At 70.0% G+C, this 56,809-nt stretch carries 52 protein-coding genes (2 of these 52 cut by a window edge); 31 read left to right on the forward strand and 21 right to left on the reverse strand.

Annotation, left to right across the window (positions count from 1 at the left end; translation table 11 throughout):
* Together ACQCO7_RS12920 and ACQCO7_RS12925 are read right to left on the reverse strand one after the other, a co-directional pair.
* Positions 1-651, reverse strand: partial view of a polysaccharide deacetylase family protein gene (locus ACQCO7_RS12920; RefSeq protein WP_464071961.1) — the 5' portion only. The gene continues 639 nt to the left of window position 1, outside the view; 651 of the gene's 1,290 nt are visible here — the first part of the coding sequence; it begins with the start codon at positions 649-651; the stop codon falls past the left edge of the window.
* 43 nt (positions 652-694) lie between these two features.
* The gene (locus tag ACQCO7_RS12925) at positions 695-2,860 is read right to left on the reverse strand and encodes a transglycosylase domain-containing protein (protein ID WP_464071962.1); all 2,166 of its coding nucleotides are present in this window, start codon (positions 2,858-2,860) and stop codon (positions 695-697) included.
* Positions 2,861-3,210: 350 nt separating this feature from the next.
* Between ACQCO7_RS12925 and ACQCO7_RS12930 the strand changes: the two genes are divergently transcribed.
* Entirely contained in the window at positions 3,211-3,417 is a 207-nt protein-coding gene (locus ACQCO7_RS12930; RefSeq protein ID WP_409112434.1) for an FmdB family zinc ribbon protein, read from the forward strand.
* Between the two features lie 76 nt (positions 3,418-3,493).
* Here ACQCO7_RS12930 and ACQCO7_RS12935 read toward each other — a convergent pair whose 3' ends face one another.
* From ACQCO7_RS12935 to ACQCO7_RS12945, 3 genes are read right to left on the reverse strand one after another with little or no spacing between them, the layout of a single operon-like run.
* Positions 3,494-4,306, reverse strand: coding sequence for an HAD family hydrolase (locus tag ACQCO7_RS12935; RefSeq protein WP_464071963.1), 813 nt, complete (start codon positions 4,304-4,306; stop codon positions 3,494-3,496).
* Positions 4,306-6,741 carry a phosphoribosyltransferase gene (locus ACQCO7_RS12940; protein ID WP_464071964.1) on the reverse strand — a complete coding sequence of 812 codons (2,436 nt, stop codon included), beginning with the start codon at positions 6,739-6,741 and terminating at the stop codon, positions 4,306-4,308. The genes ACQCO7_RS12935 and ACQCO7_RS12940 overlap by 1 nt, the downstream gene beginning before the upstream one ends.
* A 26-nt stretch (positions 6,742-6,767) precedes the next feature.
* The gene (locus ACQCO7_RS12945; RefSeq protein ID WP_464071965.1) at positions 6,768-7,931 is read right to left on the reverse strand and encodes an HpcH/HpaI aldolase/citrate lyase family protein; all 1,164 of its coding nucleotides are present in this window, start codon (positions 7,929-7,931) and stop codon (positions 6,768-6,770) included.
* A gap of 184 nt (positions 7,932-8,115) precedes the next feature.
* On the opposite strand from ACQCO7_RS12945, the gene ACQCO7_RS12950 reads away from it, so the two are divergent.
* Complete coding sequence (locus tag ACQCO7_RS12950) at positions 8,116-8,895, forward strand: TerD family protein (protein ID WP_464071966.1); 780 nt, start codon at positions 8,116-8,118, stop codon at positions 8,893-8,895.
* A gap of 7 nt (positions 8,896-8,902) precedes the next feature.
* Here ACQCO7_RS12950 and ACQCO7_RS12955 read toward each other — a convergent pair whose 3' ends face one another.
* The 6 genes from ACQCO7_RS12955 to ACQCO7_RS12980 form a co-directional block, all read right to left on the reverse strand.
* Positions 8,903-9,640, reverse strand: coding sequence for a TerD family protein (locus ACQCO7_RS12955; RefSeq protein WP_464077204.1), 738 nt, complete (start codon positions 9,638-9,640; stop codon positions 8,903-8,905).
* 165 nt (positions 9,641-9,805) lie between these two features.
* Positions 9,806-10,957, reverse strand: a complete 1,152-nt coding sequence (locus ACQCO7_RS12960) for a DUF475 domain-containing protein (protein ID WP_464071967.1) — start codon at positions 10,955-10,957, stop codon at positions 9,806-9,808.
* A gap of 48 nt (positions 10,958-11,005) precedes the next feature.
* Positions 11,006-11,581: a TerD family protein gene (locus ACQCO7_RS12965; RefSeq protein ID WP_464071968.1), complete on the reverse strand. Its 576-nt coding sequence runs from the start codon at positions 11,579-11,581 to the stop codon at positions 11,006-11,008.
* A 94-nt stretch (positions 11,582-11,675) separates the two neighbouring features.
* Positions 11,676-12,251 (reverse strand): calcium homeostasis/redox stress adaptation protein, encoded by a 576-nt coding sequence (locus ACQCO7_RS12970; RefSeq protein ID WP_464071969.1) that lies wholly within the window; start codon positions 12,249-12,251, stop codon positions 11,676-11,678.
* A gap of 115 nt (positions 12,252-12,366) precedes the next feature.
* A complete protein-coding gene (locus ACQCO7_RS12975) occupies positions 12,367-12,825 on the reverse strand; it encodes a peroxiredoxin (protein WP_464071970.1) in 459 nt (152 codons plus the stop codon).
* Positions 12,826-12,999: 174 nt separating this feature from the next.
* The gene (locus tag ACQCO7_RS12980; protein WP_010359294.1) at positions 13,000-13,425 is read right to left on the reverse strand and encodes a DUF3052 domain-containing protein; all 426 of its coding nucleotides are present in this window, start codon (positions 13,423-13,425) and stop codon (positions 13,000-13,002) included.
* 402 nt (positions 13,426-13,827) lie between these two features.
* Between ACQCO7_RS12980 and aceE the strand changes: the two genes are divergently transcribed.
* Positions 13,828-16,560: a pyruvate dehydrogenase (acetyl-transferring), homodimeric type gene (gene aceE / locus ACQCO7_RS12985; protein ID WP_464071971.1), complete on the forward strand. Its 2,733-nt coding sequence runs from the start codon at positions 13,828-13,830 to the stop codon at positions 16,558-16,560.
* A 27-nt stretch (positions 16,561-16,587) separates the two neighbouring features.
* Here the strand turns inward: aceE and ACQCO7_RS12990 are convergent, their stop codons facing one another.
* Both ACQCO7_RS12990 and ACQCO7_RS12995 read right to left on the reverse strand, forming a co-directional pair.
* A complete protein-coding gene (locus ACQCO7_RS12990; protein ID WP_464071972.1) occupies positions 16,588-16,884 on the reverse strand; it encodes a small hydrophobic protein in 297 nt (98 codons plus the stop codon).
* A 59-nt stretch (positions 16,885-16,943) separates the two neighbouring features.
* Entirely contained in the window at positions 16,944-17,435 is a 492-nt protein-coding gene (locus ACQCO7_RS12995) for a hypothetical protein (protein ID WP_464071973.1), read from the reverse strand.
* A gap of 31 nt (positions 17,436-17,466) precedes the next feature.
* On the opposite strand from ACQCO7_RS12995, the gene ACQCO7_RS13000 reads away from it, so the two are divergent.
* The 6 genes from ACQCO7_RS13000 to cyaB all read left to right on the forward strand — a co-directional run bounded on the left by ACQCO7_RS13000 (position 17,467) and on the right by cyaB (position 23,094).
* Positions 17,467-18,108: an HAD family hydrolase gene (locus tag ACQCO7_RS13000; protein ID WP_464071974.1), complete on the forward strand. Its 642-nt coding sequence runs from the start codon at positions 17,467-17,469 to the stop codon at positions 18,106-18,108.
* A gap of 103 nt (positions 18,109-18,211) precedes the next feature.
* The gene (locus ACQCO7_RS13005; protein ID WP_464071975.1) at positions 18,212-19,399 is read left to right on the forward strand and encodes a helix-turn-helix domain-containing protein; all 1,188 of its coding nucleotides are present in this window, start codon (positions 18,212-18,214) and stop codon (positions 19,397-19,399) included.
* Positions 19,400-19,870: 471 nt separating this feature from the next.
* Positions 19,871-20,353, forward strand: coding sequence for a DUF6415 family natural product biosynthesis protein (locus ACQCO7_RS13010; RefSeq protein WP_464071976.1), 483 nt, complete (start codon positions 19,871-19,873; stop codon positions 20,351-20,353).
* Between the two features lie 91 nt (positions 20,354-20,444).
* On the forward strand, positions 20,445-21,116 hold the full coding sequence (locus ACQCO7_RS13015) for a hypothetical protein (protein ID WP_464071977.1): 672 nt from the start codon (positions 20,445-20,447) through the stop codon (positions 21,114-21,116).
* 26 nt (positions 21,117-21,142) lie between these two features.
* Complete coding sequence (locus ACQCO7_RS13020) at positions 21,143-22,525, forward strand: hypothetical protein (protein WP_464071978.1); 1,383 nt, start codon at positions 21,143-21,145, stop codon at positions 22,523-22,525.
* Positions 22,522-23,094 carry a class IV adenylate cyclase gene (gene cyaB / locus ACQCO7_RS13025; RefSeq protein ID WP_464071979.1) on the forward strand — a complete coding sequence of 191 codons (573 nt, stop codon included), beginning with the start codon at positions 22,522-22,524 and terminating at the stop codon, positions 23,092-23,094. Before ACQCO7_RS13020 ends, cyaB begins: the two co-directional genes overlap by 4 nt.
* A gap of 180 nt (positions 23,095-23,274) precedes the next feature.
* Here cyaB and ACQCO7_RS13030 read toward each other — a convergent pair whose 3' ends face one another.
* Positions 23,275-24,894, reverse strand: a complete 1,620-nt coding sequence (locus ACQCO7_RS13030; RefSeq protein WP_464071980.1) for an MFS transporter — start codon at positions 24,892-24,894, stop codon at positions 23,275-23,277.
* A 66-nt stretch (positions 24,895-24,960) separates the two neighbouring features.
* On the opposite strand from ACQCO7_RS13030, the gene ACQCO7_RS13035 reads away from it, so the two are divergent.
* The 3 genes from ACQCO7_RS13035 (at position 24,961) to ACQCO7_RS13045 (ending at position 27,831) form a co-directional block, all read left to right on the forward strand.
* On the forward strand, positions 24,961-25,587 hold the full coding sequence (locus ACQCO7_RS13035) for a TetR family transcriptional regulator (protein WP_464071981.1): 627 nt from the start codon (positions 24,961-24,963) through the stop codon (positions 25,585-25,587).
* Positions 25,588-25,700: 113 nt separating this feature from the next.
* Positions 25,701-26,918, forward strand: coding sequence for an alpha/beta hydrolase (locus ACQCO7_RS13040; RefSeq protein ID WP_464071982.1), 1,218 nt, complete (start codon positions 25,701-25,703; stop codon positions 26,916-26,918).
* A 58-nt stretch (positions 26,919-26,976) separates the two neighbouring features.
* Positions 26,977-27,831, forward strand: a complete 855-nt coding sequence (locus ACQCO7_RS13045; protein ID WP_464077205.1) for a DUF4429 domain-containing protein — start codon at positions 26,977-26,979, stop codon at positions 27,829-27,831.
* Between the two features lie 6 nt (positions 27,832-27,837).
* On the opposite strand, the gene ACQCO7_RS13050 is transcribed toward ACQCO7_RS13045, so the two are convergent.
* Entirely contained in the window at positions 27,838-28,296 is a 459-nt protein-coding gene (locus ACQCO7_RS13050) for a MerR family transcriptional regulator (protein WP_464071983.1), read from the reverse strand.
* A 75-nt stretch (positions 28,297-28,371) separates the two neighbouring features.
* Here ACQCO7_RS13050 and ACQCO7_RS13055 point away from each other — a divergent pair, with 75 nt between their 5' ends.
* Both ACQCO7_RS13055 and ACQCO7_RS13060 read left to right on the forward strand, forming a co-directional pair.
* On the forward strand, positions 28,372-29,190 hold the full coding sequence (locus ACQCO7_RS13055; protein WP_464071984.1) for a serine hydrolase domain-containing protein: 819 nt from the start codon (positions 28,372-28,374) through the stop codon (positions 29,188-29,190).
* A gap of 64 nt (positions 29,191-29,254) precedes the next feature.
* Entirely contained in the window at positions 29,255-30,997 is a 1,743-nt protein-coding gene (locus tag ACQCO7_RS13060) for a serine/threonine protein kinase (RefSeq protein ID WP_464071985.1), read from the forward strand.
* Here the strand turns inward: ACQCO7_RS13060 and ACQCO7_RS13065 are convergent.
* On the reverse strand, positions 30,994-31,656 hold the full coding sequence (locus ACQCO7_RS13065; RefSeq protein ID WP_464071986.1) for a pirin family protein: 663 nt from the start codon (positions 31,654-31,656) through the stop codon (positions 30,994-30,996). The two genes, ACQCO7_RS13060 and ACQCO7_RS13065, sit on opposite strands and share 4 nt — an antisense overlap.
* A 368-nt stretch (positions 31,657-32,024) precedes the next feature.
* Here ACQCO7_RS13065 and ACQCO7_RS13070 point away from each other — a divergent pair, with 368 nt between their 5' ends.
* From ACQCO7_RS13070 to ACQCO7_RS13090, 5 genes are all read left to right on the forward strand, one after another.
* Positions 32,025-33,245 carry a PucR family transcriptional regulator gene (locus ACQCO7_RS13070; RefSeq protein WP_464071987.1) on the forward strand — a complete coding sequence of 407 codons (1,221 nt, stop codon included), beginning with the start codon at positions 32,025-32,027 and terminating at the stop codon, positions 33,243-33,245.
* Positions 33,246-33,334: 89 nt separating this feature from the next.
* Entirely contained in the window at positions 33,335-34,249 is a 915-nt protein-coding gene (locus ACQCO7_RS13075) for an ACP S-malonyltransferase (protein ID WP_464071988.1), read from the forward strand.
* A gap of 12 nt (positions 34,250-34,261) precedes the next feature.
* Positions 34,262-35,263, forward strand: a complete 1,002-nt coding sequence (locus ACQCO7_RS13080) for a beta-ketoacyl-ACP synthase 3 (protein WP_464071989.1) — start codon at positions 34,262-34,264, stop codon at positions 35,261-35,263.
* Positions 35,264-35,352: 89 nt separating this feature from the next.
* A complete protein-coding gene (locus ACQCO7_RS13085; RefSeq protein WP_010354715.1) occupies positions 35,353-35,601 on the forward strand; it encodes an acyl carrier protein in 249 nt (82 codons plus the stop codon).
* 93 nt (positions 35,602-35,694) lie between these two features.
* Positions 35,695-36,966, forward strand: coding sequence for a beta-ketoacyl-[acyl-carrier-protein] synthase family protein (locus ACQCO7_RS13090; RefSeq protein ID WP_464071990.1), 1,272 nt, complete (start codon positions 35,695-35,697; stop codon positions 36,964-36,966).
* Between the two features lie 86 nt (positions 36,967-37,052).
* Here ACQCO7_RS13090 and ACQCO7_RS13095 read toward each other — a convergent pair whose 3' ends face one another.
* On the reverse strand, positions 37,053-37,547 hold the full coding sequence (locus tag ACQCO7_RS13095; protein WP_010354717.1) for a DUF3145 domain-containing protein: 495 nt from the start codon (positions 37,545-37,547) through the stop codon (positions 37,053-37,055).
* Positions 37,548-37,841: 294 nt separating this feature from the next.
* Between ACQCO7_RS13095 and ACQCO7_RS13100 the strand changes: the two genes are divergently transcribed.
* From ACQCO7_RS13100 to ACQCO7_RS13110, 3 genes are all read left to right on the forward strand, one after another.
* Positions 37,842-38,738: an SGNH/GDSL hydrolase family protein gene (locus ACQCO7_RS13100; RefSeq protein WP_464071991.1), complete on the forward strand. Its 897-nt coding sequence runs from the start codon at positions 37,842-37,844 to the stop codon at positions 38,736-38,738.
* An 80-nt stretch (positions 38,739-38,818) separates the two neighbouring features.
* Complete coding sequence (locus tag ACQCO7_RS13105; protein WP_464071992.1) at positions 38,819-39,793, forward strand: aldose epimerase family protein; 975 nt, start codon at positions 38,819-38,821, stop codon at positions 39,791-39,793.
* 283 nt (positions 39,794-40,076) lie between these two features.
* Positions 40,077-41,342 carry a pyroglutamyl-peptidase I gene (locus tag ACQCO7_RS13110; protein WP_464071993.1) on the forward strand — a complete coding sequence of 422 codons (1,266 nt, stop codon included), beginning with the start codon at positions 40,077-40,079 and terminating at the stop codon, positions 41,340-41,342.
* Positions 41,343-41,402: 60 nt separating this feature from the next.
* On the opposite strand, the gene ACQCO7_RS13115 is transcribed toward ACQCO7_RS13110, so the two are convergent.
* From ACQCO7_RS13115 to ACQCO7_RS13125, 3 genes are read right to left on the reverse strand one after another with little or no spacing between them, the layout of a single operon-like run.
* A complete protein-coding gene (locus ACQCO7_RS13115; protein WP_464071994.1) occupies positions 41,403-42,563 on the reverse strand; it encodes a winged helix DNA-binding domain-containing protein in 1,161 nt (386 codons plus the stop codon).
* Complete coding sequence (locus tag ACQCO7_RS13120; protein WP_464071995.1) at positions 42,560-43,354, reverse strand: EI24 domain-containing protein; 795 nt, start codon at positions 43,352-43,354, stop codon at positions 42,560-42,562. The genes ACQCO7_RS13115 and ACQCO7_RS13120 overlap by 4 nt, the downstream gene beginning before the upstream one ends.
* A 9-nt stretch (positions 43,355-43,363) precedes the next feature.
* On the reverse strand, positions 43,364-43,846 hold the full coding sequence (locus tag ACQCO7_RS13125; protein ID WP_464071996.1) for a MarR family winged helix-turn-helix transcriptional regulator: 483 nt from the start codon (positions 43,844-43,846) through the stop codon (positions 43,364-43,366).
* Between the two features lie 120 nt (positions 43,847-43,966).
* Here ACQCO7_RS13125 and ACQCO7_RS13130 point away from each other — a divergent pair, with 120 nt between their 5' ends.
* From ACQCO7_RS13130 to ACQCO7_RS13140, 3 genes are all read left to right on the forward strand, one after another.
* The gene (locus tag ACQCO7_RS13130; RefSeq protein WP_464071997.1) at positions 43,967-44,965 is read left to right on the forward strand and encodes an NADP-dependent oxidoreductase; all 999 of its coding nucleotides are present in this window, start codon (positions 43,967-43,969) and stop codon (positions 44,963-44,965) included.
* A gap of 145 nt (positions 44,966-45,110) precedes the next feature.
* Positions 45,111-47,600 (forward strand): M14 family zinc carboxypeptidase, encoded by a 2,490-nt coding sequence (locus ACQCO7_RS13135; RefSeq protein WP_464071998.1) that lies wholly within the window; start codon positions 45,111-45,113, stop codon positions 47,598-47,600.
* A complete protein-coding gene (locus ACQCO7_RS13140; protein WP_464071999.1) occupies positions 47,597-48,748 on the forward strand; it encodes a serine hydrolase domain-containing protein in 1,152 nt (383 codons plus the stop codon). The genes ACQCO7_RS13135 and ACQCO7_RS13140 overlap by 4 nt, the downstream gene beginning before the upstream one ends.
* A 127-nt stretch (positions 48,749-48,875) precedes the next feature.
* Here the strand turns inward: ACQCO7_RS13140 and ACQCO7_RS13145 are convergent, their stop codons facing one another.
* Entirely contained in the window at positions 48,876-49,712 is an 837-nt protein-coding gene (locus tag ACQCO7_RS13145) for an SCO2400 family protein (RefSeq protein WP_464072000.1), read from the reverse strand.
* A 212-nt stretch (positions 49,713-49,924) separates the two neighbouring features.
* Here ACQCO7_RS13145 and ACQCO7_RS13150 point away from each other — a divergent pair, with 212 nt between their 5' ends.
* From ACQCO7_RS13150 to mmsB, 6 genes are all read left to right on the forward strand, one after another.
* The gene (locus ACQCO7_RS13150; RefSeq protein WP_464072001.1) at positions 49,925-51,082 is read left to right on the forward strand and encodes a mandelate racemase/muconate lactonizing enzyme family protein; all 1,158 of its coding nucleotides are present in this window, start codon (positions 49,925-49,927) and stop codon (positions 51,080-51,082) included.
* The gene (locus ACQCO7_RS13155; protein ID WP_010354730.1) at positions 51,079-52,083 is read left to right on the forward strand and encodes a zinc-dependent alcohol dehydrogenase; all 1,005 of its coding nucleotides are present in this window, start codon (positions 51,079-51,081) and stop codon (positions 52,081-52,083) included. The genes ACQCO7_RS13150 and ACQCO7_RS13155 overlap by 4 nt, the downstream gene beginning before the upstream one ends.
* Before the next feature lie 153 nt (positions 52,084-52,236).
* The gene (locus ACQCO7_RS13160) at positions 52,237-53,205 is read left to right on the forward strand and encodes a hypothetical protein (protein ID WP_055723069.1); all 969 of its coding nucleotides are present in this window, start codon (positions 52,237-52,239) and stop codon (positions 53,203-53,205) included.
* A gap of 84 nt (positions 53,206-53,289) precedes the next feature.
* Complete coding sequence (gene chvE / locus ACQCO7_RS13165; RefSeq protein ID WP_464072002.1) at positions 53,290-54,399, forward strand: multiple monosaccharide ABC transporter substrate-binding protein; 1,110 nt, start codon at positions 53,290-53,292, stop codon at positions 54,397-54,399.
* Between the two features lie 32 nt (positions 54,400-54,431).
* Positions 54,432-55,982: a multiple monosaccharide ABC transporter ATP-binding protein gene (gene mmsA, locus ACQCO7_RS13170; RefSeq protein ID WP_464072003.1), complete on the forward strand. Its 1,551-nt coding sequence runs from the start codon at positions 54,432-54,434 to the stop codon at positions 55,980-55,982.
* On the forward strand, positions 55,979-56,809 hold the 5' portion of the coding sequence (gene mmsB / locus ACQCO7_RS13175; protein ID WP_464072004.1) for a multiple monosaccharide ABC transporter permease. Its footprint extends 417 nt past the window's final position; the window shows 831 of its 1,248 coding nt (coding positions 1-831); the start codon lies at positions 55,979-55,981; the stop codon falls past the right edge of the window. Before mmsA ends, mmsB begins: the two co-directional genes overlap by 4 nt.

The following is a 56,809-nucleotide window of genomic DNA, read 5'->3' on the forward strand; positions in this document are numbered from 1 at the left end:
CTTCCACTCCGCGACGCTCCAGTCCTTGCCGCCCTTGGCCTCGCAGAAGTGGCCGTTGAAGTGGGTGCCGATCTCGTTCCCCTCCTCCCAGGCCCGGCCGAGCTGTTCGAGGGTGGTGCGGATGTGTTCGTCGGTCGCGTAGCTGATCGCGGCGCTGCCCTGCGGGTGCTGCGGAGGGTGGTAGAGGTTCTTCTTGTCCTTCGGCAGCAGGTAGATGCCGGTCAGGAAGAACGTCATGTGCGCGTTGTACTCCTGCGCCAGGCTCCGGTAGTGGGAGAAGAGCTGGTCGTCGCCCTGGAGCGCGCCGTCCCAGGAGAAGACGACGAACTGGGGTGGTTTCTCACCGGGTTTGAGCTTCTCCGGCTTCAACTGCCCCGTCTGCGGGCCGGTGTACGACGTCGACCCGTCCCCGAGCACCTTGGTCTTCCCGTCCCACGGCTCCTCCGTCTCCTTCACCGTCTGCTGCCCCTGGGGCCCCTCGGCGGCCGTCGGCGTGGTCCGGTCGGTGCCCGAGAGCACCAGGTATCCCCCGACGAGCGAGGTGACGACGAGCGCGGCGGCCAGCGAGAGGAACCCCGAACGCCGGGCCTTCACCGGGGACTTGGGGCGTGCTTCGGGTGCCTTGCGGCGGCGGCCCGACGGTTGCTTCATGTGCGGCTGCTCATTCTGCTGGGGGACGGAGGCGGTCCGGTGGTCAGTCGGTCGGACTGGTGGCCCGCGACCAGATGCGGTACGGAACGCTCTCGCCGGCACTCCTGGCGATGCCTTCCAGCGGCAGGGGTTCGAGGCTCTTGGTGAGGTCGATGCGGTAGACGACGACGGCCGTGGAGACCTTCTCGGCCGTGCCGACGAACCAGGCGGCGGTGTCCTTCTCGGTCGTCCCGGACTTCCCGGCGCCGGTCGCCGAGGGGTGTGCGGTGCGCAGCGACTCGGTCAGCGCGTCGGTCACCTGCCCGGCCACCTCCTCGCTCATCGCCCGCTGCTTCCCGGGGATCGCGAGGTCCACCTGGCCGCCGTTGCGGGTGAGTTTGCGCACCGAGTACGGCTCGGTGTGGGTGCCGCCGGCGGCGAACGTGGAGTAGCCGCTCGCCATGCGGATCGCGCTCGGCGTGGAGCTGCCCGTGGACAGGCCGGGCACCATCGCGCCGATGCTGGAGGACAACAGGCCCGAGTCCTCGGCGGTCTTGCGGACCATGTCCAGGCCGGTGTCCATGCCGAGCTGCATGAACGGCCCGTTGACACCGAGCGCGAGGGCCCGGCGCAGGCTGATCATGCCGTACGACTTCCCGCCGTCGTTCTTCGCCGCGACCGGCTTGCCGCTGCGGTCCCAGTACGGCCCCTCGGGCGTCCTGACCAGCGCGCCGTTGTTCCCGTCGTACAGGGACTGCGGGGTGACCTGCTCGACCGGACCCTCACGGGTCTTCCGTACGCCGTGTTCGAGCCCGGCGGCGTAGACGAACGGCTGGAACGCCGAACCGGCGGGCACCGTCGTGGCGTTGGACTCGTTGTAGCCCTGCGTACGGTGGTCGGGGCCGCCGTAGACGGCGATGATCCGTCCGTCGGCGCCGACCGAGGCGGCGCCGTAGTGGACGGCCTTCGCGTTCTTCGGGTCGTCCTTCTGGGCCTGCTTGCGGGCCTTGGTCACCTCGTCGGTGAGCTGGGTCTCACGGTTCCTGTCGAAGGTCGTGTAGATCTGGTAGCCGCCGAGGTCGAAGTCCTTGTCGGAGATGTTCGCGGCCTTCTTCACATAACTGGTCGCCAACTCGACGAGATAGTCGGTCTGTTGACCCGTGTCATAAAGCGGGTTGCGTTTGAGGGGCTCCGGGAACTTCGTGTATTTCGCGCGCTCCTCTTTGGACAGTTTGCCGATGTCGACCATCCGGTCGAGGATCCACTTCCAGCGCTCCACGGCGCGCGCGTGGTTGGCGGCGCTCAGCGTCGGGTCGTACAGGCCCGCGCCCTTGAGGAGCGCGGCGAGCATCGCGCCCTCGCTGGCGTTGAGTTCACCGACGTCCTTGCCGTAGTACGCCTGGGCCGCGCGCTGGATGCCGTACGTACCCCGGCCGTACCAGCTGGTGTTGAGGTAGCCCTGGAGTATCTCGTCCTTGCTCATCTGGTTGTCCAGCTTGAGCGCGATCATCGCCTCGGTGAACTTGCGGCTGACCGTCTGCTCCTGGTTCAGGTAGACGTTCTTCACGTACTGCTGGGTGATGGTCGATCCCCCCTGGGTATCACCCGAGCCGACCGAGCGCAGGAGGGCGCGGCTGATGCCCTTGAGGGAGATGCCGGGGTCGTTGTAGAAGTTGGCGTTCTCGGCGGCGATGGCCGCGTAGCGGACGTGCTCCGGGACGTCCTTGAGCGGCATGTCCTGGCGCTGGACCCAGCCGGTGCGGGCCATCGGGGCGCCGCTGGCCCAGAAGAAGACGTTGTCCTGCTGCTTGGCGTACGAGTTGAGGTCGGGGATGTCGGTGGCCGCGTAGGCGATGCCGAGGAGGACGACGCTCGCGCCGGTGCCGGCGAGGGCGGCGCCGGCCCACTGGCGCCAGGAGGGCATCCAGCGGCGCCAGCCGTCGCGGCCGGGGCGCGGGTAGTCGGGGCGCAGGCGGCGTGCGTACGGAGCGGCTGCGCCGGCGAGGCGGCGCAGCGGGGACGGCCGGAGTTCCTTCTTGCGGTCGAGGCGACTGGCGCGGTCGCCCTTGCCGGAAGGTTCCCCGGCCCCGGGTATCTCCAGGTCGCCGATGCGCAGTTGCATGGTCTCGTCCGCCCGGAAGGAGGCGGGGACCTTCAGCTGCATGGTCTCGTCCGGCCGCGGGACCGCGTCCGGCTTGTGGGGCCTCTCCCCCTCCCCCCGCCTGGTCACGACAGCGTCTCCCTCCGCATTCGTGGATGCCGCGCACAGGGACGCACTTGACGTACGGGCGGGCTTTCGTTCACCTGGTCACGGCTGTGAAGCCCCCCACGTCCCCCCGACCTCGCGGCCCACTCAAATTACCAGTGCTCTTCGCAAGTTCTCCACACAAGAAAGTGACAGAAATGAACGCAATCACTGCGTACGGCGGAAACCGGAGGGAGGGACTTCGTCACACGGACGACACCTCGGGGGTGGTGCGGGTCGGGGTGTTACCCGTAGTACCCCTACGTCAGAGGTAGCGGGGGACTACTTCAGGTGGATGATCCCGCCCGTCGCGGCCGAGCCGTTAGCCTTCTGCCATGCCTCGCTATGAATACCGCTGCCGTACTTGCGGCGACACGTTCGAGTTGTCCCGTCCCATGGCCGAGTCCTCGGCCCCGGCCGACTGTCCTGCCGGCCATGGGGACACGGTGAAGTTGCTGTCGACGGTGGCGGTGGGGGGTACGGCGGCTGCGCCGAAGTCGGGCGGGGGTGGAGGGTGTTGTGGTGGAGGTTGTTGCGGGTGAGGGGGTGGGGGTGCTGTGCGGCTCCGCCGTGTGGGCGCGAGTGATCCGCCACTGCCCGCAGCCGCCCCCCTCCCCCTCACACCCCCGAACGCACCGCCTTCGAAAACTCCCGCAGGATTCGTTCGCCGGCCAGCACTCCCCGTTCCGGCAGGGCCGTCACCCCCGGGCCCGTCCACCCCGTGTCCGCCAGCTCCCCGTGCCCGGGCCGCCATCCGAGGTCCACGGCCTCCAGCAGGTCCGCGTCCAGCAGCGAGTCACCCGCACCCAGGCTCAACTCCGCCCCCGTACGCCGCAGCACCTCACGGACCGCCGCGCTCTTCGTCAGCGGCTTCGGGACCACGTAGATCTTGCGGCCCTGGAGCGACACTCCCCAGCCCAGCCCCTCCGCCCACGCCGCGAGTTCCTTGACCCACTCCTCCGGCAGGAGCTCGCGTTCCACCACCAGGTACGAGAACAGGTCCTCGGCGACGCGCTGCTTGCGCAGCCACACCGGGTCGGCGTTCTCGGCCAGGTGCGCCTGGATCTCCTCGTGCGGGGCGCACTCCGCGGCGAGGCGCGAGGTCACCGCCGCCTGCCAATCGCCGTCGCTCACGCCGTCCACCAGGATGTGCCCCCCGTTCGCACAGATCGCGAACGTGGGAGCGGGCCCAGGCAGGTTGATGCGCAGGTACTGCTTGCGCGTCCGCGTCGTCGTGGGGACGAAGACCGCCATGTCCCCCAGCTCGGAGAGCAGTTGGGACGCCGTCTCCGTCATGAAGGACAGCGGACGCGCCTCGTGGACCTCGACGCACAGCAGCCGGGGCGCACGCGCGTCCGGCATCGTGAGGGCGAGCGCGGACGGTGAGTAGATGAGCGTACGGTCGAGGTCGCTGGCGACGAGTACCGGCATCAGACGGTCACAGCCTTCCCGTCGGCGCCGGTGGCACCGCGTGTGTACTGGGGATGGATCAAACCGACACAGGTGTACGGAAGTTCGGCGACCTCCTCGACGGGCACGCCCCGCTGCTCGGCGAGCAGACGGACAAGCCGCAGATCCGCCCCGGCCCCCGCACGAGCGAGGATCTTCCACGGCACCCGCCGCAGCAGCACCCGCGTCGTCTCCCCCACCCCCGGCTTCACGAGGTTGACGTCGTGGATGCCGTACTCCTCACTGATCCGCTCGACGGCGGCCCACCCTTCCCAGGTCGGCGTCCGGTCGCCGGCGAGCAGTTCCTTGACGGCGGCGTCGACGGACTCCCCCACCTCGGCGAACCGACCGGAAACCGCGTCCAGGAAGGCGCCGGAGACGTCCGCCCCGGCCAACTCCCGGTAGAACTTGCCCCCGTGGAAGTCGTCCGGCCCAACCAGGTCCGCACGCAGCACAGTTCGCGAAATCAGCCCGGACACGGTCGAGTTGAGACAGGCGGAGGGGATCAGGAAATCCTCGCGCGTGCCGTACGTCCGGACGCAGGAACCGGGGTCGGCGAGGACGGCGATCTCGGGGTCGAACCCGGCGGCGCCCCCCGCCTCCTCGAACTCCCCGATCGCGGCGGCGAGTTCCCGCGTGATCGCCCCCTTGCCGGTCCACCCGTCGACGAACACGACGTCGGCGGGGTCGTGGTGCTCGGCCAGCCAGCGCAGCGCGTTCGCGTCGATGCCCCTGCCCCGCACGATCGACACGGCGTAGTGCGGCAGGTCGAGGCCGTGCCGGTGCTGGGCCCAGCGGCGCATCAGGACGCCGACGGGGGTGCCGGCGCGGGCCAGCGAGACCAGTACCGGGTGCGGTGAGCGTTCCGCGAGGACCGTCTCCGTGACGACGCCGACCGCCTGCGCGAGGCGGTCCGCCGATTCCGTCAGCGCCGTCTGGAACAGCGCCTGGTACTGCTCGCTCGGCTGGTACTCGATCGGCAGGGACTCCGCGTAGTGGGCGCCGCCGCTCTGTACGGCCTCCTCGCGTTCCTCCGTCGGCGCCTCCAGGGTGACGTCCGAGAGGTCCTGGAGCAGCCAGCCGACCTCGTCCGGGGCGTAGGAGGAGAAGGCGGGGCCTCTGAGAGGGGCTTGCAGCATGGGCCTTCCAGGCAGGTAGGAGGGGATCACGGCGAGGATCACGTGCGGGGTGTGTTCGGCCAGCTGGGCCAACAAACCCTCGGGGGCGTGGAGTTGGGGGGTGTCCGCGGTGGAGTCGACGATCACGAGGACGGCGTCGAAGCCGGCGCCGGCGATGTTGTAGACGTACCGGTCGCCCGGGCCGTCCGCCGGGTTGTCGTGGGCGGGGAAGGTCAGGCGGGTCCGTATCGCGTATCCCGGGTCGTCGACGGCCAGGACCGGGGAGCGGGTGGTCGTGGAGTAGCGGACCTCGGCGTCGGCTATGTGCTCCAGCTCGTGGGCGAGGCGGAGGGGGGCGTACATCAGCTCTTCGAAGCCGAGGACGTGGACGCGGCGGGCGCCGACGGGGAGTGCCTCCGCGAGGCGGGCGGCCATCTCCGGGAGGGCGGCGTCCAGACGTATTCGGTGTGCGGCGGTGAAGCCGTGACGACCGCCGTCGGGGAGGCCCGCGGGCCAGTGCAGGTCGACTCTGGTGATGTTCAAGGGCGGGTCGGCTGATGACACGGTCGCCCCCGACGAGCCGGGCTCGTACCGCCCGACCAGTTCCTGTCCCCTCTCCAGCACCCCTTCCGGCAGTTTCACCGTCCCCGAAGCCGCCGCCACGAGGTCCACGCGCGCGCCGATCTCCTCCGCGAACGCCGAAAGCCTCCCCGCGTCCGCCCCCGACCGCATGTCCACCAGCGTCACCACGACGTACCGGCCCCGGGGATACCGCTCGTGCAGGTCCCGGATCGTGTTCATGATCGTGTTGCCCGTCGAGAACTCGTCGTCGACCAGCACCAACGGCCCGTCCCCGCCCAGCAGCCCCCGATCCTCCGGCAACAGCACATGCGACGTCGCATGCGAGTGCGCCTCCTCGAACCCCCCGGCCCGCGCGACCCCCTCCACCGGCCGCCGGGTCGAGTGCAGGTACGTCACATCGCCGACGCCGTCCGCGACGGAGTGGCCCAGCCCCGTCGCCGTCTCCGCGTATCCCAGCACCACCGCCGACTCCGCGTCGGTACCCAGGAGTTCGCGCACCCGGCGACCGAGGGCGAACCCGTGCCCGTACACCACCGACGGCAGCTGAGGCACATGCTTGCCCAGCACGTTGGACACCAGGAGATGCGCCCGTCTGGGGTTGCGACGCAGCGCGAGACCCAGCATCTCCGGCAGCACCGCGTCCCCCGCCAGCTCCACGCCGAGCCGTTCGGACACCCAACCGCCGGACCAGACCGCGTCGTTCACATCGCTCCTCATGAGGTCACCGAAACACAGCACAGAGCTCAGGCGGGGATACCGGCCGCGAGCAGATCGACGAACCCGACGTCCTCGCGGGCCACGCCGAACACCTCGGCGCGCAGCATCGTGCGCTCGGCCCAGGCACGGTGCGGCTTCACCTCGTTCATCTTGTTCGTGTACGCCGAGCGCAGGACGCCCCCGCCGCCGCGCTCGGGCCGCAGGATGTCCGCCGCGTCGCTGTACTCCTCGTGGCTGACGACGGACAGCGCGTGGACGGCCGGGACGTGCGAGGGGTGGATGCAGGTCTTGCCGAGGAGGCCGTTCGCGTGGTCGAGGGAGATCTCGCGCAGCAGTCCGTCCATCGCGTGCTCGATGAGGCGTTCGCGCAGCTCGACGGCCTCGACTTCGAGGAAGGGGCTGGTGCGCAGCTGCGGTTTGAACATCCGCTGGGGGACGCGGAAGTACTCCCAGACCGGGCCGGTGACGGTGAACCCGGTGCCGTCCGCACGGCCGAGCATGTTGACGACGTCGGCGATGACGGACGCGACGATCTGGACGTCGTACGCGGTCATGTCGGGGGCGCGGCGCAGGCCGTACGAGGAGCAGAAGTCGGTGACGCCGAGGCGCAGCGCGAGGACGCGGTCGCGGTACTTGTCGACGGCGCGGGCGATGCCCTCCAGGGCCTCGACGCGGGTCTCGCGGTACATCAGCTCGGGGGTTTCGAGCACCGGCATCCCGAACAACCGCTGTCCGCTCGCGAGTTCGGCGGCGGTGAGGGCCTCCAGGAACGCCGTGCCGCGCTCCTCGGTGAACTTGGGGAACACGAACCCGCTGAGCAGGGAGACACAGGGGCCGAGGCGGCGGACGAGGTCGGGGATCTGGTCGGCCGTACGGACCCGGATGAACAGGAGGGGGAGTTCCTCGGGGCGGGTCGCGAGGTCGGCGAACTGGCGGACCAGGTTCTCCTCGCCGGCCAGGACGTCCTCGTCGCCGATGGAGTCCTCCAGGCACAGGACCATGGAGACGACGCCCTGGGTGGCCTGCTTGATCACGTCGTCCGCGAGGTGGGGGCGGGTCGCCGGGCTGTAGAGCGTGGCGCCGAGGGCCGCCGAGAGCAGGCGGGCCGGGGAGTCCGTACCGAACGCGCAGGGTTCCTGGTGGAAGAGGCGGTGCCTCTCCTGCGGGGCGATGTGCCCGAAATGACGCATGTCTACCCCCGTGACGGACGGCGAGCCTGGTGGATTCTGTGAAAACAAGTGACCGGTAATAGTACGTACCGATCGGTTCAAAAGTTCCCGCCGGGAATGAATTTCTGGTAACGCCACCCGGCACCTCCCGGTGGACTCCACGCCTCGGTTGTCCTGCTCAGCGGCGAGAGGGCAGGATGACGCCATGACGCACGCGATGCTGAAGGGGTCGAACGTCCCGCTCGAAGCCACCACGGTGCGCGCCGTGCTGCGCTGGACCTCCGGGCAGGGCGTTCCGAACGTCGACGCCTCCGCTCTTCTCCTGGGTTCCGACGGACGCGTGCGCTCCGACGAGGACTTCGTCTTCTACAACCAGCCCCGCCACCCCTCCGGCAAGGTCTGGCGGCTCGGCCAGAAGCGGGTCGCGGACGTCCTCACGGACACCATCCAGACCGACCTCGCCGGCGTCGAGTCCGTCGTCAGCCAGATTCTGCTCGTCGCCTCCGCGGACGGGGTCACCTTCGACCACGTCCGGTCCCTCCAGATCGCGCTGTACGACGCGAACCGCGCCGACTCCGACCCCGTCGCCGTCTTCGACGTCCGCCCCGAGACCGGCGAGGAGACGGCCCTCATCTGCGGCGAGCTCTACCGCCGGGGCGAGGGCTGGAAGTTCCGCGCGATCGGCGAGGGCTACTCGAACGGGCTGGAGGGCCTCGCCGTCAACTACGGCATCTCGGTGGACGATTCGGAGCCCGAGCCCTCGGAAAACCCAGCGAACCCGGAGAACCCACCTCAAGAGGAGCCCCCCGCGAGCCACCAGACCGTCTCCCAGCCGCTCCCCCCGGAACAGCCGCCGACGCCCCCGCAGCAGCCGGCGTACGGCTACCCGGCCTCCCTCCCGACGTACGGCCAGGCGGCGCCCGCGTACGGCTACCCGCAGGAGTTCAAGATGCCGCCGCAGGGGCCTCAGTTCATCGGCCGGTAGCTCCGGATCACTTCTCCGCCTTCGCCTTGTACCCCCGGCCCCACTGCAACCCCCACCCGTACAGCCGGTCCAGCTCCGCCTGGAACCCGTACACGAACCGCACCTCCCGCCGCACCATCAGCTCCCCCTTGACGTTCTCGATCATCACGACCGCGCAGGACCGCGCCTGGGGGTGCCGTTCGTCCAGCCCCACTTCTATGCGGGGTCCGTTGCTCGGGTACAGCGTGACCATCGCGTGGGTACGGTCGAACGCCGGCGTCTGGTCGTAGATGTAGACGAACACCAGCAGCCGCTTGATGTTCTCGCGGTGGTCGAGATTGACGTACATCGTCTCCCCCGACGCCGACCCGAACCGGTCGTCCCCGCTGAGCTTGACGTACGGCGCGTCGTTGACGTCGCCGAGCAGCCCGCCCAGCGGCTGTACGACGCCCTTGGAGCCGTCGGCGAGTTCGTACAGGCAGCCCAGGTCGAGGTCGACGTTGACCATGCTCTGGCTGTGCCCGACGACCTCCGGCGGCTTGAGGGCCTTGAAGGGGTGGCGCAGGAGGCTCTCGCGCTGCATCCCGCCGAAGTCGGACGTCCGCATCCGCCAGGTCAGGTTGACGCGGAGGTTGCCGGTGGCGGCCCCCTGCTTCGTCAGCGAGACCTGAGGGTGCCGTTTGGTCAGCTCGATCGCGTTGCTCGCGGCGCTGCCCGAGTCGAAGTCGGCCGCGCGGCTGCCCAGCAGGCCGTCGAAGAAGCCCATCTCCCGCCCCATGTCCTTCTCGTAGAACCCCGCGTCGTGAAATGCCCGGCGGGGCGGCCGTGTCGAACAGCCGCCCCGCCAACTAGCTTTCCTCATCCGGAAGGTGATCACACACTCCGGGTCCCACACTCCGGGTCTCGGGCGCCGGGTCTCGGGCGCCGGGTCTCAGACGCCGGAGGAGACCTCCGCCTTCGCGTCGTCAGACCCCGTCGCTTTTCCCTCGGCCGCCGCCAGCGCGCGGTTGCGGCGGACGGAGGACCAGAAGGACCAGGCGATCAGGATGACGCCGATGAGGCCGGTGATGACCTCGTGGATCTGGTACTGGATGGTGACCATGAGGAGGACGGCGAGGGCGCCGATCGCGTAGTGCGCGCCGTGCTCCAGGTAGACGTAGTCGTCGAGGGTGCCCTGGCGGACCAGGTAGACGGTCAGCGACCGGACGTACATCGCGCCGACGCCGAGGCCGACGGCCATCAGGACGATGTCGTTGGTGATGGCGAAGGCGCCGATCACGCCGTCGAAGGAGAACGACGCGTCGAGGACTTCGAGGTAGAGGAACATGAAGAACGCGGCGCGGCCGGCGAGCAGGATGACCGGCTTCTGCTTGCCCGCGCGCCTGGCCTCTTCCTCCTCCTCGTGCTCCCGCTCCTCCTCTTCTTCGAGCTTGCCCTCGAAGTAGCCGGAGAGGCCGCCGACCACGAGGTACGTGATCAGGCCGAGGATGCCGGAGAGCAGGACCGTCTCGGTCTTGTCGACGTGTCCGCCGCCGTGGATGTGGGCGTTGGGGGCGACCGTGAACGCGGCGGTCAGCAGGACGGCCAGCGCGATGCAGACCGACAGCATGTCGACCTTGCCGAGCTTGGCGAGCGGGCGCTCGATCCAGCCGAGCCACTTGATGTCGCGGTCCTCGAAGATGAAGTCGAGGAAGATCATCAGCAGGAACATGCCACCGAAGGCGGCGATCGACGCGTGCGCGTCGGTGACCAACTCCTGGTAGCGGGTCTTGTCGTTGAGGGCGAGGTCGACGGCCTCGATCGGGCCCAGCTTCGCGCTGATGGCGACGATCACGACCGGGAAGACCAGGCGCATGCCGAACACCGCGATGAGCACGCCGACCGTGAGGAAGATGCGCTGCCAGAAGGCGTTCATCTTCTTCAGGATCCCGGCGTTGACCACCGCGTTGTCGAAGGACAGGGAGATCTCCAGGATGGAGAGGATCGCCACGATGCCGAGGCCGGTCCACCCGTCGTAGAGGACGCCCACGGCCAGGCCGATCGCGGTGACCGCGAACGACCATCCAAAGGTTTTCAGAAGCACTGGCTACCCAATCCGTAGGTACGGGTCTCCCCCGCGCCGTACTCGGCTTTACGAAACGTTGACTCCGAAGTCTAGAGCGATGCCCCGCAAACCTGACGCGTACCCCTGTCCGACCGCACGGAACTTCCACTCCCCCTGATATCGGTACAGCTCACCGAAGATCATCGCGGTCTCCGTGGAGGCGTCCTCGGAGAGGTCGTAGCGGGCTAGTTCCTGGCCGTCGGCCTGGTTGACGACACGGATGAACGCGTTCGCGACCTGGCCGAAGGTCTGGCCGCGCTCGTCGGCCTGGTGGATCGAGACCGGGAAGACGATCTTGTCGCAGTGGGCGGGCACCTTGGGGAGGTCGACGATCAGCGACTCGTCGTCGCCCTCGCCCTCACCGGTCAGGTTGTCGCCGGTGTGCTCGACCGAGCCGTCCGGGCTCTTCAGCTGGTTGTAGAAGACGAACCACTCGTCGCCCAGGACCCGGCCGCCCGCGCACAGCAGTGCGCTGGCATCGAGGTCGAAGGGTGCGCCGGTGGTGGAGCGCGCGTCCCAGCCGAGCCCGACCAGCACTTGCGTGAGGTTCGGAGCGGCCTTGGACAGGGAGACGTTTCCCCCCTTGGCGAGCGTGACACCCATGTTGCTGTCCTCCCCTGGTGGTACTTCTCCGGTTGCCCCGCGCGCCCGGCGCCGCCCCTGGACGAGGGCGGGGCCGGGAACGCGGGAGGGGGCGTCAGACGTTGACGCCGAAGTCCTGGGCGATGCCGCGCAGGCCCGAGGCGTAGCCCTGGCCGATGGCGCGGAACTTCCACTCCGCGCCGTGCCGGTACAGCTCGCCGAAGACCATCGCGGTCTCCGTCGACGCGTCCTCGGAGAGGTCGTAGCGGGCGATCTCGGCCTCGCCCGCCTGGTTCACGACGCGGATGAACGCGTTGCGGACCTGGCCGAAGGACTGCTGGCGGTTCTCGGCGTCGTAGATCGAGACCGGGAAGACGATCTTGTCGACGTCGGCCGGGACGCCGGCGAGGTTGACCTTGATCTGCTCGTCGTCGCCCTCGCCCTCACCGGTGATGTTGTCGCCGGTGTGCTCGACCGAGCCGTCCGGGCTCTTGAGGTTGTTGAAGAAGACGAAGTTCGCGTCGCTGGCGACCTTGCCGGACGAGTTCACCAGCAGCGCGCTGGCGTCCAGGTCGAAGTCGGTGCCGGTCGTGGTGCGGACGTCCCACCCCAGACCGACGATGACCGCGGTCAGGCCCGGGGCCTCCTTGGTCAGCGAGACATTGCCGCCCTTGCTGAGGCTGACTCCCACGAGTCCTCCATTGGGTTCCTGGGGCGGGGAGCCCCGTCGTACGTCGGATATGCCGGATCAACGATCCGATCCTAGTGACGGGTTCCCGCACCCCGCAGGCCCTGTCCCGGAAGAATCACAGGGTGTCGAGAGCCTTGACGTACTCGCCGAGGTCCCGGGCGTCGGGGAGGGCGTTGACGACCGTCCAGCGGACGACGCCGTCCTTGTCGATGACGAACGTGCCGCGCACCGCGCAGCCCTTGTCCTCGGCGAAGACGCCGTACGCGCGGGAGACCTCGCCGTGCGGCCAGAAGTCGCTGAGCAGGGGGTACTCCAGGCCCTCCTGCTCGGCGAAGACGCGCAGGGTGTGGATGGAGTCGTTGGAGACGGCGAGCAGCTGGGTGTCGCGGTCCTCGAACGTCGGCAGGTTGTCCCGCAGCTCGCACAGCTCGCCGGTGCACACGCCGGTGAACGCGAAGGGGTAGAAGAGCAGCACGACGTTCTTGCTCCCCCGGTAGTCGGAGAGCTTCACGGTCGCGCCGTGGTTGTCCTTGAGCTCGAAGTCCGGAGCCTTCTCGCCGACCTGGATCGCCATCGGGATCTTTCCCTTCGCTGGGCTGTTCGGGGGATCACAGCGTACGGGGAAGGGGGTGGCGGGGTTCCGGGAGGGCTCCGGTGGTGGCGTCGCTCGGCGGGATGCGGGTGCGGTCGATTTCCGGGTGATCCCCGGAGGGGGTCCGCACCCGCTTCCGTCAGCTGGGGGCGGGGCTCAGCGCTTGGCGCCCTTCGGGGGCAGGAGGCGGGTCGCCACCCAGTCCTTGCCCGCATTGACGCTCTTGGACTGCGACAGTCCGGCCGTCTGCGCGGCGTCGTTGATGTCGCTGGGCTCGATGTAGCCGTCACGCCCGGTCTTCGGGGTGAGGAGCAGGATCGTCCCGGCCTCCTCCAGGTACCCGATGGCGTCGACGAGCGCATCCGTCAGGTCACCGTCGTCGTCCCGGAACCAGACCACCACGGCGTCAGCGACGTCGTCGTAGTCCTCGTCCACCAACTCGGTGGTGGTGGCCTCCTCGATGGCCTCGCGGAGCTCCTGGTCTACGTCCTCGTCGTAGCCGATCTCCTGGACCACCTGGCCGGGCTGGAAACCCAACCTGACGGCCAGGCTCGTCTCCGCGTGGTCCGCGGTCGCGCTCACGGTCTGCCTCCTGATCATGTTCTTTCGATGACAACTCGGCCACGCGTACGCGCGTGGTGTTGGCCGTAGTCCACACGGGCGGGGCGGATCGCGCAAGTACCCGGCGGTTCGGACCGCCTAAACGGTGACGATCCGGGCCGTGTCGCCGCAACTCCCGTCAAGGTTTCCACGGCAAAGGTGACACACACCACACCTTTCTGCCCTGTTTGCGCGTTTGGAAATCGCCGACTCGCAGAAGGGCACCGTTACCCCGGTGTACACCCCAGGGGTTACCTCACGGTAGAGATGACGTATGACTCCCCGAGGTACACGATGGGGAACGGTGTGGCAGCAGGCAGAGACCACCAGCGGCTCCCAGGGCTCCCCGGCCCCGCGGCGGCCCTCCGACAGGTAAGGAACAGCGTGGCTTCCGGATCCGATCGCAATCCGATCATCATTGGCGGCCTTCCGAGTCAGGTTCCTGACTTCGACCCCGAGGAAACACGGGAGTGGCTCGACTCCCTCGACGCCGCCATCGACGAGCGGGGCCGCGAGCGCGCCCGCTATCTGATGCTGAGGCTCATCGAGCGGGCCCGTGAGAAGCGCGTCGCCGTCCCCGAGATGCGCAGCACGGACTACGTCAACACGATCCCCACCAAGAGCGAGCCGTTCTTCCCGGGCAACGAGGAGATCGAGCGCCGTATCCTCAACGCGACCCGCTGGAACGCCGCGGTGATGGTCTCCCGCGCCCAGCGTCCGGGGATCGGCGTCGGCGGCCACATCGCGACGTTCGCGTCCTCCGCGTCCCTGTACGACGTCGGCTTCAACCACTTCTTCCGCGGCAAGGACGAGGGCGACGGCGGCGACCAGGTCTTCTTCCAGGGCCACGCCTCCCCCGGCATCTACGCCCGCGCGTTCCTCCTCGACCGCCTCTCCGAGCAGCACCTCGACGCGTTCCGCCAGGAGAAGTCCCGCGCCCCGTACGGCCTTTCCTCGTACCCGCACCCGCGCCTGATGCCGGACTTCTGGGAGTTCCCGACCGTCTCGATGGGCCTCGGTCCGATCGGCGCGATCTACCAGGCCCGCATGAACCGGTACATGCACGCCCGCGACATCGCCGACACCTCGAAGTCCCACGTCTGGGCGTTCCTCGGCGACGGCGAGATGGACGAGCCGGAGTCGCTGGGCCAGTTGACGATCGCCGCCCGCGAGGGCCTCGACAACCTGACCTTCGTCGTCAACTGCAACCTCCAGCGCCTCGACGGGCCCGTACGCGGCAACGGCAAGGTGATCCAGGAGCTGGAGTCCGTCTTCCGGGGCGCCGGCTGGAACGTCATCAAGCTGATCTGGGACCGCAGTTGGGACCCGCTGCTCGCGCAGGACCGCGACGGCATCCTCGTCAACCGGATGAACACGACGCCGGACGGCCAGTACCAGACGTACGCCACCGAGTCGGGCGCCTACATCCGCGACCACTTCTTCGGCGACGACCAGCGGCTGCGCGCGATGGTCGAGGGCATGTCCGACGACCAGATCCTGCACCTCGGGCGCGGCGGGCACGACCACAAGAAGATCTACGCCGCGTTCAAGGCGGCCGTCGAGCACACGGGCCAGCCGACGGTGATCCTGGCCAAGACCGTCAAGGGCTGGACGCTCGGCCCCAACTTCGAGGGCCGCAACGCCACCCACCAGATGAAGAAACTGACGGTCGCCGACCTCAAGGGCTTCCGTGACCGGCTCCATCTCCCCATCTCCGACCAGCAGTTGGAGTCCGGCCTGCCGCCGTACTACCACCCGGGGCGGGACTCGGAGGAGATCCAGTACATGCACGACCGCCGTACGTCGCTCGGCGGGTACGTCCCGACGCGCGTCGTGCGCGCGAAGCCGCTCGCGCTGCCGGACGACAAGGCGTACGCGACCGTGAAGAAGGGCTCCGGCCAGCAGTCCATCGCCACCACCATGGCGTTCGTCCGGCTGCTCAAGGACCTCATGCGGGACAAGGAGTTGGGCCGCCGCTTCGTCCTCATCGCGCCCGACGAGTACCGCACGTTCGGCATGGACTCCTTCTTCCCGAGCGCGAAGATCTACAACCCGCTCGGCCAGCAGTACGAGTCCGTCGACCGTGAACTCCTGCTCGCCTACAAGGAGTCGCCGACCGGGCAGATGCTCCACGACGGCATCTCCGAGGCGGGCTGCACGGCGTCCCTGATCGCGGCGGGCTCCGCGTACGCGACCCACGGCGAGCCGCTCATCCCGGTGTACGTCTTCTACTCGATGTTCGGATTCCAGCGCACCGGCGACCAGTTCTGGCAGATGTCGGACCAGCTCGCCCGCGGATTCGTCCTCGGCGCGACCGCCGGGCGTACGACGCTGACCGGCGAGGGCCTCCAACACGCCGACGGGCACTCCCAGTTGCTCGCCTCCACGAACCCCGGGTGCGTCGCGTACGACCCCGCGTACGGGTACGAGATCGCCCACATCGTCCAGGACGGGCTGCGTCGGATGTACGGGCCCGACAGCGAGGACGTCTTCTACTACCTCACCGTCTACAACGAGCCGCTCCAGCACCCCGCCGAGCCCGACGACGTCGACGTCGACGGCATCCTCAAGGGCATCCACAAGGTGCGTGCGGGCACTTCAGGGTCCTCCCCCGCCCAGATCCTCGCCTCCGGCGTGGCCGTCCCCTGGGCCCTAGAAGCCCAGCGCATCCTCGCCGAGGAGTGGAACGTCCGCGCCGACGTCTGGTCGGCCACCTCCTGGAACGAACTCCGCCGCGAGGCCGTCGACGCCGAACGCCGTAACCTCCTGCACCCCGAGGAGGAGATGCGGGTCCCCTACATCACCCGCAAACTCTCCGGCTCCGAGGGCCCGTTCGTCGCCGTCTCCGACTGGATGCGCTCGGTCCCCGACCAGATCGCCCGCTGGGTCCCCGGCACGTACCAGTCCCTGGGCGCGGACGGCTTCGGCTTCGCGGACACGCGGGGTGCGGCGCGCCGGTTCTTCCACATCGACGCGCAGTCGATCGTGCTCGGCGTCCTCACGGAGCTGGCGAAGGAGGGGAAGGTGGAGCGGTCGGCGTTGAAGCAGGCGATCGACCGGTACCAGCTTCTGGACGTCGCGGCGGCTGACCCCGGTGCGGCGGGAGGCGACGCGTAGCAGAAGTGCGAACCGGGGAACGGGGTCCTACGTCCACCCGTTCCCCGGCGTCCCTGCGAGCCACAGCACGGCCAGCACGGTGTCCAGTCCACCCAGAATCACCGCGACGAGCGGCGCGACGGCCCTGGAGGCCCAGCGCCGCCCCATCGCCAGCCACCCGCACACCATGGCCACCGGCCCCAGCACGATCCCGAGCACGAAGAACCCGGCGACCGCGCACACCACCCCCGCGATCCCGAGCGTCACACGATCCGGCCCACCCCGTGACCCCATCCGGCCACGTGAGCGGGGGTACTTGCGTGTCCCGTGCCCGAACCCCGACATGAGTCAACTCCCTTGCCTGTGGGGTCGCTTCAGGGTGCCGGGTACCCGCCGGGCCTGATTCATGCCTGCCGGGCGGCACCTCGCGGCCACACGACGTCCACCGGCACGCCGGCGCCCCGCGCCTCCAGCACGGTGTCGGCGGTACCGCCGCCCTTCCCCGTCGGCGGTTCTCCGTCCCAGACGGCGACGAGTCGCTCGGCCCGCTGGATGAGCACGGCGTTGGCGGCTTCGTACGCGCGGCGGTCGGCGGTCTCGTAGGGCAGGACCAGAACCTCGTCGGCAGCCTCGATGAGCTGGTCGAAGAGGGGCGCGTGGTCGGGCTTGACCTTGTTCGCGCGGTAATCCTGGGAGGGTACGACGACGACAAGCCTCCCACCGAGGGCGAGCACGGCCTCGGCGAACAGGGAGTCGGCTCCCTTCGCGATACACGAGACTCCGACCAGGTCACCGCCCTCGGCGTACCCCCTGAGCACCCTGCCCAGCGCTTCCCGCACCAGCGGCACACTCGCGCCGGTCAGATCCATGTGCCCGGTCACCGCGATCGTGGTCATACCGCTCCTTCAGCCGCTGTAGTTTCCAAGCGTGCTGGAAACCATCGTGCTGGACGTAGGCGAAACCCTCACCCGAGACGACCGCTATTGGGGAGCCTGGGCCGACTGGCTCGGCATCCCCCGCCACACGCTCTCCGCCCTCGTCGGAGCCGTGGTGACCCAGGGCCACGACAACGCGGAAGCGCTACGGCTCGTACGCCCCGGTATCGACATCGCGGCCGAGTACCGCAGCCGCGCGGAGGCGGGCCAGGGTGAACACCTGGAGGAGGCGGACCTCTACGACGACGTCCGTCCCGCGCTGACCGAGCTCCGCGAGGCAGGCGTACGCGTGATCGTCGCGGGCAACCAGACCGCACTCGCCGGAGACCTGCTCCGCGCCTTGAACCTCCCTGCGGACCTCATCGCCACGTCGGAGGAATGGGGTACGGCGAAACCCCAACCAGCCTTCTTCGAGCAGGTGTTGAAGGCGTCCCAAGCACCTGCCGACCGCACCCTCTACGTCGGAGACCACCCGGCCAACGACATCTTTCCCGCCAAGGCGGCCGGGTTGAGAACGGCACATCTGCGACGCGGGCCTTGGGGACACTTCTGGGCCGACGCCCCGGAAGTCATCGCAGCGGCGGACTGGCGGATCGACAGCCTCACGCAACTCGTCGGGATCGCGAGGCAGTGACGCGCACACCTCGGCGTCCCGGAAGGCGTTCGGGTCGATTCCATCCACGGAGTGTTCCTGCGCGAGTACCGTTCGCAGTGGTTGCGCCGAGCCAGGAGCCAGCATGTCCGCACATGTCCGAGGTGGAGTGGGTGATCGCGTCACCTACTACCGCAGCATCATGCGACCCAAGATGTCCCAACGGGATCTCGCGGACGCCGCGCATCTGTCTCTGGGAACAATCCGCAAGATCGAGCAGGGTGAACGCGGCGTCGGGGATTCGGCGTTGGAGGCGATCTCGGACGCCCTCGGCGTGGATCCCTTCCTGCTCCTCTTCGGGCGCAACGCCCCACAGACCGCCGTCCATGTAGCGCTGCCGGCGCTTTCCGCCGCGTTGGCCACGCAGGAGATCCCGGAGGACGGCCCGGTACGCTCTTTGCCGGAGCTGCGTACCGATGTCGAGGCCACTGTCGACTGGAGGCTCACGGCGCACTACACCCGCATCGCCCGGCGCCTGCCCTACCTGCTTGCCGAACTCGCCCGCGCCCGCCGCCGGTTCAGCGGCCCCGACCGAGCGGCACTCGCGGCTCTGCTGGTCACGGCATACCGCTCCGCGGACGCCGCCGCCTTCAAAGCGGGCGCCTGGGACCTCTCTGCCCGGCTGGTCGATCTCATGCGCTGCGTCGTCCCCGACGCCGAAGACGCACTGCTGACGGCCTCCGTGGCCTATGTGCGCACTGAGACGTTCTTCGCCGCGTCCGCCCATGCGGCGGGCCTGCGGGCCCTGGAGCAGGCACTCGACGCGGCTCCGGCACCGACCACACCAGATCGGTCCGCTGCCCGGGGAGCACTCCATATGAGGGCAGCGGTGATCGCCGGTCGTGCGTTCGATGTCGCCGCCACTCAGATGCACCTGGCCGAAGCCCGTACCCTCGCCGACCAGCTCCCCGAGTCCGTGTACCACGGCACCGCGTTCGGCCCGGATTCCGTACGTGTCCACGAAGTCTCCGTCGCCGTCAGTCTCGGTCACGACCATGTCGCCAAGGCCCTGGAAGTAGCACGCGAGTGGAAGCCTCCGATCAGCCTTCCCGCAGAGCGTCGGAGCGGTTTCTACATCGACCTGGCACGAGCGCACCTGTGGTCAGGACAGGCCGAGCACGCCTTCGAAGCGCTCAAAGTGGCCCGCCATATCGCGCCGCAGCACACCCGGGAGCACCCTTGGGTCCGTGAGGACGCCGGAACTCTCCGACGCCTCAAGCGGGCAGATTCCGAGGCCCTCACCTCATTTGCCGAATGGTGTTCCGCCGTCTGACCGCGGTGTACCCCTCACAGGGGTACTTGTAGCTGCCGCTCACCTTCACCATCTGTCGCACGTACAAGAACCGACAGACGGGACCAGGAATGGCGAACTCACTCATACCCGCGCCGAGAATCGTCGACGCGAGCGTGAGCATCGTCCGGCTTCACGGTGAGGCGTGCTTCGACTGCGGAACTGTGACCAGATCCCTGCGCCCCGCCGGACAGGCCGTCGTTCCTGGCCTCTCACGCGTCTGGACCATCCGGAGCTGCGGATGCCGACGCACGTCTCCCATCCGGTGACCACCATCCGGAACCCGTGCCGAACACCCACCGCCACCCGCCGACTTCCACCGACCAAGCCACAGACGAGAAACCCCGGCGACCGTTCGCGGCGGCCCGGGGCGTGGCCAACGCTGTAGAGGAGCATCAGCACTTGAACAGTACAACTCCCCCCGGAGCCGAAGGCTTCCCGCCGAAACCCCGTATGACAGTGCACGTGTTCACCGTCGACCAATACGGCCGTGTCACCCGCGACCTCGGCATCCGCACCGTGTCCGTCGAACCGGACACCCCGCCCGAGCCGCTGCCCCTGAGGTTCCCGGCATGCGCGTGCTCGCGTCACCGGCCGACGGTCACCGGGGCGGACGTCCCCCGGGCGCCGACAGTCCACGCGGTGCGTGCCGAGGCGGGTTGGTTCCTGGACCAGACCGCGCCGCCCCGGCACCAGACGGTCGCCGCGTTCGGCCGGGACTTCGCCGCCTGTATCGCCGAGTTGATCCCCCAGGTCGAGCGTGCCGCCCACGGCAGTGACGCCGCCCTGTCCGCCGTCACCGAGGCCCGCCGCTGCCTCGGCATCGCCGCCCAGCCGGGCCTGGTGGGTGAGGTGGCGCGGGTGAGGGAGCTGGCTCAGCGTGTCGTGGCCCTGGGTGAGCACTACGACGCGCTGACTGGTGGGACACGGGCGTGAACAGGAGGAACACTCTCACCCTCATCTACCTCGCAGTCCTGCTGACATTGGTGACGGCTCTGGCCTGGGGTATCGCGGCCGGGAGCACTCCATGAAACCCGCCGTGCACGTCTGGAACGGCCTCCGCGTCCCCTGGATCACGCCCTGGAGCAGCGAACAGGGCCTCCCCGTCCGACTCGTCCGGCAGTACAACCGCCACGGCGAGGAACGGATCGGTTACGCGGACGAGGACCGCTCCGACCGCCGTGACGGTGTGCTGTGGGTGCGGATCGCGGTGACCCCGGGGACCGGCGTGCCGGACTTCGCGTCCCTGCACCCGTTGCGCCAACGCCAGGCGATGACGCACCTGTTGTGCCAGGTGTGCGGGGCCCCGACCGTCGGGAGCCGCGCCGATGAACGGCACCTCTTCCTGGTTCGCGACGCCGACGACCGTCCCCTCCGGGAGGGGCAGACGACCGTCGCACCGCCCTTGCACGAGATCTGCGCCGTCCAGTCCGTACGCCACTGCCCCCAGCTGCGCCGAGGCTGGACCGCCGCCCTCGTCGGCCACGCCTCCCCGTGGGGCATCGCCGGAACCTTCCACCACCCCGACACCCTCACCTCGTTGAGCCCGCCGAGGGAACTGATCCCGGTGCCGTACGAGGACGAACCCCGTCTGCACTGGCTTCTCGCCTCCCGCGAGGTGGTCACCCTCCACGAGGTCGAGCCGATCGGTCTCGACCGGTTGGAGACCGAGGCTCGAACCGCACAAGTCTCCGCATGAGACCCGAGCACACCCCAGGAGGGCATGTGTCCGGTACCGCGTTCCACACGACGCTCAAGACGGCGTCGGGGTACCTCGACGTGGCCGCGAACGCGCACGGAGAGGAGAAGGCGTTCCTCGCGCTCCAGGCCCTGGAGCGGACGAAGCAGACCGGCCCGCACGTCGTCGAGGTCGGGCCCGGTGGCGGGGCGGCCGTCGCGTGCCTGGCCTCCCGGCTCGCGGCCGGTGAACCGCGAGTCGAGGACGTGCGGCTCACCCTCGTCGAGGTGCCCGGCGTGACGTCGTCCTCTCTCACGGAGGCGATGGCCGCCGTCGACCGCGTCGGTTCCTGCCGGCTGATCGCCGGGTTCGCCCAGGACATCGGGACGCTCCTGCCCGAACCGGCCGACGTCATCAGCGCGTCTGCCCTGCTGCACGAGGTCTATTCGTACGCGGGTGGCTACCTCGGCCTGCACGACATGATCCGTACGCTCCCGACCGTCCTGACGCCCGACGGTATGTTCGCCTACCGCGACGTGTACGCGGTCAAGGGCGCATCCCTGCACGAGCGGGCGTTCCAGACGTACACCTCGCGGGCGTGGCTGCGGTTCCTGCGGATGTTCGTGCCGCAGTACCTGGAGCACGGCACGCACCCGTACCACAGCGCCTCGGACCTGGTCGTCGTGCGCCAGGACTCGCGGATCGTCCCGGCCGGGGAGGTGGACGAGGGGATCAGCGCGGTGGTGGCGGCGCCGGTCGGGCTCTTCCGGGAGGTACAGCGGCACTACGTCACTCTGCGGGACCACGTCTGGCGTTCGGGAGTGCTCGGTGTCCGGCCGTATCTGGAGGGGCCGTTGGCGGAGGACTGGATGGACGCGCGGCACGGGCACAAGCGGGTGCACTACGCGCTGACCGATTCCGACTGGTTACCGGAGTCGCAGAAGAGCATGCTCCTCGCTCTCAGCGAGCAGTACGTCGACCACTTCACGGTCGACGGCGACATCTTCGACGAGTGCACCGACATAGCCCTGACCGCGTTCCTGGCGCGCGCGGAGCAGGGCGACGGGGAATGCGCGCAGGTGTGGCGGAGCTGGGTGACCCGCGAGGGCCGCGAGACGTACGCGTACCTGACGCTGGACGCGCTGCTCACCGCCGTCGCCGTCCACTCCACCGAGGCCGCCCAGGACCGCCGTACCGTTCTCATGCCCGTGACGGCGGAAGACGTGCTGCGCCGCGAACGCGCCTACTACAACCGGTACTTGAGGCGCGCCCTGCCCAATCCCCTCCGGGACGCCAAGCAGTTGGTGCTGTTCACCAACGTCCCCATCGACGACCGGGAGCAGGTCGCCCGTGGTATGCGCTGCCTCCAGCAGTGGTGTGCCAAGGGCAGTCTGGCCCGCGTCTACTCGGCCATCAGCACAGAAGGATGAGCACAGTGCACGGACACATCGAAGTCGAACGCAAGCGGCAGCTCCCGGTGGACGGGCGCAGCGACATCGTGGAGGCGCTCGCGGAGTCCGGCTGGACGGCGGACGCCCCGGTGACCGAGGTCGACACCTACTACAGCCGCCCCGACGTCGACTACTTGGAGACGGTCGAGTGCCTGCGCGTCAGGCGGCGCGGGGACTTCGCGGAGATCACCTACAAGCCGGCGTCCAGCACAGACACCATCGGCGACGGCGTGATCGCGAAGCGGGAGACGAACATCGAGGTCGGCCGCGCGCAGGCGGACCAGGCCGACCGCCTCCTGGAGAACATCGGGATGCGGCTCCTGGTGCGCGTCGAGAAGCACCGCACGACCTACCGCCACCCCCTCCACCCGGACGCCTCCGTCAGCATCGACCTCCTCGCCGGGGTCGGGGACTACGTCGAGACCGAGGTCATGAGCCCGGACCAGGAAGCCGCCGCGGCCACCCTCAAGGACGTCGAGGAGCAGATCGGCGTGACGGGCCTCCCCGTCGTCGGCCTCCCTTACCGGGACCTCGTGCTCACTCGGTGACCCCCCGCCCAGGGCCACAGCGCGCTATCCCCCTCCGGCAGCGCGCCGCAGCCCTGGGCCTGACCCACTGTGACGCGCGCCGCGAACCGTGCGCGAGGAACCTTTAGCAAAGTCACCCTGATTGGGGAACTTCATTGACGTTGCGTCAGTTTCGTTGACAGGGAGGGAGTTGACGAGATGTCAGATGTGGACCCCGCCCCCGGCGGCGTCCGCGTTCTCCCCCCGCTTCGTCAGCAACGCCACCAGTACGGCGAACACCGCGACCCCGGCGGCAACCAGCGACGCCAGGCTCATCCCCGAGATGAACGTGTCGTGCGCCACGTCGGCGATCTTCGTCGCGACCGCGTCCGGCGTACCCGGAGCCACCGGCGCCGCCCCCACCTGCACCGCCTCGGCGGTCTGGTCGAGCTGGGCCGGGGTCAGGGCGGGGAGCCCGGCCGCCTGCCAGTTCCCCGGCAGCGCGCTGTCGACCTTGGACGCCATCACCGCGCCGAGGACGGCCGTACCGAGGCTGCCGCCGATCTGCATGGCCGCCTGCTGAAGACCCCCGGCGACACCGGACAGCTCCATGGGCGCGTTGCCGACGATGACCTCCGTCGCTCCGACCATGACCGGCGCGAGGCCGAGGCCGAGCAGGGCGAACCAGATGGACATGGCGAGGCTGCCGGTGCCGGTGTCGAGGGTGGAGACGCCGTACATGGCGAGGGCCGTGCAGGCCATGCCCCCGGCGAGGGGGATCCGGGGCCCGAACTTCGTGATCATCACGCCCGCGAGAGGGGAGCCGACGATCATCATCCCGGTGAGCGGCAGGAGATGGAGCCCCGCGTCGATGGGACTGAGACCGTGGACGTTCTGGAGGTAGAACGTCACGAAGAAGAGGCCGCCCATGAAGGCGATGGCCATGAGGACCATCAGGACCACACCGGCCGAGAGCGGTACGGAACGGAAGAGGCCGAGCGGGATCAGCGGCTCCTCGACCTTGGTCTCCCAGAAGGCGAAGGCCCCGAACCCGGCGACGGCGACCGCGAGGAACGTCCAGGTCAGCCCACCGCCCCAGCCCCACTCGGGCGCCTTGATGAGGGCCCAGACGAGACAGAACATGGCGCCGGAGAGCAGCCCGATACCGGGCAGGTCGAAGGAGCGGGGAGCGTTCTCCGCACGGTGGTCAAGGAGGATCGTCACCCCGAGGGCGAGCGCGATGAACCCGACCGGCACGTTGATGAAGAACACCGACTGCCAGCTGACGTGCTCGACGAGCACCCCGCCGAGGATCGGCCCGCCCGCGGTGGACGCCCCGATGACCATGCCCCAGATACCGATGGCCATGTTCAGCTTCTCGGCGGGGAAGGTGGCCCGCAGCAGCCCGAGCGCCGCGGGCATCAGCAGCGCCCCGAACAGCCCTTGCAGGACACGGAAGACGACGACGGCGGAGACACTGGAGGAGAGGCCGATCGCGCCGGAGGCGAGGGCGAAACCGGCCACGCCTATCAGGAAGGTCTGGCGATGCCCGAAGCGGTCGCCGAGCTTGCCCGCGGTGACGAGGGAGACCGCGAGCGCGAGGAAGTAGCCGTTCGTGATCCACTGGACCTGCGCGAACGTCGCGCCGAGGTCCTTCTGGATGGCCGGGTTGGCGATGGCCACGATGGTGCCGTCCAGGGCGACCATCATGACCCCGACCGCGACGGTGATCAGCGTGAACCAAGGGTGGCCGCGCAGCCCCGCGCCGGGCGACGAGCCCGCCGGGGCCGTCGGCGCCCCGTCCCCGTGGCCCGCCGCTTCAAGAGTGGTCTGACTAGTCATGCCTTCCACGCTAGTGACAGCCACTGACAATTGACGAACCGTTTCACAGGCCGGTGACTGACACATATGCGTACCCTGCGCGAACGCAAGAAGCAACACACCAGAGACGCCCTGGTCAGAGCCGCGCTCGCGCTCTTCACGACCCAGGGTTTCGAACGCACGACGGTCGACGAGATCGTGGACGCCGTCGAGGTCTCGCAGCGGACCTTCTTCCGCTACTTCGCGAGCAAGGAGGCGGTCGCCCTCTTCGTCCCGGGCCTCGCCGAGGACCACTTCGTACGGTGCCTGCTGGAGCGCCCGGCGCCCGAGCACCCCTTCGAGGCGATGCGCGAGGCACTCAGGGAGAGCCTCGCGGCGTTGGACGAGGCGATCGAGAGCGTCGTACCGATGGAGCTGTACATGCGGGGCTACCGGATGATCGAGGAGACGCCCGCGCTGCTCGCGGCGCATCTGCGGCGCTCGGCGGAGCTGGAGGAGCGGGTCGCGGGGATCATCGCCGGGCGCGAGGGGACCGACCTGGCCACGGACCCCCGGCCGCGTCTCGTCGTCGCGCTGTTCAGCGGGGTGGTCCGGGTCGCCGAGCGCGACTGGGCCGGGGAGGCCGGGATGGACCTGGCGGCGATGCGGGAGCGGACCGGGCGGTACCTCGATCAGGTGGGTCCGGAGCTGATCGGCGCCTGGCGAAAGGGCTGACGGCGGGCCCGAGTTGGCTGTTCGAAGCGCTTCCCAGGCAGCCGGTCACCAAAACGTGATACCCGTCACTCGGGACCCCCGAGACCCTTTCGTTCTCCTAGTGTGTCCCCCTAGTGACTTCCTTCGACTCCTCTCCCCAGATCGGCGTCTGGCGCGCACTGCTCGCGCTGGCCGTGGTCTTCGTGATGCTGTCGACGACCGGCTGGACGGCTCTTCGCCCCCAGCGTTCCGACAGCGCCCTCGAAGCCTCCCTCGCCTCCTGGCGGCACGGCTTCCTCGACGGCCACAGCCTCCCGGACCCCACCCAGGCGCCCACGCGACTGGCCCGCTTCTTCGCCGCGCTCAGCGCCCCGGAGCGCAACAGCCTCGCGCACACGTACCCGCTGGCCGTCGGCAACATGAACGGCGCCCCGGTGAAGCTGCGCTACCGCGCCAACCGCATCGCCCTCGGCGAGGCCGCCGCCGTCGAGCGCACCCGCATGCACGATCCCCGGCTCACCTCCGACGGCCAGCGCGAGGCGGGCCGCCGTATGCACCGCTTCGAGGCGATGGCCGTCGGCGGGCGGCAGATCCTCGCCTTCGACCCCGAGGGCAGCGGCCGGGCCGCCGAGGTGTTCGGCGACCTGACGAGCGCCGCGCGGGTCTCCGTCGTCGTCCCCGGCGTGGACACCGACCTGCTGACCTTCGAGCGGACGGTCAGCAAGTACCGGGCCCCCGTCGGTATGGCGCAGGCCCTGTACGCGGCGGAGCGCGCCGCCAGTCCCCGTACCGCCACGGCCGTCATCGCGTGGGCCGACTACACCGCCCCCGCCGGGCTCGGCATCGAGTCGGCGACCGCGGGGCGCGCCGAGGACGGCGCCGTACGCCTGAACGCGCTGCTGCGCGCGCTGCCCGGGAAGGCGCCGGTGTCGCTGTTCTGCCACAGCTACGGCTCCGTCGTCTGCGGCGTCGCGGCGCACGAGCTGCCCGCGCGGGTCGCCGACATAGCGGTCGCCGGGAGCCCCGGGATGCGCGTCGAGAAGGCGTCCCACCTGCACACCTCCGCGCGCGTGTGGGCGATGCGGGACGCGGACGACTGGATCCAGGACGTGCCGTACCTGGAACTCGGCGGGCTCGGGCACGGCGAGGACCCCGTCTCGGAGGCGTTCGGGGCGCGGCGGCTGGCCGCGAAGGAGGCGCACGGGCACGCCGGGTACTTCGAACCCGGCACCGACTCGCTGCGCAACTTCGCCGAGATCGGGACTGGCGCGTACCGGTCGGTGGTGTGCGCCGACGATGACGCGGCCTGCCGGGCGGATTTGTCCTCCACTACCACGGTCGGACGCGCGTAGAAACAGCAGGAACTGCGGTGTGCGCAGGGAGGGGACGAAGATGCGGGTCCCGCATACGATGAGCCGCATGGGTGATGTACTGGCCGGTTCGCATGCCGCCTGGGAGTTCGGGTCCGACTCCGTGCTCATCCGCTACGAACGGGGGATGCGGGCGCCGAAGCTGTTCTCGGCGCTCGGCGAACGACGTGTCCCGCTCGCGGCGGTCGAGAGCGTGTCCCTGTCCCCGGGCAGGCGCGGGACGGTCGTCCTCAGGCTCGACCTGCGCGAGGGCGCCGATCCGCTGCTCGCGGCGGCCGAGGGCCAGCTCAAGGAGGGCTCCGACCCCTACCGGCTCGTCCTGCCCGCCGAACGGGACGCCCTCGCGGAGTACTACGCCGAGGAGGTACGGGGGCTGCTGACGCACTCGGGTCCGGCGGAACGGTTCCTCGTGGACGCGCCCGACGTGCCGCTGTCCTTCAAGGCGTACGACGCCAAGGCGTCCTTCGACGGCCGTACCGTCCGCTTCCGCTGGTTCTGGACCGGCGCGTCCTCCGCGAAGTGGAAAGCCGGCGACCAGTCCTTCGCCGTCTCCGACCTCACCGGCGTCGAGTGGCGCTCGCCGGAGGTCTTCGAGGGGCATCTACGGCTGCTGCGGGGCGAGACCTCGTCCGTGCAGCCCGACCAGGACCCGGCGGCGGTCGTCTTCGGCCTCGGGTACGGGCCGGTGCACGAGTCGCTCCCCTTCGCCGCCGCCGTCCTGGCGGCCGTACGGGGGCAGAAGGGGCCGTCGGCGGTCATCGCCGCGGCGCCCGCCCGGCGCGACCCCGCGGACGTCGCCGAGCGGATCCGGCACCTGGGGGAGCTGCATCAGGCGGGGCTGGTCACGGACGAGGAGTTCTCGGTGAAGAAGGCGGAGCTGCTGGCGGAGCTGTAGCCGCTCTCAGGCCGAGTAGAACTGGATCTTCCGGTTCAGTACCGCCAGCGTGCCGTTCAGCTCCGCGATCCTCGCCTGGACGTCCCTGCGCGTCGACTCCAGCAGCTCCCGCCGCTCCCCGAACGTGCTCTCGCCCTCCCGCGCCAGCTCCGCGTACCGCACCATGTCCGCGACCGGCATCCCCGTCAGGCGCAGCTTGCCCACGAAGTCCAGCCAGTTCAGGTCGCGGTTGCAGTACCGGCGCTGGCCGGTGTGCGAGCGGTCGACGTGGTCGAGCAGCCCGATCCGCTCGTACCAGCGCAGCGTGTGCGCGGTGAGCCCGGTGAGCGCGACGACCTCACTGATCGTGTAGCTGTCCTGGCCGTCGGGGCGGGGGTGGGGCGGCGGGGGTGCCGAGCAGACGTCGACGGGGGCTTCGAGGGTCGGGGCTTCGAGGGTCAGGGGCGAGGTCTGCATCACCGTCATGTTCCCAAGCTATGACCTTGGAGTGGGCTCGAAGCAAGCGGAAACGGTAAGAATGGCGAAGGTAGGCTCGCGGGCATGTCCCTGAGCAGTCTCACCCGGATCGAGTCCTGGCCGGTCCCCACCGCCGCGGCGGCCGTGGTCCGCGCCGACGGTACGGTCCTCGGTACGCACGGTCCGACCGCCCACCGCTTCCCCCTCGCCTCGGTCACGAAACCGCTCACGGCGTACGCGGCGCTGGTCGCGTACGAGGAGGGGGCGATCGACCTCGACGAACCGGCGGGGCCGCCCGGCGCGACCGTCCGCCATCTCCTCGCCCACACGTCCGGCCTGGCCTTCGACGAACACCGGGTCATGGCCCCGCCCGGCGACCGGCGCCTCTACTCCAACGCCGGTTTCGAGCAACTCGGCGACCACATCGCGAAGTCGACGGAGATCCCGTTCCCGGAGTACCTCCGCCAGGCGGTGCTGGAGCCGCTCGGCATGACGGACACGGCGCTGGACGGCTCCCCCGCGAAGGACGGCACCTCCACGGTCGCCGACCTCGTCCGCTTCGCCGCGGAGATCCAGTCCCCCCGACTCCTGGACCCCCGTACGGTGTTGGAGGCGATGACCGTCCAATACCCCGGCACGAAGGGCGTGTTGCCGGGCTACGGCCACCAGAACCCCAACGACTGGGGCCTCGGCTTCGAGATCCGTGCGACCAAGTCCCCGCACTGGACGGGGAGTTCGTCGTCGGTGCGGACCTTCGGCCACTTCGGCCAGTCGGGCACGTTCCTGTGGACCGACCCCGACGCGGGGGTGGCCTGCGTGGCGCTGACCGACCGTCCCTTCGGCCCCTGGGCGGTCGAGGCGTGGCCGGCGTTCACGGACGGGGTGCTGGCGGAGGTGCGCTGAACAGGGCCTGAGACCGGGCCGGTTACCCTCGTCCCGCACAACGCGCGATGATCACGGGGGAACGATGAGCGGTGCTTTCGAGCCGTTGGAGGCCGGGGATCCGGTGGTGGTGGGGCCGTACCGGCTCACGGCGAAGCTCGGGGCCGGGGGGATGGGGGCGGTGTATCTGTCCCATACGCCCGGTGGGCATTCCGTCGCGGTCAAGACCGTGCGGCCCGAACTCGCCGAGAACGCCGAGTTCCGGCGGCGGTTCCGGCAGGAGGTGGAGGCCGCCCGGCGGGTGCAGGGGTTCTACACCGCGCCGGTCCTCGATCACGACGTGGACAGCGGGCAGCCCTGGCTGGCCACGGCGTACGTCGCGGGTCCCTCCCTCGCCGAAGCCGTCGGCAGGCACGGGCCCCTTCCGGTGTCCTCCGTCCTGCTGCTGCTCGCCGGGGTGGCGGAGGCGCTCTCCGCGATCCACGGTGCCGATGTCGTCCACCGGGACCTCAAGCCGTCGAACGTACTGCTCGCGGCGGACGGGCCTCGTGTCATCGACTTCGGGATCGCCCGGGCGTCCGACGCGACGTCCCTGACGGGGACCGGGGTCTCCCCGGGGACCCCGGCGTTCATGTCGCCCGAGCAGGCGGCGGGGAAGCGGGTGACACCGGCGTCGGACGTCTTCTCGCTGGGGCAGATCGGGGTGTTCGCGGCGACGGGGAGAGGGGCGTACGGGGACGGCTCGGCGCACGCGTTGCTGTACCGGATCGTGCACGAGACGCCCGACCTCACGGGGCTGCCCGCCGAACTCGCCTTCATCGCAAGGTGCTTGGCGAAGGACCCGGCGAGGCGGCCCACGCCGGCCGAGGTGATCGCGCTGTGCCAGGGCGCGTCGGCGACGCCGCTGAGGCAGTCGGGGGACTGGCTGCCGGCGGCGGTCGGGGCGGACATTCCGCTGAGGACTCCGGGGAACGCGGGGCCTGTTGAGCCGCAGGGGGTCGCAACGCCCACCGAAACACCGGGAGTTGCGGGGCCGGCCGGTACGCCGAGGATCGCGGGGCCTCTCGGTACGCCGGGAGTCGCGGGCTCTGCCGGGTCGCCGGGAAGTGCGGGGCCTCTCAGGGCGCCGACGCCTCAACCGCCCGTCCACCCCGCGTACAGCCCGCCCCAACACCCGTACACCCCCACCCACTTCGCGCCGACCGCGAACCCGAACCCCGTACCGACCCCACCTCCGCACCCGGCACCGGCCTGGCATCCCCCGCACCCCCGGCCCCGCCGCACCAAGACCTTCCTGGTCCTCGCCGCGGTCCTCGTCCCCCTGGCCGTCTGGGGCTCGAACCTCGTAGCCGACGCCGGTGACGGCTCGGCCGGGAACACCCCGGACCCGAAGGTCTCGGCCGGCCCCAGCGCCTCCGTGGCGCCTCCGACTCCCCACACCTACAAGAACATCGACATCCCCCTCGACTACTTCATCCGCTTCACCGACACCCCGCCGAAGCCGATGAACAACGGCGGCTCCACCCGCAACACCGAGGAGTCCGACTTCTACTTCTTCCAGGGGAACGACGACGAACTCATCGGCAGCGTGGGCCGCGAGGTCGTCGTCCTGGACGCGCAGCAGCAAGGCACGCTCCAGACCTGCCGGACGGACACCCGCTTCACCCGCGAACTCCCCCTCTCCCAAGTCCCCACGGGCACAAGGCTGTGCGTGCACTCCTCGGCCGGGAACATCGCGCTGATCACGTACCGGGGAAGCTCCCCGGCGTCGGACCCGAGCAGGTACGTCACGGTCGACGTCACGGTGTGGCGGAACGCGGAGAGCTAGGCCGCGTCCATCTCCCACATCAGCACCTCGGCGCCGCCGCCCACCGCGACCAGCTCCAACTCCCCCTCGGCGGACAGCCGCAGGGCGTCGCCGGCCGTCAACTCCGTCTCCGCGAGGCGGACTTCGCCGCGTACGACATGGACGTACCCATGTCCCGTGTGCGGAACGGCGATCCGTTCACCGGCGGTGGACAGGCGCCGTACGTGCAGCATCGCCCCCGCGCGGGGAACGGCGTACGGCGTCGAGTCGGCGATGCCCCGGACGATCTCGTACGAGGGGTCGCCGCCGGGGTCGAGGGGGGCCAGCCACATCTGGAGGAAGACCAACGGCACGTCCCCGGCGTTGCGTTCGACGTGGCGGACGCCGGCCGCCGAGGAGAGGCGCTGGACGTCGCCGGGCCGGACGACCGTCTCGTGGCCGGCGGAGTCGCGGTGGGTGAGTTCGCCGGAGACGACCCAGGTGACGATCTCGGTGTGGGAGTGGGGGTGTTCGTCGAAGCCGGCGCCGGGGGCGAGCCGTTCCTCGTTGCAGGCGATGAGCGCGCCGAAGCGGAGGTTGTCGGGGTCGTAGTGGGGGCCGAAGGAAAAAGAGTGCAAAGTCTCGATGCCCTGCCCGGCATCCCCGCCCCGGTAGCGCGCGTCCCCGCGCCGCACGTCCATCACCTCACCAAGGTATCCCGGCAGGGGGTCCCGGCCTCGCGCCCGCACGGCCACCGGCGCCCGCGCGCACCGGCCGACACCGACCCGGCCGTACGGATCAGGCGCCCCGGCCTCACGCCGCCCTGACCCCCACGCCCCATCCGGCCCGGCGCCCCGGCCTCGTACCACCCCACTCCCACACCCCATCCGGCCCGGCGCCCCGCACCTCCCCCATCCCCACACCTCACTCCGGCTCGATGCCCGGCCTCGTACCTCCCCCGTCCCCACACCCCCCTCCGCCCCGATGCCGACCCCCCGTCCGGCCCGGCACCCCCCTACCGTCCCCATCCGGACAGACCCCCCGCCCCCCGCCGCACCGCCCCGCCCGGATGAGGCACCCTTGGATCGTGCCCGAACCCAGATCCACCCCCCCGCCCCCCGCCGCCCCGGCCCACCCGCACCTCGCCACGTTGAAGCGGCTGGAGAGGTCGGCCGGATCGCTGGCCGCGCAGGCCATCACGCGGATGGACGAGAGCCTCTCGTGGTACCGGGCGATGCCCCCGGAGAACCGTTCCTGGATCGGCCTCGTCGCGCAGGCGGGCATCGCGGCGTTCACGGAGTGGTTCCGGCGTCCGGACGCCCCGCAGGCGATCTCGACGGACGTCTTCGGGACCGCGCCGAGGGAGCTGACGCGGGCGATCACGCTGCGGCAGACCGTCGAGATGGTCCGGACGACGATCGAGGTCATGGAGTCGGCCATCGACGAGGTGGCCGCGCCGGGCGACGAGGCGGTGCTCAGGGAGGCGTTGCTGGTGTACGCCCGGGAGATCGCGTTCGCGACCGCGCAGGTGTACGCGCAGGCCGCCGAGGCACGGGGTGCCTGGGACGCGCGCCTGGAGTCGCTCGTGGTGAACGCGGTCCTGAGCGGCGAGGCCGACGAGGGGGCCGTGTCGCGGGCCGCCGCGCTGGGCTGGAACGCCCCGGAGCACGTGTGCGTCGTCCTGGGCAAGGCTCCGGACGGCGACTCCGAGCTGACCGTGGAGGCGATCCGCCGCGCTTCCCGGCACGCCAAACTCCAGGTGCTGACCGGCGTGTTGGGCACCCGGCTCGTCGTCATCGCGGGCGGCAGCGACAACCCGCTCGCGGTCGCCAAGTCGCTGATCGGCCCGTTCGCGGCGGGCCCGGTGGTCGCGGGGCCCGTCGTACCGGACCTCCAGACGGCGACCCGCTCCGCGCAGGCGGCGGCGGCCGGGCTCAAGGCGTGTCTGGCCTGGCAGGACGCTCCCCGGCCGGTTCTGGCGGACGATTTGCTTCCGGAACGAGCGATGGCGGGCGATCCCACCGCGCGCGGTCAGTTGGTGGAGGAGATCTACAGACCGCTCGAAGAGGCCGGTTCCGCACTCCTGGAGACACTCTCCGTATATCTCGAACAGGCCAGTAGTCTCGAAGGCGCCGCCCGGATGCTCTTCGTCCATCCGAACACCGTGCGCTACCGGCTGCGACGTGTGACTGACGTCACCGGATGGTCACCCTCCGATGTACGCTCGGCCTTTACTCTGCGGATCGCGCTGATCCTGGGGCGCCTGGCCGACGGAGATCCCCAGACCTAGGCTTTTGTCGGGGCTCCACAAAACCCCCTGCTGTTCTTCGTCCCTGTCACCACGGGCGGCCGTGCCCGTCCCCAAGAGAGAGTGTGAGAGTGCTCGTACTCGTCGCTCCCGGCCAGGGCGCCCAGACGCCCGGCTTCCTGACCCCCTGGCTCGATCTCCCCGGTGTCTCCGACCAGCTCTCCGCCTGGTCCGAGGTCATCGGGCTCGACCTGGTGCACTACGGCACGAACGCCGACGCGGACGAGATCCGTGACACCGCCGTCGCCCAGCCGCTGCTGGTCGCGGCCGGGATCGTCTCCGGTGCGGCACTCGGTGCCATCACGCCGGGCGCGGTCGCCGGGCACAGCGTCGGCGAGCTGACGGCCGCCACGTGGGCGGGTGTCCTGACCCCCGAGGACGCGCTGTCCCTCGTCCGCAGGCGCGGTCTGGCGATGGCCGAGGCCGCCGCCGTCACCGAGACCGGTATGGCGGCGCTGCTCGGCGGCGAGCCCGAGGTGACCCTCCCGCATCTGGAGAAGCTGGGTCTCACCCCCGCGAACATCAACGGCGCGGGCCAGATCGTGGCGGCCGGTACGGCCGAGCAGATCGCGGCGCTGGTGGCGGACAAGCCGGAGGGGGTGCGGAAGGTCGTCGCGCTGAAGGTGGCGGGCGCGTTCCACACCCACCACATGGCTCCGGCGGTCTCCGCACTTGAGGAAGCCGCGCGGGCCCTCACCCCGGCCGACCCCACGGCTCCGTACGTCTCCAACAAGGACGGCAAGGCCGTCGCGACCGGCGCCGAGGTGCTGGAACGTCTCGTCGGCCAGGTCGCGAACCCGGTCCGCTGGGACCTGTGCATGGAGACGTTCAAGGAGCTGGGCGCCACCGCGATCATCGAGGCCGCCCCCGGCGGCACTCTGACCGGCCTCGCCAAGCGCGCCCTGCCCGACGTCCCGAGACTGGCCCTGAAGACCCCCGACGACCTCGACGCGGCCCGCGAGCTGATCGCGGAACACGGCGCCTGAGAGGAGATCCCGATGGCGAAGATCAAGCCCGGAAAGGGTCATCCGTACGCGCGCATCCTCGGTGTGGGCGGCTACCGCCCGACCCGTGTCGTACCGAACGAGGTCATCCTGGAGACGATCGACTCGTCCGACGAGTGGATCCGGTCGCGCTCCGGCATCGAGACCCGGCACTGGGCGAACGACGAGGAGACCGTCGCCGCCATGTCGGTGGAGGCGTCCGGCAAGGCGATCGCGGACGCGGGCATCACCGCCGAGCAGATCGGCGCGGTGGTCGTCTCGACCGTCTCGCACTTCAAGCAGACCCCGGCCGTCGCGACGGAGATCGCCGACAAGCTGGGGACGGACCGGGCCGCCGCGTTCGACATCTCGGCGGGCTGCGCGGGCTTCGGCTACGGCCTCACGCTCGCCAAGGGCATGATCGTCGACGGCAGCGCCGAGTACGTGCTGGTCATCGGCGTGGAACGGCTCTCCGACCTGACCGACCTGGAGGACCGGGCGACCGCCTTCCTGTTCGGTGACGGCGCCGGAGCCGTCGTCGTCGGCCCCTCGAAGGAGCCGGCGATCGGCCCGACGGTGTGGGGCTCGGAGGGCGACAAGTCCGAGACGATCAAGCAGACGGTGCCGTGGACGGACTACCGCGACGGCGTCGTCGACAAGTTCCCCGCCATCACGCAGGAGGGTCAGGCGGTCTTCCGCTGGGCCGTCTTCGAGATGGCCAAGGTCGCCCAGCAGGCGCTGGACGCGGCCGGCATCACCGCGAGCGAGCTCGACGTCTTCATTCCCCACCAGGCCAACGAGCGGATCATCGACTCGATGGTGAAGACGCTGAAGCTGCCGGAGCACGTCACGGTCGCGCGTGACGTACGCACCACCGGCAACACCTCGGCCGCCTCGATCCCGCTCGCTATGGAGCGGCTTCTGGCGACCGGGGAGGCGAAGAGCGGCGACACGGCACTCGTCATCGGTTTCGGGGCGGGTCTCGTGTACGCGGCGACGGTCGTTACCCTCCCCTAGGCACCCGTTGCCGGATCACGCGATCCCGCACCCGGCCGCGGTCAGCAGCACAGCCAAAACCCTCTGGAAGAAAAAGAAGGAGCGCCACCATGGCCGCCACTCAGGAAGAGATCGTCGAAGGTCTCGCGGAGATCGTGAACGAGATCGCCGGCATCCCGGTTGAGGACGTCCAGCTGGACAAGTCCTTCACCGACGACCTGGACGTCGACTCGCTGTCCATGGTCGAGGTCGTCGTCGCCGCCGAAGAGCGCTTCGACGTCAAGATCCCGGACGAGGACGTCAAGAACCTCAAGACCGTCGGCGACGCGACCGACTACATCCTCAAGAACCAGGGCTGACCCTCCCTGGGCTCTGAGCCTGTGGGGTGATTGCCCCGCCACCCGGCGGTGGCGCCGTTTCATCCTCGAAATTCCGTAGGAGAGAGAATTCCCGTGAGCCCGACCAATCGCACCGTGGTCGTCACCGGTATCGGCGCAACCACACCGCTGGGTGGCGACGCAGCCTCGACCTGGGAAGGTCTGATCGCCGGCAGGTCCGGCGTCAAGGCGCTGACCCAGGACTGGGCGGCCGACCAGGCCGTCAGGATCGCGGCCCCCGTCGCGGTGGACCCCTCCGAGGTGCTCCCCCGCCCGCAGGCCCGCAAGCTCGACCGCTCGGCGCAGTTCGCGCTGATCGCCGCGCAGGAGGCATGGGCCGACGCCGGCTTCACCGCCCGCGCCGGCGAGGACATGTCCGTCAACCCCGACCGGCTGGGCGCGGTCATCGCCTCCGGCATCGGCGGGGTGACGACGCTGCTCGACCAGCACGACGTGCTGAAGGAGAAGGGCGTACGCCGGGTCTCCCCGCACACCGTCCCCATGCTCATGCCGAACGGCCCCGCGGCCAACGTCGGCCTGTACGTCGGCGCCCGCGCCGGCGTCCACACGCCGGTCTCCGCCTGCGCCTCGGGCGCGGAGGCGATCGGCTACGCGATCGAGATGATCCGCACCGGCCGTGCGGACGTCGTCGTCGCCGGTGGCACGGAGGCGGCCATCCACCCGCTGCCGATCGCCGCGTTCGGCAACATGATGGCGATGTCCAAGAACAACGACGACCCGCAGGGCGCGTCCCGTCCGTACGACAAGGCGCGCGACGGGTTCGTCCTCGGCGAGGGCGCCGGCGTGATCGTCCTGGAGGCCGCCGAGCACGCGGCGGCGCGCGGCGCGCGGGTCTACGCCGAGGCCGTCGGGCAGGGCATCTCCGCCGACGCCCACGACATCGTGCAGCCGGAGCCGGGGGGGCGCGGCATCGCCGCCGCGCTGGGCCACCTGATGGCCTCCACCGACCTAGACCCGGCCGAGATCGTGCACGTGAACGCGCACGCCACCTCCACGCCGGCCGGTGACATCGCCGAACTCAAGGCGCTGCGCAAGGTGTTCGGGGACCACGCGGACCACTTCGCGGTGTCCGCGACCAAGTCGATGACCGGTCACCTCCTCGGTGGCGCCGGCGGTATCGAGTCGGTCGCGACCGTCCTCGCGCTGTACAACCGGATCGCGCCGCCGACCATCAACGTCGAGCACCTCGACCCGGAGGCGGAGGCCAACGCGGACGTCGTCCTCGGCGAGGCCCGCAAGCTGCCCGTCGAGGGCCGTATCGCCGCGCTCAACGATTCGTTCGGGTTCGGTGGACACAACGTGGTACTGGCGTTCCGGACGGTCTGAGAAGGCTCCGTACGACGCTGAAGGGTCCCAACCTCGCGGGGTTGGGACCCTTCTCGTGTACCGGGGGGGGGCTTGCGGTGTGACGATCAGACCACCTGGTGCAGCCACCGCACCGGCGCGCCCTCACCGGCGTACCGGAACGGCTCCAGCTCGTCGTCCCACGGCTTGCCGAGCAGCTTCGTGATCTCGGCCTCGATGTCGGTCTCACCGCGCTGGGACCTCAACAGGGCGGCTCTGAGCCGGTCCTCGGGGATCAGGATGTCGCCGTGGATGCCGGTGACCGCGTGGAAGATACCCAGGTCCGGTGTGCAGCTGTAGCGCTCGCCCTCGGCGCTCGCGCACGGTTCGGCCGTGACCTCGAAGCGCAGCATCTGCCAGCCCCGCAGCGCGGACGCGAGCTTGGACGCCGTACCGGCCTGGCCCTTGAAGGAGAACTCGGAGCGCCAGGTTCCGGGCGCGGCGGGCTGGCGGATCCAGTCGAGGTTGACGCGCGTGCCGAGCACCCCGGCGATGGCCCACTCGACGTGCGGGCACAGCGCACGCGGCGCGGAGTGCACGTACAGAACTCCACGTGTCGTCACCGGGACCTCCGGACAGAGCGGGACATCTTGCAGGGCTGGTTGAGCGGCGGCGGCGGGGCAGCCACGTTGATGGCGAGGCTACCGTGCGACGGGGTGAGGAGTGTGACGTACCGTCGGTCCAGATGCCCCGAAAGGCCCGCCATTCACTCGGCAGGACGCCTGTGCGGGTGGGGAACGTTCCGTGGATCACGTCAGAAGTCGGCAAGGAAATGTCCTGAAGACGGTCCGGGAACTCGGGTGCGTTGTACTAGGTGCGGGGGTCAGGGACCGGACGGCCGAAGGGACCAGTCGATCATGGGGACGACGCGAGGGCGGGGCGTGTTCGCCGGGGTGATGGCGGGGGTGTCGCTGACGGTGGCGGGATGTACGGGCGGGGTCGTGGGCGGGGGCGCTTCGGGCTCCGCGGCTCCTTCGGGGACGCGCGCGGGGGCGAAGCCGCCCCCGGTGTGGAACACGCGGCCGGGGTCGCTGGCGGCCGTCGGGGACTCCATCACGCGCGGGTTCGACGCGTGCGGGATCCTCCAGGACTGCCCGCAGGTGTCGTGGGCGACGGGCGACAGCGCGGACGTCGACTCGCTCGCGGTGCGGCTGCTGGGGCCCGCGAAGGCGACGACGCACAGCTGGAACTACGCCAGGACCGGCGCCCTGATGGCCGATCTGCCGGGCCAGATGGCGCAGGCGGGGACGCGCCGGCCGGAGCTGGTGACGGTCATGGCGGGGGCGAACGACGCGTGCCGGGACACGGTCGCGGCGATGACGCCGGTCGCGGCGTTCCGTACGTCGTTCGAGCAGTCGATGGCCGCGCTGCGGTCGGTGTCGCCCAACTCTCAGGTGTACGTGTCGAGCGTGCCCGATCTGAAGCGGCTGTGGTCCGAGGGGCTGACCAAGCCGCTCGGCAAGGTCGTCTGGAAGCTGGGGATCTGCCCGTCGATGCTGGCCGACGCGACCTCGGAGGACCAGGCGGCGGTCACCCGGCGGGACTCCGTGCAGGAGCGGGTGCGGGAGTACAACTCCGTGCTGGAGGAGGTCTGCGCGAAGGACCGGCGGTGCCGGTTCGACGGCGGGGCGGTGTACGACTTCCGGTTCGGGACGAAGCAGTTGAGCCGGTGGGACTGGTTCCATCCGAGCAAGGACGGGCAGGCGCGGCTGGCGGAGATCGCGTACGGCAAGGTGACGGCGCCGAAGGCGTGACTCCCGGGGACGGATCGGGCGGGCCTCGGGCAGGAAAGGGACGTGTTCGGGCAGGGATGCCGTGACTTAGGGTTTCGCTCATGAGCGAACACTTCGGAACACTTTCCGACGGCACCCCGGTGCACCGCTGGACCCTGGAGCGGGCCGGGACGCGGGTGCGGATCCTGTCGTACGGCGGGATCGTCCAGTCCGTCGAGGTCCCCGACCGGGACGGGCGTACGGACGGCGTGGTGCTGGGGTTCGCCGAACTCGCGGGGTACCTCGGCCATCCGGAGCCGTTCCTGGGCGCGTTGATCGGGCGGTACGCGAACCGGATCGCGGGGGCGCGGTTCGCGCTGGACGGGCGGGAGTATCCGCTGGCGGCCAACAACGCGCCGAACTCGCTGCACGGGGGGCCGGTGGGGTTCGACAAGGTGGTGTGGGAGACCGAGGAGGCCGGTCCGTACGGCGTGCGCCTCAGCCGTGTCTCCCCCGACGGCGAGGAGGGGTTCCCGGGGCGGCTGGACGTCTCGGTGACGTACGCGCTCGACGCGTCCGGTGCGCTGCGGATCTCGTACGAGGCGACGACCGACGCGCCGACCGTCGTGAACCTCACGAACCACAGCTACTTCAACCTCGCGGGGTCCGGCGTCGCGACCGACCACGAACTGCGCGTCGACGCCTCGCGGTACACGCCGGTCGACGCGACGCTGATCCCCACGGGCGAGCCGGCCGACGTCCTCGGCACGCGCTTCGACTTCCGTACGTCCCGCAAGGCGGGCGGCGGGTACGACCACAACTTCGTGCTGGACAAGGGGGTGACGGCCGAGGCGGAGGAGATCGCCGAGCTGCACGACCCGGCGTCGGGCCGGACCCTCACGGTGTCGACCACGGAACCCGGCATCCAGGTCTACACGGCCGACCATCTCTCGGCGCCCTTCGCGCCCTGCGAGGGGATCGCCCTGGAGACCCAGCACTTCCCGGACTCGCCGAACCGGCCGGACTTCCCGGGGACGGTGCTGCGGCCGGGCGAGGTGTACCGGTCGGAGACGGTGTACGGGTTCTCGGCACGGTGATCGCCTTCTCGGCGCGGTGATCGCCGGGCGGGGTTTCCTGCGGGGTGAACCCCGGTCCAGGGGTCAGGGTCCCGGACCGGGGCAGCTCCCGAGGGGAACCCCGTATCGCACGCTATCCGCTGTGCGGCGATTCCACCGTCCCCGGACGATCTACCCCCCTGGATTCCGAACGAACCCTTCACAACTTCCGTGCCCGGCCCCCTTCTGCACCATGGCGTAGACCACTCCTGTCACGGGATGATTCCGTGGTCCCGGCCCTCCCAGAAGGAACGGAAACCCCCACATGCCTTCCCTCCGCGTCCACTTCGGCGCTGTCAGTCTGGCCCTCCTCGCGGGCCTCGCCTCCCCCGTCGCCGCGAGCGCGGCACCGGCGCTCGCGCCGACCGTCGAGGAGCAGCGCCTCGACCGTGCCGTGCCTCAGGAGATCCTCGCCCGGTCCGGATTCGCCTCCGTGGCACCGGAGTTCGCGCGGGCGCTCGGCGGGGCGCGCGGCTATGCGCAGGCCCGTGCCGTCGTCGTGCGGGAGGGGTCGGCGCTGTGGCGGCGGGCGGTGGACCGTGCGCAGGGGCGGGGGCCGGTGGGCGGTGATCTGAGCCGGGGGGACGATCGGCCGCTGTACTGGGCTCGGTTGGGAATGACGCGTGAAGTGCGGGGCTGGGAGCCGTCGTTCGGGCTGAGCGCGGCGCAACGGGCCGCGCTGCTGGACGAGTTGGAGCGTACGTCCCGTGGGCAGACGGACATCGCCTACCCGGCCCGCGACAAGGGCCTCAAGCGCGTCCTCGTCACCGGGTTCGACCCCTTCACCCTCGACGCGGACATCCGTATCTCCAACCCGTCCGGCGCCACGGCGCTCGCGCTGGACGGCACGGTGATCCAGACCGCGCACGGGCCCGCCCGCATCGAGACGGCCGTCTTCCCTGTCCGCTGGCGGGACTTCACTGGGGGCACCTCCCAGGCTTTCGGCACTGGGGGAGGGACGGTCGAGCGTGCGTTGCGGCCTCACCTTCCCCAGGTCGACCTCTTCACCACCGTCAGCCAGGGCCGCGTGGGCCGCTTCGACATCGAGCGCACCAACGGCGCCTGGCGCGGCGGCTTCGGCGACAACGAGAACATCGGCCGCACGGAGACGATCCCGGTCACGGACCCGGCGACGCAGCCGCAGTGGACGACGACGACGCTCCCGTACGCGGCGATCGTCGCGGCCCGCACGGGCCCGTTCCCGGTGTACGACAACACGACGGTCACGGAGATCCCGGCGGGCGGCACGACGCCGGTGGAGCGCCCGGACGGCCCGACCCCGGGCTCAACTGCGCGCGAAGGAGGGGGCGGTGACTACCTGTCCAACGAAATCGCGTACCGGGCAACGCTGTTGAGGGACCGGCTGGGCCTGCACGACTCCCTGCCGGGAGGCCATGTGCACACGCCGGTACTGGAGTTCGGGGCGGGGAACACGACGGAGGTGACGGACCCGGAGTTCGTGAGGAACAGGGAGCAGATCGTGAGCCAGGTGAGGGAGATCGTACGAACGGCAGGTTCGTCGGTCTTCTAGGGGTCCGGGTGCCACGATGGCGCCGCGCCCGTCGTGGCACCCATCCCGTCGTGGCACCCTCTAATGCGCACCGCCCACCACCCGCACCTCCTCCGCCCCCGGCAGCTTCCCCCACCACCTCCCGTACCGCTTGTACGGATCGCCGCCTCTCCCCTCCAACAACCCCCACAACTCCCCCGCCTCAGCGGCGATCCCCTCCCACGCCTCCCCCGGGATCCGCCGAAACGCGCTCACCTCAAGTCCCCCGTCGACCACCCGCCACACCCCCGCGACCCGTCCGTCCACCAACACCGTGGGCAGCACATCCCCGTTGACCCGGATCACCACCCGCCGGTACTCCTCCGGCAGCACCCTCTCCCGCTCCGCATGCGCCAGCAACACGCTGTCCCACATGGGGAGAAGCCGGGGCGGCGCCACCGTGTCCGCATCGGGCCGCACCTCGCCGGGGACGTCGTAATAGACCACACCCCCAGGCCCGCTCAACCGCTCGACCTCGTCCCCGAGTTCCCGCAGCGCCTCCTTCACCGGCCCCTTGTACAGCAGCCCGAACCGCGCGACATCCGCAGCGGTCGCCGGGCCGAACGCGGCGAGGTAGCGAAGGATCAGCTCCCGCAGCCCCACGGGATCCGGCACCCGGTCGGTGTACGGGAAGGCTCCCCCGACCGGCGCCGCGACGTACGCGTTGCGCGGTCCCCCGAAGGCCCAGGGCCCGCCGGTGGGGACATGGAGCAGCGGCGCGTACGCCCGCAGCCCCCACCAGGCCCCCGCCGCCTTCTCCGCGCCGAGCCGCTCGCCGAGCCACTCCTCGACGTCGGTCGACACACGGGGCCGGGACGTGAACTCCAGCAGCTCCGGCACGATCCGGTTCGCGTCGGCGGGGGTGAGCCCGGCTTCGGCGAAGGCGTAGCCGAGGCGCGCGGCGTACAGGGTCTGCTGCACGGCGCCGCGCAGGGTGAGGTGATCGTCGGCGTGGACGGCGTGCAGCGTGATCCGCATCAGCGTCGCCTTGACGACGGTCTGTTCGGCGAACGCCGTGTCCAGTTCGGCGGGGTCGAAACCGGCGATCCGGTTCCACAGGGCGATGTAGGGGGACGCGGCCTGTTGGGCCTGGAGCGCGAGGGTGAGCCGTACCGCCTCGGGGACGGTCAGCGGTTCGCGGCGAAGGAGGAGTTGCCGCGCGAGGGTGGCGCGGCCGAGCGCGCGGGGGCTGAGGTCGGTCAAGCGGCGTTCACCTCCGTGTCGTCGTCCTGGTGGTCCTCTCGGCGGTTCTCCTCGTCGAGCAGGTGCCGGGCCATGAGGGTCGCTCCGGCGACCGCGCCCGGCATGAGGAAGACGGCGACGACGGGGACGAGGAAGGCGATCCCCAGGGGTGTACCGAACCCCCAGACGAGCAGCTTGCGGGAGCGCAGCAGGCCGAGGCGGGTGCGCAGGTCGATGCCCCGGCGCTGGAGGGCTACGGCGGTCAGTTCCTCCGTGAGGAAGAAGCCGGTGACGAAGAAGCCGATCACGGGGACGACGGTCTGGCCGACGACGGGGAGGAAGCCGAGGCCGAAGAGGAGGACGCTCCACAGGCCCGCGCGCAGGAGGACGCGGAGGCTGTCGCGGGCGGAGATCAGGAGGTCGCGCCAGAGGGGGAGGCCGGACTCGGGGGCGGTGCCGTCGGCGGAGACGTCCCTGTCGACGCTCTCGGAGAGGCTCTCGTAGAACGGCTGGCCGATCAGCAGCGTGACGGCCGTGAACGTGAGGACCGCGAGGAGCAGCGCGAGGGCGAACAGGACGACCGTGAGGAAGCCGCGGAAGAGGCCCTGCCAGGGGCTGGACCAGTCGTCGGCGAAGGGCGTCGCCCAGGAGACGAGGTCGCCGCCCCACATGATCAGGGAGGCGAGGGCCGCGACGTACAGCACGAGCGTGATCAGGCCGGGGATCAGGCCGAAGCCGTACTGCCTCCCGTGCCCGGCCACCCACCGCTGGCCCTGCACCAGATACCCGAAACCCGCCCCAAGATCGCGCATGGGAAAACTCTATCGGCCGCCACTGACAACGCCCTCCCCTTCCCCGGCGCTCTCCTCGGGCTCGCCGATCATGCGGCGCAGCAGGCCGCGCAGGACCTCCCGCTCGGTCCGGGTGAGCTCCGCGAAGGGTTCGTGCGCGAAGCGCAGCGAGTCGCGCAGGTCGCGGGCGACCTTGCGGCCCTCGTCGGTGGCTGCGGCGAGCTTGACGCGGCGGTCGGCGGGCGCGGGGCGGCGCTCGACGAGGCCGCGGGTTTCGAGGCGGTCGACGATGCCCGTGACGTTCGACGGCTCGCACTTCAGGCGCTCGGCGATCTTGCGCATGGGGAGCGGTTCGAGGACGAGGAGGCTGAGCAGGCGGGCCTGCGCGCCCGTGAGGGAGTGTTCCGTGGCCGCCGAGTCGTAGTCGTCGTGGAAGCGGGCCACGACCTCGCCGATGAGCTCGATGACTTCCACGGTGAGGGGGTCGTAGCGGCGGATGCTGTCTGTGGCCATGCTCACCAGGGTACCCCGATACTTGACAACATGAAATATCCAGGAGCATGGTTGTTTCAGGCAGTGAAATAAATGCTCGTGAAGCGAACGCTTGTGAAGCAGTCCAAGGAAGGGTCCCCCATGCTCAACCGTGAATGGCACCTGCTCAGCCGTCCCGTCGGCTGGCCGAAGACCGAGGACTTCGCCCTGGTCGAGGCGGAGGTCCGCCAGCCCGGTGAGGGGCAGGTGCTGGTCCGGAACAAGTACCTGTCGGTGGACCCGTACATGCGCGGGCGCATGAGCGCCGCGAAGTCGTACACCGCCCCGTTCGAGCTGGGCAAGGCCATGCAGGGCGGCGCGGTCGGCGAGGTCGTCGCGTCGAACGCGGAGGGCATCGCGGCCGGCGACCACCTCCTGCACTTCGGCGGCTGGCGCGAGTACGCGACGTTCGACGCGAAGCAGTCCGTCAAGGTCGACCCCGAGGCCGCGCCGCTCTCCACGTACCTGGGCGCGCTCGGCATGACCGGCCTCACCGCGTACGCGGGCCTGCTGCGCACCGGCGCCTTCAAGGAGGGCGACTCCGTCTTCGTCTCCGGCGCGGCGGGCGCGGTCGGCAGCCAGGTCGGCCAGATCGCCAAGCTGAAGGGCGCCTCCCGGGTCATCGGCTCCGCCGGGTCCGACGAGAAGGTCAAGCTCCTCGTCGAGGAGTACGGCTTCGACGCCGCGTTCAACTACAAGACCGGCAAGGTCTCCGACCTGCTGCACGAGGCCGCGCCGGACGGGGTCGACGTCTACTTCGACAACGTCGGCGGCGACCACCTCGAAGCCGCCATCGGCGCCCTCAACCTCGGCGGGCGGATCGCCGTCTGCGGCATGATCTCGATCTACAACAACACCGAGCCGGCTCCCGGCCCCCGCAACCTCGCCCGTCTCATCCAGACCCGGGGCCGCATCGAGGGCTTCCTCGTCAGCGACCACAGCGACCTCCAGCCCGAGTTCGTCGCCGAGGTCGCCCCCTGGATCGCCTCCGGCGCCCTCAAGTACCGCGAGACGGTCACCGAGGGCATCGAGAGCACCCTCGACGCGTTCCTCGGCGTCCTGCGCGGCGACAACATCGGCAAGATGGTCGTCAAGGTCTGACCGCTCCGGACCGCAGAAGGCCGCATCCCTGGACATGGGGTGCGGCCTTCGTGCGTACGTGTGCGAGCCGTGGTGATTTCCGTGCCCTCTTGTTGCCGTTGAGTCGAACAGGTACATCTCGCCGTACCGATCCGAGGAGGTACGCGTGAGGAGCACGAGAACCACCCCTGTCAGACCTTTGCTGATCGCCGGCGTCGTAGGAGCCGTGGCGGGTTCGTTTCTGTTGGGGCCGGGAACGGCCAGTGCGGAGAACGAACGGCCCAGCAGGGAACGGGAGTTCACCGGGGATGCCGCCAAGTCGGGGGCGGAGGCCGCCCGTCGGGCGCTCGGGGCGCCTGTCGCCGCGTCGGGGAAGGACATCCGGGGGTATCCCCGGCGGACGGCGCTCTCGCCGGACCCCGTCAACTCCGGTGACAAATCCATCAAGTTGGGGCTCACGCCGTATCACGCGATCGCGGCCAGGCTGAACTCGCTCCAGCGGCTGGGCGATCGGGTGAGTGTGGAGGTCACCGGGCGGTCGGCGGGCGGGCATCGGCTGTATCTGGTGACCGTGACCGCGCCGGAGAGTGCCGCGCAGGCGCGGACGCAGGAGCGCACCCGGCGGCTGATCGAGGACGCGAAGGTGTCCTGGGCGGGGCAGGTCGCCGGGTACAAGGCGCCCGTCTTCTTCAACAGCAACATCCACGGCAACGAGTGGGAGGGCACCGACGCCTCCCTGAAGGTGATCGAGCGGCTCGCGACGGCGAACGACGCCCGGACGAAGGATCTCCTCGCCCACACCCGGCTGTACTTCAACGTCACCGCCAACCCGGACGGCCGTATCGCCGGCACCCGCGCGAACGCGAACGGCTTCGACCTGAACCGCGACTTCGTGACGGCCTCGCAGCCGGAGACCAGGGCGATGCGGCAGATCCAGATCGACAAGCAGCCGGCGGTCATGCTGGACCTGCACGGGTACGTGAACGGCACCCTGATCGAGCCGACCACTCCCCCGCACGGCGAGAACTACGAGTACGACCTGTTCCTGAAGAACACGTACGCGAACGCCCTCGGCATGGAGAAGTCCGTCAACTCCCTGGGCTACACGCCCAGTCGGGACGGAGTCGAACCCGCGCAGATCCCGTTCCGCGACCAGCGGGAGGGCTGGGACGACTGGCCGCCCATCTTCACCCCGCAGTACGCGGCCTTCCACGGCACGGTCGCCGCGCACACGGTCGAGATCCCGCTCACGGTCAACAACTCGGCGTACAACCTGCCCGTCGAGGAACTCCGGCGGCGCAGCGGCATCAACACCGCGGTCGCCGGCGCCGCCATCGACGCCACCCTCGACTTCGTCCGCACCCGCCGCGCCCAGCTGATCGCCGACCAGATCGAGGTCTTCCGGCGCGGCGCGAGAGGCGCGGCGCAGACCCCGGTCTCCCCCGCAACCGTCCCCGGCGTACCGGGAATCGGCCCGGAGGACGTCTACACGACGACGTTCCCGCGCGCGTACGTCATCCCGTCCGGCACGACGGCGGCGGCCCGCCTGGTCGACCACCTCATCGCCAACGACGTACGCGTCACCCGCGCCAACTCCCCGGCGGGCGCCTACCTCGTGGACATGCGCCAGCCCAAACGCGGCCTGGCGAACGCCCTGTTGGCCGACGGCCGCGACATCAGCGGCAAGGTCACGACGATGTACGACATCTCGGGCTGGAGCCTGGGCCGCCTGTGGGGCGCGAAGGCCGAACCGGTCACCACGGGCCGCCTCCCCGCAGCGCACGCCATCTCCCGTGCGGCACCGGTGAGTTCGGTCCCGTCCTACGGCAACCTCCGGCTGCGCCTGGCCGACCCGAACGCGTACGCGGCCCTCAACTCCCTGCTGAAGCAAGGCGTTTCGGTACGGCGGGACAGCGCCGCCGGCGTCGTCGTCCCCGCGTCCGCCCGCCGTGCGGCCCTGGCAGCCGCCCGCGCCCACGACGTCGCTTTCACCGCGACGCCGTTCACCGGCACGGCCCCGCTGCACCGGGTCCGCGTCGCCGCCGCCGTCACCTCCGGGGAGCTGTTCGCCCTGCGGGAGATGGGCTTCGAGGTGACGCCGGTCTCGACCGAGATCCTCAACGCGGGCTTCAACTGGTCTTCCGTGGACGTCCTGTTCGCGTCGGCCGGGCTCGACCACGCCCGCCTGAACGCGGACGCGAGGAGCGCGCTGGACACGTTCCTGGCGGGGCACGGGCTGGTCGGCCGGGGCGTCGTCGGGGCTGAAGTCAACGCCGGGGCGGGGCTGTTGGCGGTGACCGCCGTCGAGGGCAACGAGGACGCCAACGGGGTTGTCCGCGTGGCGAGTTCTTCCTCGAAGGGATACGCGTTCGCGTACGCCCCGGTCTGGTTCACCGGCCTCGGCGCGGGGGTGCGCGTCGAGGAGTCGTACGCCGCCGGGAACCCGCTCCTCTCCGGCCACTGGCGGGCGCGGGCCGACGGCACCGGCGGTCCGGCCGCCGCGGCCGGGCGGCCGTCGGTCGTGAGCGGGCCGCATGCCGTCCTGTTCGGCACGGAACCCCTCTTCAGGGATCATCCGAAGGGGGAATTCCCCCAGGTCGCACAGGCTTTGTTCACCATGGCACACGCAAGCGGTCTGGTTGAGGAGAGCGGATGACCCTGGAGATCCACGGCACCGTAGCGGACGGTTTCACGTCCGTACGGGAAGAGTTCGCCGCGTTCGTGGCGACCGAACGGCCCGACTACGAGGGCCAGTTGTGCGCGTACGCGGACGGCCGCAGAGTGGTCGACCTGTGGGCCGGCGAGGAGGCCGGGCCCGACTCCCTGTACGGGGTGTTCTCGTCGACGAAGGGCGCCGCGCACCTGGTCCTCGCGCTGCTCGTCCAGGACGGCACGCTGGAGCTGGACCGCAAAGTCACCTACTACTGGCCGGAGTTCGCCGCCGAGGGCAAGGGTCAGCTGACCCTGCGGGACCTGGTCACGCACCGCGCGGGCGTGGTCGGTCTGGACGCCGGTTTCTCGGACGCGGAGCTGGCCGACGACCGACTGCTCGCCGAACGCCTCGCCGACCAGCGGCCGTTCTGGCGGCCCGGCACGGCGTTCGGGTATCACGCCCTGGTGATCGGGGCGTTGACGGGCGAGGTGGTGCGCCGGGCGACCGGCCGCAGCCTTCAGGAAGTGTACGAGGACCGGGTGCGGGGGCCGTACGGGCTCGACTTCTTCCTCGGGCTGCCGGCGGCGCTGGAACCGCGCTTCCGGTCCGTGCAGCCGATGCTGCCGACTCCCAAGCAGCAGGCGGAACTCGACGCGGTTCCCCGCGACCCGCACTCCCTGGCGTCCATCGCGTTCAACACGCACGTGCCGGACCCCGGGGACCTCGTCTCGTACGCCAACTCCCGTGCCGTGCGCGCCAAGGGGCCCGCCTCGGCGGGTGGCGTCGGCGCCGCGCGGGGGCTCGCGGGGATGTACGCGGCGGTGCTGTTCGAGGTGGACGGGAGGCCTCCGCTGCTGAAGCCGGACACGATCGCCGAGGTCGGGCAGATCCACTCCACGGGGTACGACCTGGTGGCGCGGACGCACAAATCGTTCGGGCTCGGGTTCCAGGCGGTCGCCGACAGCGCGTACCCGTTCCTCGGCGCCGGCTCCTTCGGGCACAGCGGCGCCGCGGGGTCCCAGGCGTTCGCCGATCCGCGCGGGGGGTTCGCCTACGGGTACACCCGGCGCCGGATGGCGTTCCCGGGCGGGGCGGCGCCGGAGAACGAGCGGCTGGTGCGGGCGGTGCACGAGGCGGTGCTCGCGATGTGAGGCACGGCGCCTCGCGGACACGGCGCCTCAAGCGGGGCGCTTCGGCCTCAAGCGCGGCGCCTCAAGCGGGGCGCCTCAAGTCTCAGGACCGTACGTAGGCCGTACCCCGGTACCCCCGAGGTACGGCCTACGTGCACCACCACAGGAAACGGTTGCAGGTTTCCGACGGCGACGGCTGCGGGGACGGCGCGGTGGGTGTCGGGTCCGCCGAGGGGCTCGTGGGGTCGGGGTCCGTCGGGGTGGACCCGGCCGGGGCCGTCGGCGCCGAGTCGGCCGGCGTCGTGCCGGGGTCCGTCTCCGTCGGCGCGGGGGACCCGCTGCCCGACGCGGAGGGGGAGGCCGAGGCCGACGGGGAGGCGGACGCGCTCGGGCCGGACGTCGCAGGTGAGGAGGGGTCGTCCAGCGGACGGGCCGGGTCGCCGGGCGTCGGGGTCGCGCCGTCCACCTCGGCGGACTCGCCGCCGGCCGCCGCCGGGTTGCCGGAGGAGGAGCCGGGCGCGTCCATGCCGAGTTCCGCGAGGCCGACACCGGCCGTGAGCAGGATCACGCCGGCCGCGATCATCAGGGCACGGCGACGGCGTCTTCGGTGCGCGGACGCCTTGCGATCGCGACGGCTCGCTCCGGGCGCGGGGTGCGCGTCCTCGTCGTCGGCGCCGTCGTCGTCGTAGGTGTCGTCGGACTGGTTCTCCGGGGGGACAGTTCGACCTCGGCGGCGGGCGGCGCGGCCACCCTCCGCGAGCGGTGTCGTACCCGTAGTACTCGCGGGGTCCTCGGGCGCTATCGGTTCGATAACGGGCTCCGTGACCGGTTCCGGGGCCGGCTCGTACCCGTACGACTCCTGAGCCACGCCGTCCCGCTCCCCGTACCCCTCGGGATACGCGCGTAGAGACGCGGCAGCGGCGCCGCAGCCGGGGCAGACGAGTGCGCCGTTCAGGTGGCGTCGGCAGGAGTGGCAGTAGTCCATGACGCGGGAAGACTAGGTTCCCGACACGGGGATTTCCTAGGGGAGCCTGTGGAGGTTTCGTGGGAACAGGCGCCCGAAACCTCGGCGCCCGGAGCGAAACTGTCGAAACCGTTATGCGTTCGACCCATTGACACTCCCCTCACGCCGTCCTTACTGTCACGCCAGCATTTCGAACGTGTGACGAAATCTCGAACAGCTGAGGGGCAACATCCGTGCGTATCACCGGAATCAGCACACACGTGGTCGGGACGCCGTGGCGCAACCTGACCTACGTGCAGGTGCACACTGACGAAGGGATCACCGGAGTCGGCGAGACCCGGATGCTGGGCCACACCGACGCGCTGATCGGCTACCTGCGCGAAGCCGAGAACAACCACATTCTCGGCTCCGACCCGTTCGCGACGGAAGACCTCGTGCGCCGGATGAAGTACGGCGACTACGGCCGCGCCGGCGAGATCGTGATGTCCGGCATCGCGGTCATCGAGATGGCCTGCTGGGACATCAAGGGCAAGGCCCTGGGCGTGCCGGTGTGGCAGCTGCTGGGCGGCAAGGTGACCGACAAGGTCAAGGCGTACGCGAACGGCTGGTACACCACCGAGCGGACGCCTGAGGCGTACCACAAGGCCGCGCAGGGCGTGATGGCGCGCGGGTACAGGGCGCTGAAGATCGACCCGTTCGGAACCGGGCACTTCGAGCTGGACCACGAGCAGACCCTGTACGCGGTCTCGCTGATCGAGGCCGTGCGCGACGCGATCGGACCCGACGCGGAGCTGATGCTGGAGATGCACGGCCGGTTCTCGCCGGCCACCGCCGTACGCCTCGCGAACGAGCTGGCGCCCTTCAAGCCCGCGTGGCTGGAGGAGCCGTGCCCGCCGGAGAACCTGAAAGCTCTCGAAAAAGTTGCGGCGAAGGTCGGCATCCCGGTCGCGACCGGTGAACGCATCCACGACCGCATCGAGTTCCGCGAACTCTTCGAGAGCCAGGCCGTCGACATCATCCAGCCGGACGTCGGCCACATCGGCGGCATCTGGGAGACCCGCAAGCTCGCGGCGACCGCCGAGACGCACTACGTGCTCGTCGCGCCGCACAACGTCGGCGGGTCCGTGCTGACCGCCGCCTCGCTCCAAGTCGGTTTCAGCTCACCGAACTTCAAGATCCTGGAGCACTTCAACGACTTCGCGGACGCGGAGATCAAGAAGATCGTGAAGGGTGCGCCGGAGGTCGTGGACGGGTACTTCCACCTGTCGGACGCGCCGGGTCTCGGCGTCGAGTTCGACGCGGACGCGGCGGCCGAATTCCCGCAGCAGCAGGCCCGGTTCGACCTGTGGGCCGAGGGCTGGGAGCAGCGCAAGCCGAAGGGCACGCAGTGAGCACGCAAGTCGTCGTCCAGGCGCCGGGCGAGCACCGCGTCGAGCCGCACACGCCGCGCGAGCCGCTGGCGGGCGAGGCGCTGGTGCGGGTCCACGCGACGGGCATCTGCGGCAGCGACCGCGAGGTGTACCAGGGCAACAGGCCCGAGGGGTACGTCCGTTACCCGCTCACGCCGGGTCACGAGTGGTCCGGGACCGTCCAGGCCGTCGGCGCCGGGGTGCCTTCGACTCTCGTAGGCCGCAAGGTCGTCGGGGAGGGCTTCCGCAACTGCCAGGTGTGCGACCGGTGTCACGCCGGTGAGACGACGCTGTGCACCGACGGGTACGAGGAGACCGGGTTCACCCAGCCGGGCGCGATGGCCTCGACGCTGACGCTTCCGGCGCGGTTGCTGCACGTCCTGCCGGACGACGCGGACCTGACCGCCGCCGCGCTGCTGGAGCCGGCCGCCTGCATCGCGGCTGCCGCGATCAAGGCGAACGCGCTGCCGGGTGAGCGGGTGGCGGTCGTCGGGACCGGGACGCTCGGGATGTTCGCCGTTCAGTTCCTGAAGGCGGGCTCGCCGGCCGAGCTGCTCGTCGTGGGCACCCGGGGCGACCGGGAGGCGCTGTCGCGGCAGTTCGGCGCGAGCGACTTCCGCACCCGGGACCAGGAGCTGCCGGACGACTTCGACGTGGTGATCGAGACGGCCGGTTCCGCCTCGGCGGCGCGTACGGCGGCCTCGCTGCTGCGGCGCGGGGGGCGGCTGGTGCTGACCGGGATCCCGGCGCCGGGCGCCGACGGTCTCGACCCGACCGACCTCGTCGTACGGCAGCTGGAGGTGCACACCGTGTTCGGGGCGCCGCCGGACGCCTGGGCGCACACGGTGCGGGTCTTCGGCGCCGGGCTCCTCGATCCGCTGCCCCTGGTGACGCACGAGCTGCCGCTCGCGGAGTTCTCGGAGGCGATCGAGCTGGTCGGCTCCGGGGATCCGAAGGTCGGCAAGGTCCTGCTGAAGCCGTAGTCCTCACGTCGTACGCCGGTACGGGGACACCTGACGGTTCCCGTACCGGCGTACACCCCGTAGCTCCCGAGAACCACCCCACGCTCCACCTCGTACCCCGAGCCGCGAACCTCGTCCGAAATATCGAACCTCCAGGACAACGAAGGAAAGCTAGTGACCGACGCTTCCGTTCCGGCAGCCCGTCGTCCCGGTGAGCCCGTGCTCACCGCGCTCGGCCTGGGTGCGCCCGCCCTCGACCCCGCCGACGCCTCCGCCCACACCTTCCCGGGCGGCGGCACCTGGCGCACCGAGGTCCCTTCCTGCGAGGGTCCCGAAGCACTGGCCGTCGTACTGAAGGAGTCCTCCCGCCTCGATGTGCCGATCCACCGGATCAGCCAGGGCAGCGGGGTGTGGATGCTGTCCGACGCCGAGATCACCGAGATGGTGGAGGCGACCGCCGAACGCGACATCGAGCTCTGCCTGTTCACCGGCCCGCGCGGCACCTGGGACATCGGCGGCTCGACGCGCACCGACTCGCGCGGCGGCGGTCTGCGTGCCCGGGGCCACGACGCGGTCGCCGGCTGTGTCGAAGACGCCGTCCGGGCCACGGAGTTGGGCGTCAAGTGTCTGCTGGTCGCCGACGAGGGCGTGCTGTGGACCTTGCACCGCGCCCGCGAGCAGGGCATCATCCCCGCCGACACCACGCTGAAGGTGTCCGCGCTGATCGGCCCGGTCAACCCGGCGGCGTACGCGGTCTACGAGCGCCTCGGCGCCGACTCGGTCAACGTCCCCAGCGATCTGACGCTGGATCACCTCACCGAGATCCGGCGGGTGTCGGGCGCCCCCATGGACATGTACATCGAGGCCCCCGACGACCTCGGCGGCTACGTGCGGATGTACGAGGTGGCCGAGCTGATCCGGCGCGGCGCACCGCTCTACCTCAAGTTCGGTCTGTCCAAGGCGCCTTCGATCTACCCGTGGGGCACCCACCTGCGGGACGTCACCCTGGACACCGCCCGGGAACGGGTCCGGCGCGGCCGGCTCGCCCTGGACCTGCTCGCCCGGCACGGCGCGGACGGCGCGATGGCGCCGCTCGGCTCCCGGCTGCCGGGAACGCTCAACCGCTTCCCGACCGGGGACTGAGCAGTCGTAACCCAGCTTGCACGACCCGGCGCCTGACGGGGACGCCGGTCTCTCTCAACGACGAGAAACCAAGGATTGATCACCATGCGCAACCGCAGAGCCGTACTCGCCGCCATAGCCGGTGCCGCCTCCCTCGCCCTGACCCTGTCCGCCTGCGGCCAGAGCGACAACGGCGGCAGCGACGACAAGTCGGGCGACACCAGCAAGGGCGCCCTGGTCGGCATCGCGATGCCGACCAAGTCCTCCGAGCGGTGGATCACCGACGGCGCGAACGTCGAGAAGGACCTCAAGGCCAAGGGCTACAAGACGAAGCTGGTCTTCGGCGAGGACGACCCCGACCAGCAGGTCTCGCAGATCGAGAACCTGATCACGCAGGGCGTCAAGGCGCTGATCATCGCGGCGATCGACAACAAGTCGCTCGGCAACGTGCTCCAGCAGGCCGCCGACGCGAAGATCCCGGTCATCTCCTACGACCGTCTGATCCTCGGCACGAAGAACGTCGACTACTACGCGTCGTTCGACAACGAGAAGGTCGGCCGCCTCCAGGCCCAGTACCTCGTCGACAAGTTGGGCCTCGCGGGCGGCAAGGGCCCGTTCAACATCGAGCTGTTCGCCGGTTCGAACGACGACAACAACACCCGGTACTTCTTCAACGGCGCGATGAGCGTGCTCAAGCCGTACATCGACTCGAAGAAGCTGGTGGTCAAGTCCGGCCAGACCGAGCTGACCAAGGTCACCACGCTGCGCTGGGACGGCGCGACCGCCCAGCGCCGGATGGAGGACATCCTCACCTCGACGTACACCTCGGGCCGGGTCGACGCGGTGCTCTCGCCGTACGACGGCATCTCGATCGGCATCATCGCGGCGCTGCGCTCCGACGGCTACGGCACCGCCGCCAAGCCCCTGCCGGTCATCACCGGCCAGGACGCCGAGATCGCGTCGGTGAAGTCGATCATCGCGGGCCAGCAGTCGATGACGGTCTACAAGGACCTGCGCAAGCTCGCCCAGGTCGCGACCGACATGGTCGACGCGTCGCTGAACGGCAAGAAGCCGGAGATCAACGACACCAAGTCCTACGACAACGGCACGAAGGTCGTCCCCGCCTTCCTGCTTCAGCCGGTGAGCGTCGACAAGTCCAACTACGAGAAGGAACTCGTCCAGGGCGGCTACTACACGGCGGACCAGCTCAAGTAAGCGTCGGCCCTTAAGGATTGGAAGGCACGACCATGGCGGGACCCGTCCTGGAAATGCGCTCGATCGTCAAGACCTTTCCCGGTGTCAAAGCGCTCTCGGACGTCACTCTGACCGTCCGTCAGGGCGAGGTCCACGCCATCTGCGGGGAGAACGGCGCCGGCAAGTCGACCTTGATGAAGGTCCTCTCCGGCGTTCACCCGCACGGGAGTTACGAGGGGGACATCCTCTTCGAGGGTGAGCCCTGCGAGTTCAAGGACATCCGGGCGAGCGAGCACCGCGGCATCGTCATCATCCACCAGGAACTGGCGCTGTCGCCGTACCTCTCGCTGGCGGAGAACATCTTCCTCGGCAACGAACATGCCAAGGGCGGGTTCATCGACTGGCGCGAGACGCTGCGGCACGCCACGCAGCTGCTGCGCCGGGTGGGTCTCAGCGACCACCCGGACACCCGGGTCGCCGACATCGGCGTCGGCAAGCAGCAGTTGGTGGAGATCGCGAAGGCGCTCTCGAAGAAGGTGAAGCTGCTGATCCTCGACGAGCCGACGGCTGCGCTCAACGACGAGGACAGCGACAAACTCCTCGATCTCATCCTGGAGTTGAAGAACCAGGGCATCACCTCGATCATCATCTCCCACAAGCTCAACGAGATCCGCAAGGTCGCCGACTCGGTGACGATCATCCGCGACGGCCGGTCCATCGAGACGCTGGACGTGAAGGCGGCTCAGACCACCGAGGACCGGATCATCAGCGGCATGGTCGGCCGCGACCTCGACCACCGCTTCCCCGAACGCAGCACGTACGACGGGGAGGTGGGCGACGCGCCCGCCCTGGAGATCAAGGGCTGGACCGTCGGTCACCCGATCGACCAGAGCCGCAAGGTCGTCGACGATGTGTCACTTCACGTGCGGCGTGGGGAGATCGTCGGCATCGCGGGCCTGATGGGCGCGGGCCGTACCGAGCTGGCGATGAACGTCTTCGGCCGCACGTACGGCCGTTACGGCGGCGGCACGGTCCTCAAGGACGGCAAGGAGATCCGCACGAAGACGGTCGCCGAGGCCGTCGAGCACGGCATCGCGTACGTCACCGAGGACCGCAAGCACTACGGCCTGAACCTCATCGACACCATCAACCGCAACATCTCGCTGACCGCGCTGAGCAAGGTCGCGAGGCGGGGCATCGTCGACGAGCACGAGGAGCAGAAGGTCTCCGAGGGCTACCGCAAGTCGATGAACATCAAGGCGCCGACGGTGTTCGAGCCGGTGGGCAAGCTGTCCGGCGGCAACCAGCAGAAGGTCGTCCTCAGCAAGTGGATCTTCGCGGGTCCCGAGGTGCTGATCCTGGACGAGCCCACGCGCGGTATCGACGTGGGCGCCAAGTACGAGATCTACACGGTCATCGACCAGTTGGCCGCCCAGGGCAAGGCGGTCGTCTTCATCTCCTCCGAACTGCCCGAACTGCTCGGCATGTGCGACCGCATCTACACCATGGCCGCCGGGCGGCTCACCGGTGAGTTCTCGCGGGCCGAGGCCACGCAGGAAGTGCTGATGCGTCAGATGACGAAGGACAAAGAGGTAACGCGATGAGCACCGACGTGACCGACAAGAGCCCGGCAGCGGCGCCGCCCGGCAAGGGCGGGGGATCCGGGGCCGGCGGGAATCTCCTCCAGTTGGTGCTGAACGGCCTGCGCCGCAACATGCGCCAGTACGGCATGCTGATCGCGCTCGGCCTGATCATCGTGCTGTTCCAGGTGTGGACGAGCGGCGACCTGCTGCTGCCGCGCAACGTCTCCAACCTGGTCCTCCAGAACAGCTACATCCTGATCCTGGCCATCGGCATGATGCTGGTCATCATCGCCGGGCACATCGACCTGTCGGTGGGGTCGATCACCGCGTTCGTCGGCGCCTTCGCGGCCGTACTGACCGTGCAGCACAGCGTGGCCTGGCCGGTCGCGCTGGTGCTGTGCCTGCTCATCGGCGCGCTCGCCGGCTCCGTACAGGGCTTCCTCATCGCCTACTTGGGCATACCGTCGTTCATCGTGACGCTCGCGGGGATGCTGCTCTTCCGCGGGCTGACGGAGATCCTGCTGAAGGGGCAGACCCTCGGCCCCTTCCCGGACGGGCTGCAGAAGATGGGCAACGGGTTCCTGCCCGAGGTCGGTCCCGACACCAACTACCACAACATCACGCTGCTGCTGGGGATCGCGCTGATCGCCTTCTCGGTCCTCCAGGAGGTCCGGGACCGCAAGCGGCAGCAGGAGTTCTCGCTCGACGTCGTGCCGCGCAACCTGTTCCTGCTGAAGCTCGTCGCGATCTCGGCGGCGATCCTCGCGGTGACGATGCTGCTCGCCAGCTACAAGGGCGCGCCGATCATCCTGCTCATCCTCGGTGTGCTGGTGGTGGGTTACGGCTAC

Source organism: Streptomyces saintjeani, from assembly GCF_055409605.1.

What these genes read in the sequence shown, in the direction of transcription:
- ACQCO7_RS12930 (WP_409112434.1), top strand. Translation starts at nt 3,211, where the DNA reads ATGCCTCGCTATGAATACCGCTGCCGTACTTGCGGCGACACGTTCGAG.
- ACQCO7_RS12935 (WP_464071963.1), bottom strand. Translation starts at nt 4,306, where the DNA reads ATGCCGGTACTCGTCGCCAGCGACCTCGACCGTACGCTCATCTACTCA.
- ACQCO7_RS12940 (WP_464071964.1), bottom strand. Translation starts at nt 6,741, where the DNA reads ATGAGGAGCGATGTGAACGACGCGGTCTGGTCCGGCGGTTGGGTGTCC.
- ACQCO7_RS12945 (WP_464071965.1), bottom strand. Translation starts at nt 7,931, where the DNA reads ATGCGTCATTTCGGGCACATCGCCCCGCAGGAGAGGCACCGCCTCTTC.
- ACQCO7_RS12950 (WP_464071966.1), top strand. Translation starts at nt 8,116, where the DNA reads ATGACGCACGCGATGCTGAAGGGGTCGAACGTCCCGCTCGAAGCCACC.
- ACQCO7_RS12955 (WP_464077204.1), bottom strand. Translation starts at nt 9,640, where the DNA reads ATGGGCTTCTTCGACGGCCTGCTGGGCAGCCGCGCGGCCGACTTCGAC.
- ACQCO7_RS12965 (WP_464071968.1), bottom strand. Translation starts at nt 11,581, where the DNA reads ATGGGTGTCACGCTCGCCAAGGGGGGAAACGTCTCCCTGTCCAAGGCC.
- ACQCO7_RS12975 (WP_464071970.1), bottom strand. Translation starts at nt 12,825, where the DNA reads ATGGCGATCCAGGTCGGCGAGAAGGCTCCGGACTTCGAGCTCAAGGAC.
- ACQCO7_RS12990 (WP_464071972.1), bottom strand. Translation starts at nt 16,884, where the DNA reads ATGTCGGGGTTCGGGCACGGGACACGCAAGTACCCCCGCTCACGTGGC.
- ACQCO7_RS12995 (WP_464071973.1), bottom strand. Translation starts at nt 17,435, where the DNA reads ATGACCACGATCGCGGTGACCGGGCACATGGATCTGACCGGCGCGAGT.
- ACQCO7_RS13005 (WP_464071975.1), top strand. Translation starts at nt 18,212, where the DNA reads ATGTCCGCACATGTCCGAGGTGGAGTGGGTGATCGCGTCACCTACTAC.
- ACQCO7_RS13010 (WP_464071976.1), top strand. Translation starts at nt 19,871, where the DNA reads ATGACAGTGCACGTGTTCACCGTCGACCAATACGGCCGTGTCACCCGC.
- ACQCO7_RS13015 (WP_464071977.1), top strand. Translation starts at nt 20,445, where the DNA reads ATGAAACCCGCCGTGCACGTCTGGAACGGCCTCCGCGTCCCCTGGATC.
- cyaB (WP_464071979.1), top strand. Translation starts at nt 22,522, where the DNA reads ATGAGCACAGTGCACGGACACATCGAAGTCGAACGCAAGCGGCAGCTC.
- ACQCO7_RS13030 (WP_464071980.1), bottom strand. Translation starts at nt 24,894, where the DNA reads ATGACTAGTCAGACCACTCTTGAAGCGGCGGGCCACGGGGACGGGGCG.
- ACQCO7_RS13035 (WP_464071981.1), top strand. Translation starts at nt 24,961, where the DNA reads ATGCGTACCCTGCGCGAACGCAAGAAGCAACACACCAGAGACGCCCTG.
- ACQCO7_RS13045 (WP_464077205.1), top strand. Translation starts at nt 26,977, where the DNA reads ATGAGCCGCATGGGTGATGTACTGGCCGGTTCGCATGCCGCCTGGGAG.
- ACQCO7_RS13050 (WP_464071983.1), bottom strand. Translation starts at nt 28,296, where the DNA reads ATGACGGTGATGCAGACCTCGCCCCTGACCCTCGAAGCCCCGACCCTC.
- ACQCO7_RS13055 (WP_464071984.1), top strand. Translation starts at nt 28,372, where the DNA reads ATGTCCCTGAGCAGTCTCACCCGGATCGAGTCCTGGCCGGTCCCCACC.
- ACQCO7_RS13060 (WP_464071985.1), top strand. Translation starts at nt 29,255, where the DNA reads ATGAGCGGTGCTTTCGAGCCGTTGGAGGCCGGGGATCCGGTGGTGGTG.
- ACQCO7_RS13065 (WP_464071986.1), bottom strand. Translation starts at nt 31,656, where the DNA reads ATGGACGTGCGGCGCGGGGACGCGCGCTACCGGGGCGGGGATGCCGGG.
- ACQCO7_RS13070 (WP_464071987.1), top strand. Translation starts at nt 32,025, where the DNA reads ATGAGGCACCCTTGGATCGTGCCCGAACCCAGATCCACCCCCCCGCCC.
- ACQCO7_RS13080 (WP_464071989.1), top strand. Translation starts at nt 34,262, where the DNA reads ATGGCGAAGATCAAGCCCGGAAAGGGTCATCCGTACGCGCGCATCCTC.
- ACQCO7_RS13085 (WP_010354715.1), top strand. Translation starts at nt 35,353, where the DNA reads ATGGCCGCCACTCAGGAAGAGATCGTCGAAGGTCTCGCGGAGATCGTG.
- ACQCO7_RS13100 (WP_464071991.1), top strand. Translation starts at nt 37,842, where the DNA reads ATGGGGACGACGCGAGGGCGGGGCGTGTTCGCCGGGGTGATGGCGGGG.
- ACQCO7_RS13105 (WP_464071992.1), top strand. Translation starts at nt 38,819, where the DNA reads ATGAGCGAACACTTCGGAACACTTTCCGACGGCACCCCGGTGCACCGC.
- ACQCO7_RS13110 (WP_464071993.1), top strand. Translation starts at nt 40,077, where the DNA reads ATGCCTTCCCTCCGCGTCCACTTCGGCGCTGTCAGTCTGGCCCTCCTC.
- ACQCO7_RS13120 (WP_464071995.1), bottom strand. Translation starts at nt 43,354, where the DNA reads ATGCGCGATCTTGGGGCGGGTTTCGGGTATCTGGTGCAGGGCCAGCGG.
- ACQCO7_RS13125 (WP_464071996.1), bottom strand. Translation starts at nt 43,846, where the DNA reads ATGGCCACAGACAGCATCCGCCGCTACGACCCCCTCACCGTGGAAGTC.
- ACQCO7_RS13130 (WP_464071997.1), top strand. Translation starts at nt 43,967, where the DNA reads ATGCTCAACCGTGAATGGCACCTGCTCAGCCGTCCCGTCGGCTGGCCG.
- ACQCO7_RS13140 (WP_464071999.1), top strand. Translation starts at nt 47,597, where the DNA reads ATGACCCTGGAGATCCACGGCACCGTAGCGGACGGTTTCACGTCCGTA.
- ACQCO7_RS13145 (WP_464072000.1), bottom strand. Translation starts at nt 49,712, where the DNA reads ATGGACTACTGCCACTCCTGCCGACGCCACCTGAACGGCGCACTCGTC.
- chvE (WP_464072002.1), top strand. Translation starts at nt 53,290, where the DNA reads ATGCGCAACCGCAGAGCCGTACTCGCCGCCATAGCCGGTGCCGCCTCC.
- mmsA (WP_464072003.1), top strand. Translation starts at nt 54,432, where the DNA reads ATGGCGGGACCCGTCCTGGAAATGCGCTCGATCGTCAAGACCTTTCCC.